Annotated in this window: 55 protein-coding genes, 1 tRNA gene and 1 other RNA gene (1 of these 57 only partly in view); 22 read left to right on the top strand and 35 right to left on the bottom strand. The window is 55.9% G+C overall.

Translation table 11 applies throughout. The annotated features are described in order from the left end of the window. Positions 1 to 548: 548 nt before the first annotated feature. Entirely contained in the window at positions 549 to 1565 is a 1017-nt protein-coding gene (galR, locus tag ACMGGH_RS01095) for an HTH-type transcriptional regulator GalR (protein WP_028014290.1), read from the top strand. On the opposite strand, the gene ACMGGH_RS01100 is transcribed toward galR, so the two are convergent. Beyond that, on the bottom strand, positions 1526 to 2011 hold the full coding sequence (locus ACMGGH_RS01100) for a GNAT family N-acetyltransferase (RefSeq protein WP_232948840.1): 486 nt from the start codon (positions 2009 to 2011) through the stop codon (positions 1526 to 1528). The genes galR and ACMGGH_RS01100 overlap by 40 nt on opposite strands. 220 nt (positions 2012 to 2231) lie before the next feature. Here ACMGGH_RS01100 and ACMGGH_RS01105 point away from each other — a divergent pair, with 220 nt between their 5' ends. Beyond that, positions 2232 to 3269, top strand: coding sequence for a LacI family DNA-binding transcriptional regulator (locus tag ACMGGH_RS01105; protein ID WP_232948839.1), 1038 nt, complete (start codon positions 2232 to 2234; stop codon positions 3267 to 3269). Here ACMGGH_RS01105 and lysA read toward each other — a convergent pair. Continuing rightward, positions 3239 to 4501: a diaminopimelate decarboxylase gene (gene lysA, locus ACMGGH_RS01110; protein WP_232948838.1), complete on the bottom strand. Its 1263-nt coding sequence runs from the start codon at positions 4499 to 4501 to the stop codon at positions 3239 to 3241. The two genes, ACMGGH_RS01105 and lysA, sit on opposite strands and share 31 nt — an antisense overlap. Before the next feature lie 122 nt (positions 4502 to 4623). Between lysA and ACMGGH_RS01115 the strand changes: the two genes are divergently transcribed. Continuing rightward, positions 4624 to 5550, top strand: coding sequence for a LysR family transcriptional regulator (locus ACMGGH_RS01115; protein WP_048999241.1), 927 nt, complete (start codon positions 4624 to 4626; stop codon positions 5548 to 5550). Here ACMGGH_RS01115 and ACMGGH_RS01120 read toward each other — a convergent pair. Next, entirely contained in the window at positions 5545 to 6237 is a 693-nt protein-coding gene (locus tag ACMGGH_RS01120; protein ID WP_232948884.1) for an aspartate/glutamate racemase, read from the bottom strand. The two genes, ACMGGH_RS01115 and ACMGGH_RS01120, sit on opposite strands and share 6 nt — an antisense overlap. A 133-nt stretch (positions 6238 to 6370) precedes the next feature. Here ACMGGH_RS01120 and ACMGGH_RS01125 point away from each other — a divergent pair, with 133 nt between their 5' ends. Continuing rightward, positions 6371 to 6694, top strand: coding sequence for a cupin domain-containing protein (locus ACMGGH_RS01125; RefSeq protein ID WP_045260914.1), 324 nt, complete (start codon positions 6371 to 6373; stop codon positions 6692 to 6694). 37 nt (positions 6695 to 6731) lie between these two features. On the opposite strand, the gene wzz(fepE) is transcribed toward ACMGGH_RS01125, so the two are convergent. The 6 genes from wzz(fepE) to ACMGGH_RS01155 all read right to left on the bottom strand — a co-directional run bounded on the left by wzz(fepE) (position 6732) and on the right by ACMGGH_RS01155 (position 13806). After that, the gene (wzz(fepE), locus tag ACMGGH_RS01130) at positions 6732 to 7856 is read right to left on the bottom strand and encodes an LPS O-antigen length regulator Wzz(fepE) (protein ID WP_126326413.1); all 1125 of its coding nucleotides are present in this window, start codon (positions 7854 to 7856) and stop codon (positions 6732 to 6734) included. A gap of 186 nt (positions 7857 to 8042) precedes the next feature. After that, entirely contained in the window at positions 8043 to 9458 is a 1416-nt protein-coding gene (locus ACMGGH_RS01135) for a sugar porter family MFS transporter (RefSeq protein WP_028014298.1), read from the bottom strand. 313 nt (positions 9459 to 9771) lie between these two features. After that, the gene (gene kduD, locus ACMGGH_RS01140; protein WP_232948837.1) at positions 9772 to 10533 is read right to left on the bottom strand and encodes a 2-dehydro-3-deoxy-D-gluconate 5-dehydrogenase KduD; all 762 of its coding nucleotides are present in this window, start codon (positions 10531 to 10533) and stop codon (positions 9772 to 9774) included. A 63-nt stretch (positions 10534 to 10596) separates the two neighbouring features. Further along, positions 10597 to 11433 carry a 5-dehydro-4-deoxy-D-glucuronate isomerase gene (gene kduI / locus ACMGGH_RS01145; RefSeq protein ID WP_045260916.1) on the bottom strand — a complete coding sequence of 279 codons (837 nt, stop codon included), beginning with the start codon at positions 11431 to 11433 and terminating at the stop codon, positions 10597 to 10599. A gap of 234 nt (positions 11434 to 11667) precedes the next feature. Beyond that, a complete protein-coding gene (locus ACMGGH_RS01150; RefSeq protein WP_028014300.1) occupies positions 11668 to 12846 on the bottom strand; it encodes an acetyl-CoA C-acetyltransferase in 1179 nt (392 codons plus the stop codon). A 93-nt stretch (positions 12847 to 12939) separates the two neighbouring features. Next, complete coding sequence (locus tag ACMGGH_RS01155) at positions 12940 to 13806, bottom strand: LysR family transcriptional regulator (protein ID WP_045260917.1); 867 nt, start codon at positions 13804 to 13806, stop codon at positions 12940 to 12942. A 104-nt stretch (positions 13807 to 13910) separates the two neighbouring features. Here ACMGGH_RS01155 and ACMGGH_RS01160 point away from each other — a divergent pair, with 104 nt between their 5' ends. Then, entirely contained in the window at positions 13911 to 14372 is a 462-nt protein-coding gene (locus ACMGGH_RS01160) for a multidrug/biocide efflux PACE transporter (protein WP_232948836.1), read from the top strand. Between the two features lie 119 nt (positions 14373 to 14491). Further along, positions 14492 to 15721, top strand: a complete 1230-nt coding sequence (locus ACMGGH_RS01165; protein WP_155026233.1) for an amino acid permease — start codon at positions 14492 to 14494, stop codon at positions 15719 to 15721. 36 nt (positions 15722 to 15757) lie between these two features. On the opposite strand, the gene ACMGGH_RS01170 is transcribed toward ACMGGH_RS01165, so the two are convergent. Next, the gene (locus ACMGGH_RS01170) at positions 15758 to 16030 is read right to left on the bottom strand and encodes a GNAT family N-acetyltransferase (RefSeq protein ID WP_048957332.1); all 273 of its coding nucleotides are present in this window, start codon (positions 16028 to 16030) and stop codon (positions 15758 to 15760) included. A gap of 10 nt (positions 16031 to 16040) precedes the next feature. Further along, a complete protein-coding gene (yjdI, locus tag ACMGGH_RS01175; RefSeq protein WP_041908367.1) occupies positions 16041 to 16271 on the bottom strand; it encodes a 4Fe-4S mono-cluster protein YjdI in 231 nt (76 codons plus the stop codon). A gap of 178 nt (positions 16272 to 16449) precedes the next feature. Here yjdI and ACMGGH_RS01180 point away from each other — a divergent pair, with 178 nt between their 5' ends. From ACMGGH_RS01180 to ACMGGH_RS01210, 7 genes are all read left to right on the top strand, one after another. Continuing rightward, positions 16450 to 18090 carry an ATP-binding protein gene (locus ACMGGH_RS01180; protein ID WP_232948835.1) on the top strand — a complete coding sequence of 547 codons (1641 nt, stop codon included), beginning with the start codon at positions 16450 to 16452 and terminating at the stop codon, positions 18088 to 18090. After that, on the top strand, positions 18074 to 18769 hold the full coding sequence (locus ACMGGH_RS01185; RefSeq protein WP_232948834.1) for a response regulator: 696 nt from the start codon (positions 18074 to 18076) through the stop codon (positions 18767 to 18769). Before ACMGGH_RS01180 ends, ACMGGH_RS01185 begins: the two co-directional genes overlap by 17 nt. Before the next feature lie 168 nt (positions 18770 to 18937). Then, on the top strand, positions 18938 to 20026 hold the full coding sequence (locus ACMGGH_RS01190) for an ABC transporter substrate-binding protein (RefSeq protein ID WP_028014307.1): 1089 nt from the start codon (positions 18938 to 18940) through the stop codon (positions 20024 to 20026). A 79-nt stretch (positions 20027 to 20105) separates the two neighbouring features. Then, positions 20106 to 21875, top strand: a complete 1770-nt coding sequence (locus ACMGGH_RS01195) for an ABC transporter permease (protein WP_232948833.1) — start codon at positions 20106 to 20108, stop codon at positions 21873 to 21875. Beyond that, positions 21868 to 22938, top strand: a complete 1071-nt coding sequence (locus ACMGGH_RS01200; protein ID WP_047367452.1) for an ABC transporter ATP-binding protein — start codon at positions 21868 to 21870, stop codon at positions 22936 to 22938. The genes ACMGGH_RS01195 and ACMGGH_RS01200 overlap by 8 nt, the downstream gene beginning before the upstream one ends. Positions 22939 to 24109: 1171 nt before the next feature. Next, positions 24110 to 24466, top strand: a complete 357-nt coding sequence (locus ACMGGH_RS01205; RefSeq protein WP_064909925.1) for a hypothetical protein — start codon at positions 24110 to 24112, stop codon at positions 24464 to 24466. Between the two features lie 13 nt (positions 24467 to 24479). Next, a complete protein-coding gene (locus ACMGGH_RS01210) occupies positions 24480 to 24821 on the top strand; it encodes a hypothetical protein (RefSeq protein WP_044858681.1) in 342 nt (113 codons plus the stop codon). Positions 24822 to 25337: 516 nt separating this feature from the next. Here ACMGGH_RS01210 and ACMGGH_RS01215 read toward each other — a convergent pair. Together ACMGGH_RS01215 and actS are read right to left on the bottom strand one after the other, a co-directional pair. After that, positions 25338 to 25411: transfer RNA gene (locus tag ACMGGH_RS01215), tRNA-Gly, on the bottom strand. A gap of 80 nt (positions 25412 to 25491) precedes the next feature. Further along, positions 25492 to 26235 (bottom strand): amidase activator ActS, encoded by a 744-nt coding sequence (actS, locus tag ACMGGH_RS01220; RefSeq protein WP_041908359.1) that lies wholly within the window; start codon positions 26233 to 26235, stop codon positions 25492 to 25494. Positions 26236 to 26398: 163 nt separating this feature from the next. Between actS and idi the strand changes: the two genes are divergently transcribed. Continuing rightward, the gene (gene idi / locus ACMGGH_RS01225) at positions 26399 to 26941 is read left to right on the top strand and encodes an isopentenyl-diphosphate Delta-isomerase (RefSeq protein ID WP_041908358.1); all 543 of its coding nucleotides are present in this window, start codon (positions 26399 to 26401) and stop codon (positions 26939 to 26941) included. A 38-nt stretch (positions 26942 to 26979) separates the two neighbouring features. Here the strand turns inward: idi and lysS are convergent, their stop codons facing one another. From lysS to xerD, 5 genes are all read right to left on the bottom strand, one after another. Then, positions 26980 to 28497, bottom strand: coding sequence for a lysine--tRNA ligase (lysS, locus tag ACMGGH_RS01230; RefSeq protein WP_061097156.1), 1518 nt, complete (start codon positions 28495 to 28497; stop codon positions 26980 to 26982). Between the two features lie 9 nt (positions 28498 to 28506). Next, positions 28507 to 29605, bottom strand: a protein-coding gene (prfB, locus tag ACMGGH_RS01235; protein ID WP_100170824.1) for a peptide chain release factor 2 whose coding sequence is annotated in 2 segments (ribosomal slippage) — positions 28507 to 29529 and positions 29531 to 29605 — 1098 coding nt in all. Because the reading frame shifts where the segments join, the coding sequence is not laid out codon by codon here. 90 nt (positions 29606 to 29695) lie between these two features. After that, positions 29696 to 31429: a single-stranded-DNA-specific exonuclease RecJ gene (gene recJ / locus ACMGGH_RS01240; protein WP_232948832.1), complete on the bottom strand. Its 1734-nt coding sequence runs from the start codon at positions 31427 to 31429 to the stop codon at positions 29696 to 29698. Between the two features lie 5 nt (positions 31430 to 31434). Continuing rightward, a complete protein-coding gene (gene dsbC, locus ACMGGH_RS01245; protein ID WP_232948831.1) occupies positions 31435 to 32148 on the bottom strand; it encodes a bifunctional protein-disulfide isomerase/oxidoreductase DsbC in 714 nt (237 codons plus the stop codon). A gap of 28 nt (positions 32149 to 32176) precedes the next feature. After that, positions 32177 to 33073, bottom strand: a complete 897-nt coding sequence (xerD, locus tag ACMGGH_RS01250; RefSeq protein WP_028014320.1) for a site-specific tyrosine recombinase XerD — start codon at positions 33071 to 33073, stop codon at positions 32177 to 32179. Between the two features lie 101 nt (positions 33074 to 33174). Here xerD and fldB point away from each other — a divergent pair, with 101 nt between their 5' ends. Further along, positions 33175 to 33696: a flavodoxin FldB gene (fldB, locus tag ACMGGH_RS01255; RefSeq protein WP_028014321.1), complete on the top strand. Its 522-nt coding sequence runs from the start codon at positions 33175 to 33177 to the stop codon at positions 33694 to 33696. Between the two features lie 6 nt (positions 33697 to 33702). Here fldB and ACMGGH_RS01260 read toward each other — a convergent pair whose 3' ends face one another. Further along, on the bottom strand, positions 33703 to 34113 hold the full coding sequence (locus ACMGGH_RS01260) for a protein YgfX (RefSeq protein WP_028014322.1): 411 nt from the start codon (positions 34111 to 34113) through the stop codon (positions 33703 to 33705). Further along, positions 34094 to 34360, bottom strand: coding sequence for an FAD assembly factor SdhE (sdhE, locus tag ACMGGH_RS01265; RefSeq protein ID WP_010435322.1), 267 nt, complete (start codon positions 34358 to 34360; stop codon positions 34094 to 34096). The genes ACMGGH_RS01260 and sdhE overlap by 20 nt, the downstream gene beginning before the upstream one ends. Before the next feature lie 294 nt (positions 34361 to 34654). Between sdhE and ygfZ the strand changes: the two genes are divergently transcribed. Continuing rightward, positions 34655 to 35635, top strand: coding sequence for a tRNA-modifying protein YgfZ (gene ygfZ / locus ACMGGH_RS01270; RefSeq protein ID WP_028014323.1), 981 nt, complete (start codon positions 34655 to 34657; stop codon positions 35633 to 35635). Positions 35636 to 35722: 87 nt separating this feature from the next. Here the strand turns inward: ygfZ and trhA are convergent, their stop codons facing one another. Beyond that, positions 35723 to 36382 (bottom strand): PAQR family membrane homeostasis protein TrhA, encoded by a 660-nt coding sequence (gene trhA, locus ACMGGH_RS01275; RefSeq protein WP_023331242.1) that lies wholly within the window; start codon positions 36380 to 36382, stop codon positions 35723 to 35725. A gap of 264 nt (positions 36383 to 36646) precedes the next feature. On the opposite strand from trhA, the gene ACMGGH_RS01280 reads away from it, so the two are divergent. Next, complete coding sequence (locus ACMGGH_RS01280) at positions 36647 to 37378, top strand: MurR/RpiR family transcriptional regulator (protein ID WP_028014325.1); 732 nt, start codon at positions 36647 to 36649, stop codon at positions 37376 to 37378. Between the two features lie 116 nt (positions 37379 to 37494). Then, complete coding sequence (bglA, locus tag ACMGGH_RS01285; protein WP_028014326.1) at positions 37495 to 38928, top strand: 6-phospho-beta-glucosidase BglA; 1434 nt, start codon at positions 37495 to 37497, stop codon at positions 38926 to 38928. 61 nt (positions 38929 to 38989) lie between these two features. On the opposite strand, the gene ACMGGH_RS01290 is transcribed toward bglA, so the two are convergent. The 8 genes from ACMGGH_RS01290 to ACMGGH_RS01325 all read right to left on the bottom strand — a co-directional run bounded on the left by ACMGGH_RS01290 (position 38990) and on the right by ACMGGH_RS01325 (position 49012). Then, on the bottom strand, positions 38990 to 39733 hold the full coding sequence (locus ACMGGH_RS01290; RefSeq protein WP_151412614.1) for an SDR family oxidoreductase: 744 nt from the start codon (positions 39731 to 39733) through the stop codon (positions 38990 to 38992). 68 nt (positions 39734 to 39801) lie between these two features. After that, complete coding sequence (gene gcvP / locus ACMGGH_RS01295) at positions 39802 to 42675, bottom strand: aminomethyl-transferring glycine dehydrogenase (protein WP_028014328.1); 2874 nt, start codon at positions 42673 to 42675, stop codon at positions 39802 to 39804. A 118-nt stretch (positions 42676 to 42793) separates the two neighbouring features. Beyond that, complete coding sequence (gene gcvH, locus ACMGGH_RS01300; RefSeq protein ID WP_008499718.1) at positions 42794 to 43183, bottom strand: glycine cleavage system protein GcvH; 390 nt, start codon at positions 43181 to 43183, stop codon at positions 42794 to 42796. A gap of 23 nt (positions 43184 to 43206) precedes the next feature. After that, the gene (gene gcvT, locus ACMGGH_RS01305) at positions 43207 to 44301 is read right to left on the bottom strand and encodes a glycine cleavage system aminomethyltransferase GcvT (RefSeq protein ID WP_232948830.1); all 1095 of its coding nucleotides are present in this window, start codon (positions 44299 to 44301) and stop codon (positions 43207 to 43209) included. Between the two features lie 397 nt (positions 44302 to 44698). Further along, on the bottom strand, positions 44699 to 45901 hold the full coding sequence (gene ubiI / locus ACMGGH_RS01310) for an FAD-dependent 2-octaprenylphenol hydroxylase (RefSeq protein WP_232948829.1): 1203 nt from the start codon (positions 45899 to 45901) through the stop codon (positions 44699 to 44701). A 12-nt stretch (positions 45902 to 45913) separates the two neighbouring features. Then, the gene (gene ubiH / locus ACMGGH_RS01315) at positions 45914 to 47092 is read right to left on the bottom strand and encodes a 2-octaprenyl-6-methoxyphenyl hydroxylase (protein WP_232948828.1); all 1179 of its coding nucleotides are present in this window, start codon (positions 47090 to 47092) and stop codon (positions 45914 to 45916) included. Further along, positions 47089 to 48402, bottom strand: a complete 1314-nt coding sequence (pepP, locus tag ACMGGH_RS01320) for a Xaa-Pro aminopeptidase (protein WP_155963379.1) — start codon at positions 48400 to 48402, stop codon at positions 47089 to 47091. The genes ubiH and pepP overlap by 4 nt, the downstream gene beginning before the upstream one ends. Before the next feature lie 31 nt (positions 48403 to 48433). Next, the gene (locus ACMGGH_RS01325; protein WP_028014333.1) at positions 48434 to 49012 is read right to left on the bottom strand and encodes a YecA family protein; all 579 of its coding nucleotides are present in this window, start codon (positions 49010 to 49012) and stop codon (positions 48434 to 48436) included. A 167-nt stretch (positions 49013 to 49179) separates the two neighbouring features. Here ACMGGH_RS01325 and zapA point away from each other — a divergent pair, with 167 nt between their 5' ends. The 3 genes from zapA (at position 49180) to ACMGGH_RS01340 (ending at position 50355) form a co-directional block, all read left to right on the top strand. Then, entirely contained in the window at positions 49180 to 49509 is a 330-nt protein-coding gene (zapA, locus tag ACMGGH_RS01330) for a cell division protein ZapA (RefSeq protein ID WP_006811891.1), read from the top strand. A gap of 41 nt (positions 49510 to 49550) precedes the next feature. Continuing rightward, positions 49551 to 49734: non-coding RNA, 6S RNA (gene ssrS / locus ACMGGH_RS01335), on the top strand. 24 nt (positions 49735 to 49758) lie between these two features. Continuing rightward, the gene (locus ACMGGH_RS01340) at positions 49759 to 50355 is read left to right on the top strand and encodes a 5-formyltetrahydrofolate cyclo-ligase (RefSeq protein WP_063155132.1); all 597 of its coding nucleotides are present in this window, start codon (positions 49759 to 49761) and stop codon (positions 50353 to 50355) included. Positions 50356 to 50451: 96 nt separating this feature from the next. On the opposite strand, the gene serA is transcribed toward ACMGGH_RS01340, so the two are convergent. Together serA and rpiA are read right to left on the bottom strand one after the other, a co-directional pair. After that, positions 50452 to 51684, bottom strand: a complete 1233-nt coding sequence (gene serA / locus ACMGGH_RS01345; protein ID WP_041908347.1) for a phosphoglycerate dehydrogenase — start codon at positions 51682 to 51684, stop codon at positions 50452 to 50454. Between the two features lie 266 nt (positions 51685 to 51950). Then, positions 51951 to 52610, bottom strand: a complete 660-nt coding sequence (rpiA, locus tag ACMGGH_RS01350; RefSeq protein ID WP_003860091.1) for a ribose-5-phosphate isomerase RpiA — start codon at positions 52608 to 52610, stop codon at positions 51951 to 51953. 127 nt (positions 52611 to 52737) lie between these two features. Here rpiA and argP point away from each other — a divergent pair, with 127 nt between their 5' ends. Then, positions 52738 to 53631, top strand: a complete 894-nt coding sequence (gene argP / locus ACMGGH_RS01355; RefSeq protein WP_003860089.1) for a DNA-binding transcriptional regulator ArgP — start codon at positions 52738 to 52740, stop codon at positions 53629 to 53631. 43 nt (positions 53632 to 53674) lie between these two features. Here argP and ACMGGH_RS01360 read toward each other — a convergent pair whose 3' ends face one another. From ACMGGH_RS01360 to fbaA, 4 genes are all read right to left on the bottom strand, one after another. Next, positions 53675 to 54406 (bottom strand): oxidative stress defense protein, encoded by a 732-nt coding sequence (locus ACMGGH_RS01360; RefSeq protein ID WP_028014336.1) that lies wholly within the window; start codon positions 54404 to 54406, stop codon positions 53675 to 53677. A gap of 92 nt (positions 54407 to 54498) precedes the next feature. Next, positions 54499 to 55134 carry an arginine exporter ArgO gene (gene argO / locus ACMGGH_RS01365; RefSeq protein ID WP_047367435.1) on the bottom strand — a complete coding sequence of 212 codons (636 nt, stop codon included), beginning with the start codon at positions 55132 to 55134 and terminating at the stop codon, positions 54499 to 54501. Between the two features lie 145 nt (positions 55135 to 55279). Further along, complete coding sequence (gene mscS / locus ACMGGH_RS01370; protein WP_003860082.1) at positions 55280 to 56134, bottom strand: small-conductance mechanosensitive channel MscS; 855 nt, start codon at positions 56132 to 56134, stop codon at positions 55280 to 55282. Positions 56135 to 56320: 186 nt separating this feature from the next. Continuing rightward, positions 56321 to 57058: the 3' portion of a class II fructose-bisphosphate aldolase gene (gene fbaA / locus ACMGGH_RS01375; RefSeq protein ID WP_008499731.1), read on the bottom strand. 342 nt of this gene lie beyond the right edge of the window; only the last 738 of its 1080 coding nucleotides appear in the window; its start codon lies off the right edge, out of view; its stop codon occupies positions 56321 to 56323.

Here is a 57058-nt window from a genome sequence, read left to right on the forward strand (position 1 = left end):
GACAGCAAAAATGGAGGCGAAAAAAAACCTGCGCATCCGCGCAGGTTGGTGCAAGAGATGAGTACGAAACCGTACTAAGAATTCTCACCAATCAATACCTCTGGGATCTTGATTGTGGCTGTTGACCCTGCGCTTCGCCAGCAGGAAAACGCAAGGGAATGAGCCGAAATGCAACCAGGTGTGAATATTCTCTTTTGCTGTTACAGGTTGAACGATCAGGCAAAAAAAAACCTGCGTAAGAACGCAGGCTGGTGTAAGTCGTGTTAATCAACCGGAGTTGATTCCACCTATCAATACCTCTGGGATCTCGACTCTACCAACCTCTTTAACGTCATCGCCACCGGATAATCGCAACAGCCTGAGGCAAAGTGTAACTAAAGGTTCAGAATGACATTCTTCTGACATGACCAGGCGTGTAACGATTACACTACCAGGGTTGGTCTGCGTCACGTTTGTGGCGCGCGGAAACCGGCTTCCCTTGAATGGACGTCACTTTTCCGCAACACTATTCAGTGTGTAAACGCTTACCCCAAATAAGAAGGTTATAAATGGCGACAATAAAGGATGTGGCTCGTCTGGCAGGTGTGTCGGTAGCCACCGTCTCCCGCGTGATTAATGACTCACCCAAAGCCAGTGACGCATCACGCCAGGCGGTACAAAGCGCCATGGAAACCCTGAACTACCATCCGAATGCCAACGCCCGCGCGCTCGCCCAGCAGTCAACAGAGACTATTGGGCTGGTGGTGGGAGACGTTTCCGATCCCTTTTTCGGTGCCATGGTAAAAGCGGTTGAACAGGTCTCTTATCAGACGGGTAATTTTTTGCTGATCGGCAATGGCTATCATAATGAACAAAAAGAACGCCAGGCCATCGAGCAGCTGATCCGCCACCGCTGCGCTGCACTGGTGGTACACGCCAAAATGATCCCGGATGCCGAGCTAATTCACCTGATGAAGCAAATGCCCGGCATGGTGATTATCAACCGTATTATCCCCGGCTTTGAAAAACGCTGTGTAGCACTCGACGACCGCTACGGCGCCTGGCTTGCGACCCGTCATCTGATTCAACAGGGTCATACCCGGATTGGCTATCTCTGCTCCAATCACCCCATTTCTGATGCGGAAGACCGCCTGCAGGGCTACTACGACGCCCTGCGCGAAAACGGTCTGCCGTGCAATGACCGTCTGGTGGCCTACGGTGAACCGGATGAGAGCGGCGGCGAACAGGCCATGACGGAGCTGCTGGGTCGCGGACGGAATTTCACCGCGGTCGCCAGCTATAACGATTCGATGGCTGCCGGGGCAATGGGCGTCATGAATGACAACGGGATCGAGGTGCCGGCGGAAATCTCGCTAATTGGCTTCGACGATGTTTTGGTCTCCCGGTACGTGCGCCCGCGCCTGACCACCGTACGCTACCCCATCATCACGATGGCCACCCAGGCCGCAGAGCTGGCGCTGGCGCTGGCCGAACAACGCCAGCCGCCGGAGATTACCCATCTCTTCAGCCCAACGTTAGTGCGCCGTCACTCCGTTGCAGCGCCCGCTGACGCGCAGAGCGAATAGCGATACAGGTGTACCGTTTTATCCGGATACTCCAGCCCCTCGCCAATATACTGCCAGCCGTAACGTTCATAGAAGTCGCGGCAGGCAGACCAGAGATGAAGTTCCTCGTACCCGGCCCGTGCGGCGAAGCGAATAACATGCTGCTGTAACTTTCCTGCCAGCCCCTTGCCGCGCGCCGCGTCGTCAACGTAGAGCGCCGCCAGCCACGGACAGAGATCCTGACGGGTAATCAAATCACAGCGCCAGAGTCCCACCGTCCCGAGAAGCCGTTCATCCTCTACGGCGATAAAGGTCAGCGGCAGGGCACCCGGCGTCTGGCTGTGCTCGACGATGCTATGGAAAAAATCCCGCGCAAGCCCCTCGCCAAAGGCCTGCCAGAGCCAGTCGGTGACCTGCTCCGCATAGCGCGGTGCCTCGTAAAGCGGGAGAATGACGGTCTTTTTCACGTTTCACCTGCGTTTTTAATGAATATGCTGGCCTGACGCCTCCAGCCCGGTTTGGCGATTATTTTACCAGAGTCAGACTATTTAGTTTTACTTCCGGCAGGCCAGGCGAATCGTGACCAAAAAGCGTGATCGTGGCAGAAGTTTTGCGCTTCCCGCATCGCTTATACGCTGTCAGGTCTGTGTTAAACTGCAAACCATTACGTGGAAGCAGGAATGTAGAATGGCAACAATGCTGGATGTCTCACTGCGCGCGGGCGTGTCGAAGGCTACCGTCTCGCGCGTGCTGAACGGCACAGGTCAGGTTAAAGAGAGCACGCGTCAGCAGGTCTTTGCTGCGATGGAAGAGCTGGGCTACCGCCCAAACTTTCTCGCGCGTTCGCTGGCTAACCAGACCAGCAACAGCATTGGTCTGGTCGTCTCTACCTTCGACGGCTTTTACTTTGGTCGTCTTTTGCAGCAGGCGTCGCGGCAGACCGAAACCCACGGGAAACAGCTGATCGTCACCGACGGTCACGACGCGCCAGAGCAGGAAGAGCAGGCGGTGCAAATGCTGGCCGACCGCCAGTGCGATGCCATCGTGCTTTACACGCGCTATATGAGCGAAAAAGCGATCATCAAGCTGATTAATACCGTGCAAACGCCGCTGGTGGTCATCAACCGTGAAGTCAGCCAGGCACCGGAGCGCTGCGTGTTCTTCGAACAACAGGATGCCGCGTTTAAGGCGGTGGATTACCTGATCAATCAGGGCCACCGGGAGATCGCCTGCATTACCGTTCCGATCCACACCCCCACGGGTAAAGCGCGGCTGATGGGCTACCGTAAGGCGCTGGAAAAGCACGGCATTCGTCTGGACGAGCGTCGAATAAAGTACGGTGATGCGGGAATGACGCGGGGCTATGAGCTGTGTAAGGAGCTGATTGCTGAAGGGGTGTCGTTCAGCGCGCTGTTTGCCTGTAACGATGATATGGCGCTGGGCGCGTCCAAAGCGCTGCATCAGGCAGGGCTTAAGATCCCGCAGGATATCTCCCTGTTCGGCTTTGACGATGCCCCAAGCGCAAAGTGGCTGGAGCCTGCGCTGTCGTCGGTTTATCTGCCGATAGATAACATGATCGTCACGGCTATCGATCAGGCGATCCGGCTGGCGAAGAACCAGCCGGTCGATGCGATCCCGCCGTTTACCGGCACGCTGGTATTACGCGATTCGGTCACAACGGGGCCGTACTTTAATCAAACGAGTTCCAGCACCAGCAGTTCCTGAATGGTCTGGCGACGACGGATCAGCCGCGCCTTGCCGTTATCAAACAGCACTTCCGGCAGCAGCGGACGGCTGTTGTAGTTCGAGGACATAGACGCCCCGTACGCCCCGGTGTCGTGCAGCACCAGGTAATCGCCCGGCTTCACCTCAGGCAGCGCGCGGGTTTCAACTTTGCCACCTTCCTGCTGGGTAAACACATCACCGGATTCACACAGCGGGCCTGCGACCACCGTCTCGCGGCGCGGCGCGTGCGTTAAATCGCGGCCATCGGCAGCCAGGGCGGTAATGTGATGGTAGCTGCCGTACATGGACGGACGCATCAGGTCGTTAAAGCCCGCATCAATCAGCACGAAGTGGCGGGAGCCCATCTCTTTGACGCTGCGTACCTGAGCCACCAGCACGCCGGCTTCGGCTACCAGGAAACGACCCGGTTCAATTTCCAGCTTCACGGCATGGCCCAGATGCGCGGCAATTTGATCGCGCGCGGCGCTCCACAGGCCGTAATAGTGATCGGTGTCGATCGCCTCTTCCCCTTCACGATAAGGAATGGAAAGACCGCCACCGGCGGAGATCGCCTCCAGATCCTGACCGAAGTCGACAACCTGGCGCACCATCGCCCCGCACACCTGCTCCAGGTGCCCGTAATCGACGCCGGAGCCAATGTGCATATGAATACCGACCAGCTTCAGGCTGTAGCGCTGCAGTACCTCAAGCGCGGCAGGCATATCGGCATACCAGATCCCGTGCTTGCTGTTTTCGCCCCCGGTGTTGGTTTTTTGGCTATGGCCATGTCCAAAGCCCGGGTTGACGCGCAGCCAGACGCGATGGCCGGGTGAAACCTGCCCAAGCTGCTCCAGCATATCCACAGAACCGGCGTTCACCGGCACCTGCAGTTCATGCACGCGCGCAAGCGTGGCGTCGTCGATCACATCCGCGGTAAAGACGATCGCGTCAGGATCGGTTTTCGGATCAAAGCCTGCCGCCAGCGCACGCTCGATTTCACCCAGCGATACGGAGTCAACCTTCACGCCCTGCTCGCGCATCAGGCGCAGAATATGAATATTGGAGCAGGCCTTCTGGGCAAAACGCACCACGTCAAACTGATGCAGGGCGGCGATCTTCTCGCGAACGATCTGCGCGTCGTAGACCCATACCGGGCAGCCAAACTCGGCGGGCAGGCGCAGCAGGTTTTCAGCGTTCAAATCGGTATCCGTCTGGTTGAGCGGGCGTGGCATGGTCTTCTCCGGTTCAATTCATTTTTTATGATTACGCCACAGCGGAAGCAGAATAAAAAATATCGTTTTATCGCGAGTCTATGCAAAAATGATATGGACAGTTCTTTGCTTTCAGGTGCCCTATGCCCGCCGTCAATTTACGCCACATCGAGATTTTTCACGCCGTGATGACCACCGGCAATCTCACCGAAGCCGCGCAGATGCTGCATACCTCGCAGCCGACGGTCAGCCGCGAGCTGGCGCGCTTCGAGAAAGTGCTGGGGCTGAAGCTGTTCGAACGCGCCCGGGGCAGGCTTCACCCGACGGTGCAGGGGTTGCGCCTGTTTGAGGAAGTGCAGCGCTCATGGTACGGGCTGGACAGAATCGTCAGCGCGGCGGAAAGCCTGCGCGAGTTTCGTCAGGGCGAGCTGTCGATTGTCTGCCTGCCCGTCTTCTCTCAGTCCTTCTTACCGACGCTGCTCCAGCCTTTTCTGGCCCGCTATCCTGAGGTCAATCTCACCATCGTGCCGCAGGAGTCGCCTCTGCTTGAAGAGTGGCTGTCGGCACAGCGGCACGATCTCGGGTTAACCGAAACCCTTTCGACACCCGCAGGAACGGCGCGCACGGAACTCCTCGCGCTGGATGAAGTGTGCGTTCTGCCCGCCGGGCATCGGCTTGCCCACAAAGCAGTGCTGACGCCCGCGGATTTTCATGGTGAAAACTACATTAGCCTGTCGCAAACGGACAGCTACCGACAGCTGCTGGATACGCTTTTTTCTGAGCATCAGGTGAAGCGGCGGATGGTCGTTGAAACCCACAGCGCGGCGTCAATATGCGCGATGGTGCGCGCGGGCGTTGGCGTTGCGGTCGTCAATCCGCTTACGGCGCTGGACTATGCAGGAAGCGGGATCGTCATCCGCCGTTTTAGCGTTTCCGTCCCGTTCACCGTAAGCCTTATTCGCCCGCTGCACCGTCCGGCTTCCGCGCTGGTGGACGCATTCACCGAACACTTAGTTGAGCATGCGCGTCAGGTGGCGCTTCGCTTACCTGACCTGCAAAACCCGTTATGACAGCATAAATTCCACGGCATCTGCCGCGTGAATGGCCGCGGTATCAAACACCGGGATGGGGCTTCGTTCGCCCGGCACCAGCAAACCGATCTCCGTGCAGCCGAAAATCACCCCTTCAGCCCCCTGCTGCGCCAGTTTATCTATTACGCTGACGTAATATGCGCGGGAGGTTTCGCTGAAGGTTCCGAGGCAGAGCTCGTCGAAGATAATCTGATTGATGCGCGCCCGGTCCCCCTCATCCGGGATCAGGCTTTCAATCCCAAACTCGCTGTGCAAGCGCCCGCGATAGAAATCCTGCTCCATGGTGTAACGTGTGCCCAGCAAGGCCACGCGCGACATTCCCGAAGCGCGAATGGCGCGTCCGGTGGCGTCCGCGATGTGCAGGAACGGCAGCGAACAGCGCGCTTCAATGTGCGAGGCCACTTTGTGCATCGTGTTGGTACACAGCAGAATGCCCTGCGCCCCCGCACGCTCCAGCCCCAGCGCGGCATCGGCCAGGATTTCTCCGGCTTTATTCCATTCGCCGCTCGACTGGCAGGCTTCGATTTCATGAAAATCAACGCTGTGCAGCAGCAGGCTCGCGGAGTGCAGGCCGCCCAGACGCTGCTTTACGCCTTCGTTAATCAGGCGGTAATAAGGGATTGTCGATTCCCAGCTCATCCCACCTATCAGGCCAATCGTTTTCATCATCGCTCCTTATCTGTTTAAGCCAGTGAAGCAAACTTGTGATCCTGTTTCCAGTTCTTTATTACGTCGTTTTCTTTTTAAGCTGGCCAATGTAAATTAAATAAAACACTGTTTTATTATGAAGAGCAAAGCCATGTTTATGTTCCACAAAGAGACCGCGTCTGAAGATCTGGGGAATGGCGTTACGCGTCGCGTGCTGGCCCACGGCGGCAGGATGATGGCGGTTGAAGTACAGTTTGAGCAGGGCGCGATTGGCCCACTGCATAACCACCCGCACGAACAGTTAACCTATGTTCTCTCTGGTGAATTTGAGTTTACCATTGGTGAAGAGAAGCATGTCGTGACGGCGGGAGATACCCTCTACAAAAAACCACATGTGATGCACGGCTGCGTCTGCCTCAGGGCCGGCACGCTGCTGGACACCTTTACGCCTGTTCGCGAGGATTTCCTGAAATAAAAAAGGCGCTGTTGCAGCGCCTTCATGTGTGCAGAATTTATTCCGTTACCGGCTCTGGCAATGGGTTTCGGCTGAGCATGGCCTCACGGAGTAATACGCTGCCGCAGGCAAACAGAGCGCCAAGGATCGCCGCCAGAATGACAATCATGCCTGTGCCCGGGCCGTCTTTTTTCACCGGCATCGATGGCGAAAGCTGATACCTGAATGGCTCAAGCTTAACGTCTGCGAAGGAGAGTTTTTTCAGCTGCGCCAGGTAATATTCCCGGTTCTGGAAGTCCGCGTTCAGCTCCGTCACATCCTTAAGATTTTTTTCAATCCTTAGCTTTTCCGCGATACCGTCAGCCCCGAGCGCAACGGAGTAATCCGGATCGTCTTTTATCCCCTGTCCATTGCTATAAACGGGCTTCTTAATGCCCGCCGCATTCGCCACTTCCAGCGAATAGTTCAGCCGCTGCAGGTTGGTGTTATGCACATTGGTCAGACGAACGCGGTCGAGCGTCAGCTGCTGCTCTACCTCGTTCGTTTTGAGGGCGATCTGGTTGCGGATATTCTGCACCGTCTCTTTCTCAACAATTGCCGAGATATAGTTGATATACCCCTCCAGAACGGATTGGGCATCGGCGGCGGTCGGCGCAGTGAAGCTCAATGTCCAGGAGACGAAAGGCGCTTTATCCGCATCTTTTCCCTGAACATCATTCACCGCTTTCATTTTGTCTGCAATATTGACAACCGCACGGTGCAGTTCAAGCGGGTCCACTTGCGCATTCTTGAGCTGCGCCATCACGTAAGGGGAAGAGGTCATATACTCTTCAAGCAATGACTGCGACTGGAATTTTTTAATAAACAGGTCAAAGACTTCCTGACGGGTAACCGGCACCTTCACATCAAGAACCTGCAGCGCAACCATCATCTGGCTCAGCGGGTTCCACTGTGTCTGTTCCGCCGGAGTGATCACCGCTTTACTGGTCCATTTTTGCGGCAGTAGAAGCGCAATTGCCAGACCTGCCAGCGCGAAAACAAAGATAATGGTGGCAATGCGTTTTTTCGCGGTAATCAGAATATCTAACAGGCCCAGAAGATCGATCTCTTTTGAACTGACTGCTGGAGGAGCATATGAGGGAAAATCGAGGTCCGTATTTTTTTTGAAATCCATTGCTGACATAGCCGTTCTTCTGTTTCGGGTGCAGTAAATTCCTGCCGGGTGAGTTCAGTTGCCCGATAATACAAGAAACTAAGAATAATCTGAACGCGAGAATGGACTATCTGAGGAATTGCTATCAAAGTTGGTAGTTATTCAGCATCACGCTAACAAAACGCCGGGTGGCGCTGCGCTTACCCGGCATTAACCTTACACGCCGATATTTCGCAGTTTCTCCCCGCTCATCAGCTTGCGTTCAATATGTTCCAGCGTCACGCCTTTGGTTTCTGGAATTAGCCAGAATGTCACGCCAATAAATGCCACGTTCAGCACCGTATAGAGCCAGAAGGTTCCCGCCGCGCCAATCGCATCCAGCAGCGTCAGGAAGGTCGCGCCGATGATCATGTTCGACACCCAGTTGGTGGTGGTGGAACAGGTGATACCAAAATCGCGACATTTCAGCGGCTGAATTTCAGAGCACAGGATCCACACCACCGGCGCGGCGCTCATCGCGTAGCCAGCAATACACATCATGGTCATGCCCACGGAGAGCCAGGAGAGGCCGCTGGACGCCGTGCCGTTATCAAACTGCATCAGGCAGTAGCCGAGGATCAGCGTACCGAGCGCCATCACGCTAAAGCCAATCTTCAGCGCCGGTTTACGTCCGGCTTTATCGACGGTGAACACCGCAATAAAGGTGGCGAACATAAAGGTCAGCCCCACCACCAGCGTGGCGATCATCTGCTGTTCGGTGGTGGTAAAACCGGCCATTTTGAAGATGCGCGGGGCGTAATACATGATGATGTTCATCCCCGTGAACTGCTGCATCGCCTGCAGCAACATGCCGAGGAACACCGCGCGGCGCACGTTGCGGTTAGCCTTAAACAGCGACCAGCCGCCCTGCTTCAGCTTCAGGCTTTCGCGGATCTCGTTCAGCTCTTCACGCGCTTTCTCAGACGTGTCGCGCAGCATGCGCAGCACCTCTTCCGCTTCCACGTGACGCCCTTTTTGCGCCAGCCAGCGCGGGCTGTTGGGCAGGAAGATCACTAAAACAATCAGCACTACCGCAGGCAGCGCCAGCACGCCGAGCATCGCCCGCCAGTTACCGCTGTAGCTGAAGTAGGTGTCAGACAGGAACGCCAGCACGATGCCCAGCGTCACCATCAGCTGGTACATGCTAATCATCTTGCCGCGCACGTTCTCGCTCGCCATTTCGGAGAGATACAGCGGCGCGGTGTAGGAGGCAATCCCCACCGCCACGCCCAGCAGCACGCGGGAGAGCAGCAGCACTTCAACGTTAGTGGCAAACGCCGAACCTATGGACCCGGCAACAAACAGGACCGCCCCGACCATCAGGCTGTATTTACGCCCAAGGCGGAACGAAAGCCAGCCGTTAAACAGCGCGCCAATGGCCGCGCCGAGCATCATGCTGCTCACCACCCACTCCTGCAGGCGGTTACTCAGCGTAAAGTGATCGGTAATAAACGGCAGCGCCCCGGCGATAACGCCGATATCCAGGCCGAACAACAAACCGGCCACGGCTGCCGCAATGGAGACAAACTGGTTCATGCGACGGGTATCGCGCAGCGCGGCGGGCATCAGGGTAGAGTCATTTATAGATGTCATATTTTTCCTGCCTCAACAGCAAAATTCGTTAAATGAAATTACGAGATAGCGGGGAAAAGTGTCAGGCCGGAATTCGTGAAGATATGGATTATTTCGCTATGGCATAGCGATCTGTGATGGACATTACAATTTCAACTAATGCTGGATAATCACCTAATTTTACTAACGCCTTAATTTTTAAATAATAAAAATGTGATGGCAGTCATCTATGATTTTTAAGTATGGATTTTTCGTGTTTATCAATATGGACTTTGACAAATTTTAAGCAAAAAAAACCTCCGCCGAAGAGCGGAGGTATTTGTCATAAGTAGGGTTATCGCGCCAGCCAGCCGCCATCAACCGCGACGGTATAACCATTGATATAGTCCGATGCCGGGGAAGCCAGGAACACTACCGGCCCCATCAGATCGCTCGGCAGCCCCCAGCGGCCCGCCGGAATACGCTCCAGGATCGCCGCACTGCGTTCTTCGTCCGCGCGAAGCTGCTGGGTGTTGTTGGTGGCCATGTAGCCCGGCGCAATCGCGTTGACGTTGATGTTGTGCTGCGCCCATTCGTTCGCCAGCAGGCGGGTCACGCCCATCACCGCGCTTTTCGACGCGGTGTAAGACGGCACGCGGATGCCGCCCTGGAAGGAGAGCATCGAGGCGATGTTAATGATCTTGCCGCCCTTGCCCTGCGCGATGAAGTGCTTCGCCGCCGCCTGGGACATAAAGAACACGCTCTTGATGTTCAGGTTCATGACGTCGTCCCAGTCGGTCTCGCTGAAGTTAATCGCGTCTTCACGGCGGATCAGCCCCGCGTTGTTGACCAGAATGTCGATATGACCAAATTCCGCCACCGCGCGATTCAGCAGCTCCGGAATGGCGTCGATTTTACGCAGGTCGGCGGTCAGGCTGAGAAAACGGCGGCCCAGCGCGGTTACGCGTTCGATGGTTTCCGTGGGCTCAACGATGTTAATCCCGACGATATCACAGCCCGCTTCCGCCAGGCCTAACGCCATCCCCTGGCCCAGTCCGGTGTCACACCCGGAAACCACGGCCACTTTACCCTGCAGAGAAAATGCATCCAGAATCATGTTTGTTCCTTACTCTTTCAGCGCCTGTCATCAACAGGCAGATGTATGCTTAACTGCCCGCGACTAGCGCAGATCCTTAACCGCGACGTGGTCCATGTCATCGAAGACCTGGTTTTCTCCAACCATCCCCCAGATGAAGGTATAGGCTTTCGTCCCCACGCCGGAGTGAATAGACCAGCTGGGTGAAATCACCGCCTGCTCGTTATGCATGACGATATGGCGAGTTTCCTGTGGCTGTCCCATCATGTGGAACACGCAGGCGTCTTCATCCATATTGAAGTAGAAGTAGACTTCCATGCGGCGTTCGTGGGTATGGCACGGCATGGTGTTCCACAGGTTGCCTGGCGCAAGCTCGGTCAGCCCCATGCTGAGCTGGCAGGTTTCCAGCACATCCGGCACGAAGTATTTATTGATGGTGCGGCGGTTGCTGGTGAGGTTGTCGCCCAGCGTCACGGGCGCAACGTCTGCGGGCGTTACTTTTTTGGTTGGATAAGCGGTGTGCGCCGGGGCGCAGTTGTAGTAAAACTTCGCGGGTTTACCGCCGTCGATGCTGGCAAAGACCACCTCTTTCGCCCCTTTGCCGACGTACAGCCCGTCGCGGTGGCCAATCTCGTAGCACTGGCCGTCCACGGTAATCGTGCCCGGCCCGCCAATATTAATCACGCCCAGTTCACGACGCTCCAGGAAGTAGCTTACGCCCAGCTGCTTGCCTACTTCACCGCCCACGGAGACGGTTTTCGCCACCGGCATAATGCCGCCCACGATAATGCGGTCGATGTGGCTATAGACCATGGTGTACTTATCGGCTTCGAACACCTGCTCAACTAAAAACTCGCTGCGCAGTCCCTGAGTATCCAGCGTTTTGGCGTGCGCGCTGTGGATGCTTTGTCTGACGTCCACGGTAACCTCCAGATGTGGTCATGCCCGAAGGCAGAAATTAAACGAAACGACGTTTTGTTTTATGATGAGCACATACTAGCGGCATAAAATAGGGTTTTCAATTGCAATTAAAACAACGTTTCATTTTTTATTTTTGTTTATAACAGAAATGACGCGCGGATCACGATTACTTCCCATGAAGAGAAGAACACGATAAAAAAACCTCCCGAAGGAGGTTTTTTAAGCGAGGAGAAATTAGCGTTCGATGGCGAGCGCCACGCCCTGTCCGCCGCCTATACAGAGGGTAGCGATCCCTTTGCGCGCGTTTCGCTTTTTCATTTCATGGACCAGCGAAACCAGGATTCGGCAGCCGGACGCGCCGATGGGATGCCCTAACGCAATTGCACCGCCGTTCACGTTGACCCGCAGCGGATCCCACTCCAGCATTTTGCCGACCGAGATCGCCTGCGCGGCAAAGGCTTCGTTCACTTCGATCAGATCGACATCCGAAAGTTGCCACCCTGCGCGCTCCAGGCAGCGACGGGTAGCGTAGACCGGCGCAATCCCCATCAACGCTGGATCCACGCCCACGCTGGCAAACGCCTTAATGCGGGCCAGCACGGGGAGATCGAGCTCAAGGGCTTTGCTTTCGCTCATCATCATCACGGCGGCGGCACCGTCGTTAATGGACGAGGCATTGCCCGCGGTGACCGAGCCCTGCGTTTCAAACGCGGGGTTCAGTCTCGCCAGGCCTTCCGCGCTGGCATCTGTGCGCGGCTGTTCATCGGTATCGACGACGATCGCCTCGCCGTTCTGACGCTGCGTGCTGACCGGGACAATCTCGTCGCGAAAGCGACCGGAATCAATCGCGGCACGCGCTTTTTGCTGCGAACTGAGCGCATAGGCGTCCTGCAATTCGCGGCTAATGCCGTACTCGCGCGCCAGGTTTTCTGCCGTCACGCCCATATGATAGTCGTTGAACGCATCCCACAGCCCGTCATGCACGAGGCTGTCGAGCAGCTGGCTGTTGCCCAGCTGCGCGCCGGTTCGGCTATCGGTGAGAACGTGCGGCGCGCGGCTCATGTTCTCTTGTCCGCCAGCTATAACCACATCCGCTTCACCGCACTGAATGGCCTGGGTGGCGAGATGCAGCGCTTTTAACCCTGAACCACAGACGTCGTTGATGGTAATGGCGGAGACGGTGTTGGGCAGCCCACCCTTCAGCGCCGCCTGACGCGCAGGGTTTTGCCCGGCACCGGCCGTGAGAACCTGCCCCAGGATCACCTCATCAACTTCATGGGCTGCGATCCCGCTACGTTCCACCAGCGCTTTAACGACCACGCTGCCCAGATCAACCGCCGAGTGACGCGCAAGCGCTCCCTGAAAACAGCCGATAGCCGTACGCAACGCACCCACTATTACGACATCTTTCATCACGACCTCTGTGTTAAATGACATGACGATAGTAGAGGATTGTTACTGGCAATTATCTTAATTGTTTAAAAATAGTGAGTTTAATCACAAGGATTAGCGTGCATCCTGCAGATACTGCCGCAGCCAGCTTCCGGCCACGCCGGGAGGGGATCGTTTATTCCACAGCAGATCGATGCCGATCGCCCGTGGCCAGCCGGGAACATTGAGCTGTACCAGCGACTTCGCGGCGGCGAATTCAGCCACCAGCGCGCACGGCAGCACGCACCAGCCGAACCCCTGGACGGCCATACTCAGCAGTAACAGGTAGTTCGGCGCTGACCAGACGGGCCCGCGCGCGATCTCAGCCTCGCGCTCAAGGTAGGTGCTGAGCCTCAGTTCCCGCCAGCCGTGCAGCTCGTCGCTCTGCACCTCGTGTTGTCCGGCGAGCGGATGCGTGGTCGCGGCATATATCGCCATTCGGGTCTGCATCGGCAGCCGGGTAGCGCCAATATCCGTAGGATAACCGTCTCGCGCTTCCGTCAGCCCCACCTGCGCGCGCTCCTTTTGCAGCAGATCGATCACGTCCTCTTCCTCGCCAATCAGGCATTCGAACTCCGTGTGGGGAAAGCGAGCGTCAAACTGCTTCATCAGATCTTCAAGCACGTCGGGGTTGAGGGTATCGGAGAGGACAAACGTCAGACGCGCCTCCGTTTGTGCCGTTAACGACACCGCCAGCTCATCCAGCCGCGTGCTGGCGGCGAGAATGGCCTGCACATAGCCCAGCACCTGTTCCCCCTGGACCGTTAACACCGGCTGGCGCGCCGAGCGGTCAAACAGTTCGAAACCCAGATCGGCTTCAAGATTGGCAATGGAGGTGCTGATCGTCGACTGGCTTTTACGCAGCCTGCGCGCGGCAGCAGAGAAAGAGCCTGCCGCAACGGTCTCAACAAACGCGGTAAGAGCTTCAGGTGAATAGCGCATAAACTATCTACTTTATCGATGGATACCATCTTTAATATATCAGCTTTAGCGATAAAAATAGGCTACATCAACGCCCATACCGGTGAATAAATGAGGTCTACACTATGCAACATCAGGATGCACTCCAACGTAAGCTGCCGGAGCGGATCTTTCATGCTGTCTGTTTCGAAGGGATTGCCACGGCAATTCTCGCCCCCACGGCGGCATGGCTGATGCAGCGCTCGGTGGTGGAGATGGGTGGGTTAACCATTATCCTGGCTACCACCGCCATGCTCTGGAACATTATCTATAACTTCGGCTTCGACCGTTTCTGGCCTGCCCAGCGCGTAAAACGCACGGCAAAAGTGCGCGCGCTGCACGCCCTGGGGTTCGAATGCGGGTTTATTGTAATCGGCGTGTCGATTGTCGCCACCGTGCTGGGCGTAACCCTGCTTGAGGCATTCACGTTAGAAATTGGTTTCTTCCTGTTCTTCCTGCCATACACCATGTTCTATAACTGGGCATACGATAACCTGCGTGAGAAATTCCTTAAGCGTCGCCAGCAACGACGCACTCTGGCAGGCTAAACCTCCGCTGGCCGGACGCTTATTCCGGCCAAACTCCGTCGAAGCAACTGCGCTCTTCAGGCATAATTATGGTAAATTGCACGCCATTCTGATGGTTTGTTAGTTGAAACGTTGCTCTAATGTCGAAAATTTGGTCAAAAGATGAGACTCTCTGGAGTTTCGCTCTCTATGGCACGGCCGTGGGCGCAGGAACGCTCTTCCTGCCCATTCAGCTGGGCTCCGCAGGCGCTATTGTCCTGTTTATCACCGCCCTCGTGGCCTACCCGTTAACCTACTGGCCGCACCGGGCGCTGGCACAATTTATTCTCTCGTCCAACACAAAAGGTAATGAAGGGATCACCGGCGCCGTCTCCCACTACTATGGTAAGAAGATTGGCAATCTGATCACCACGCTCTATTTCATCGCCTTCTTTGTGGTGGTGCAGATTTATGCGGTGGCCATCACCAACTCGTTAACCGAGCAGCTGGCAAAACACCTGACGGTAGATACCACCGTTCGCGTGCTGGTCAGCCTGGGGGTGGTGCTGGTATTGAATCTGATTTTCCTGATGGGACGGCATATCACGATAAAGGTGATGGGCTTCCTGGTGTTTCCGCTGATTGCCTATTTCCTGTTTGTCTCGATCTATCTCACCGGCAGCTGGCAACCCTCGCTGCTGACCAGCCAGATGGCCGTGGATCGCCATACGCTGCACCAGGTCTGGATTTCGATTCCGGTGATGGTGTTTGCGTTCAGCCATACGCCGATTATCTCCACATTTGCCGTTGACCGTCGCGAGAAGTTTGCCGACGCCGCTATGGATAAATGCAAGAAGATCATGAAGGTGGCGTACCTGATTATCTGCCTCAGCGTGCTGTTCTTTGTCTTCAGCTGCCTGCTTTCTATTCCACCGTCGTACATTATGACGGCCAAAGAGGAAGGGGTGACGATCCTGTCTGCGCTGTCGATGATGCCCTCTTCACCGGCGTGGCTGGGGATTTCCGGGATTATCGTGGCGATCGTAGCGATGTCGAAATCGTTCCTCGGCACCTATTTTGGGGTGATTGAAGGGGCGACGGAGATCGTGAAGTCGTCGCTAAATCAGGTGGGGATTAAAAAGAGCCGCGCCTTTAACCGCGCGATTTCCATTATGGGGGTGTCGTTAATCACCTTTGCGGTCTGCTGCATTAACCCGAACGCCATCTCAATGATTTACGCCATCAGCGGCCCGCTTATCGCCATGATCCTGTTTATCATGCCGACGCTGTCGACGTATCTGATCCCTTCCCTGAAACCGTACCGCTCCATTGGCAGCCTGCTGACGCTGATCGTCGGCGTGCTGTGCGTGTCGGTGATGTTTGTTGGCTAGACATACTCGTGCCCGGCGTGCTGCCGGGCGCGTTATTTACGCCCGAATATCGTCATATTCCCGCGTCTTATCAAACTCATGCTTCGCAAACGGGCACAGCGGAATAATTTTGCGGTTCTCACCGCGCATCTTCTCCACCACTTTCGCCACCAGTTGTTTACCGACGCCCTGCCCTTTCAGGCTCTCATCCACATCAGTATGCTCGATAATGCTCAGGTGCTCGCCGGTCGGCACGAAGACAATCTCCGCGACCTGGTTGCCGTTCTCATCATTCACGTAAAACTTGTTATGGCCTTCCAGAATTTCCATGGTTCCTCGCTTATTTTTGGCGATACTTCAGCGCACCGCTCGGGCAGGTATCAATCACGCGTACAACCGTTTCAACGTCCACTTCATCGGGAATGATCCACGGCTTACGTTTCAGATTAAACAGCTTTGCGCTGCCACGCACGCAGTTACCTGAGTGTTTGCAGATCCCGGTATTAAAGTAAACGTCAATTTTCTCGCCGGTATAGGCCCGGTACCCCTCATCCAGTAGTTCTTTATCCATGACATTGCCTCTGTAATTATTATCTTGCTGAATGAAGCATAGCCTTACGGGATCCTGATGGCTATAACGCCGAAAACGAAAAGCCAGGTCACAACTCTTTTCTCGCCAGATTGCGTCCGCTATTGGCACATGTCAGGCTCCGCAAATCTCTCACTTTCATAGGGCTAGCACAGGTGGAATGAAACGCAGACTCTCTTTTCAGGTAAAGCTGTTTTTAGCGCTGGTGTGTTTCTCCTGCCTGCTGTTAGTTCTGCTGGGAACGATCCTGTTTCATTTTATTGACCGACAGCTACACCACGATTTGGGCCAGCGCGCCCGGGTTCAGGCCAGTGAAATCGCCCTGATACCGGGTCTGGGGGAAATGGTGGCAGCCAGAGATATCCCCGGTATCGCCCGCTTAATACAGCCGCTGCGTGCCGAAAGCGATGCCAGCTATATTGTGATTGGCGATACCCGGGAACAGCACCTTTATCATTCGGAATCACCGGAGCGCATTAATTTACCGATGATTGGAGGGGATAATGCGGAGGTGTTAAAAGGCAAAACCATTATTTCCGTGCGTCAAGGCGGGATTGGGGTGTCGCTGCGCAGCAAAGCGCCAATCTTTAATGCGCAGCATCAGGTAATTGGCATCGTCTCGGTCGGCTATCTGACCTCGTATATCGCCAATATTAACGCCCGCATTCTCTGGCAGGCTGGACTGTACGGTATTGCCCTTCTGCTGTTGCTGTTTATTTTCTCCTGGCTGTTTACCCGCAATCTTAAAAAGCAGATGTTCCGCCTTGAGCCGAAAGATATCGCCCAGTTGGTTTTGCAGCAACGCGCGCTATTAGAAGCTATGTACGAGGGGGTATTTGCCATCAATGAAGAGAAGCAGCTGATCTTAATTAACCGGGCAGCCAGGGAGATGCTGGATATTCATCAAAGTGAGAAAGAACTTATCGGCAAACCGCTGGAAGACGTTCTGCAGACGTCGCCGGGCTTTTTATCCCAGCGCTACGCCTCGGTAAGCGCTGGTCGCCACGACCAGATCGCAGTGCTTAACCAGCGAGAGGTGATCGTTAACCGCGTGGCGATTGAGGTCGAACCCGGCGTTGAAAGCGGCTGGGTGTACAGCTTTCGCGACAAAAACGACATTAACACCCTCAGCAGCCAACTGAGCCAGATCAAGCGCTATACGGACAACCTGCGCATTATGCGCCACGAGCAGCTGAACTGGACCGCGACGCTGGTGGGGCTGCTGCAGATGAAACATTATGACGAGGCGATCCGTTACATCCAGGTGCAGTCAGAAGGCGCGCAGCGCGTGCTGGATTTTGTCTCCGCCCATTTTGTCTCTCCGGCCCTGTGCGGGCTGCTGTTAGGAAAATACGTCAGCGCGCGCGAAAAAGGCGTTGAACTGCAGTTTGACCCGGCCTGCCAGCTCACCCGCATGCCCGGCACGCTCAACGAAACGGAGCTAATGTCCATTATTGGTAACCTGCTGGATAACGCGGTGGACGCGACTCTTAAGGCACCGGTCCCCGCGCCGGTGGAACTCTACATTTCTGACCGCAACCAGGAGTTGTTGATAGAGGTGGCAGACAAAGGCTGCGGTGTGGATGAGGCGGTGAAGCCACACATTTTCCGCCAGGGATTCAGCAGCAAACCGGAAAGTGAAAACGACATTGTGGGTACCGAGCACGGTATTGGCCTGTTTCTGGTGGCAGGCTATATCAGGAAAGCGGGCGGCAGCATAGAGATCGCCGACAACACGCCGCAGGGCACCATTTTTTCTGTGTTTATTCCCAATGGACAACCGCATGACCCAACCACTTGACGTTGTGATCGTTGAAGATGAACCGCACCTGGCGGAGCTGCATCGCGAGTATATCGAGCAGAATTTTCACTTGCGCGTGGTGGGCATCGCCGCGTCGATTGAGCAGGCATGCAGCCTGATTCGTCAGCATCAGCCGCGGCTTATCCTGCTGGACAACTATCTCCCGGACGGTAAAGGCGTGGAGCTCATCGATAACCCGCTGTTGAAAAGCTATGAATGCTCGGTGATCTTCATCACCGCCGCCAGCGATATGCAGACCTGCAGCCATGCCATGCGCAGCGGCGCGTTTGACTACCTGATCAAGCCCGTCTTTTTCCAGCGCCTGCACGCCTCGCTGGAGCGGTTTATGCGCTTCGTCCACACCGTGCAGCAGGTGAAGGTAGTCGACCAGCACGCGCTGGATCGTCTGTTTAATCTGCCTGCCGCGGAAGTCTCCATTACGCCGTCGACGAAGGGCATTGAACCCCAAACGCTGGAAAGGATTAAACGCCTGTTCGCCGAACATCCCGACAGCGCGATGTCGGTTGAAGAGGTGGTGGAAAACGTGGGGATCAGCAAAACCACGGGGCGTCGCTACCTGGAATACTGCGTGGAGAGCGGGTTAATCATCGTCGAAATGCTGTATGGCAATATTGGTCATCCACGGCGGCTATACCGCAAAGCCGACGATAAACCGTAATCCGAAACCGTTCGCAGGCAAACGTTCGTGGATTTTATGGTGTTAATTGCTGAAACGATGGTGACAGTCACACTTCGGAATCATTGCCCGCGCCTCCCTATTGTCGGAGGCGCGCTTTACGCTATGTTGACAATTAGTTCCTCAAATGTAACTAAAAGGTTAACTATAATGTCGAACACGTTCCGAATTTCTCTGCTTACCGCTACCGTACTGTTCTCTGCTTCTGCACTCTCTGCCCTGCCGCAGGGCTATCCTGCTGAGTATCAAAAAGTTGTCGATGCCGCCACCAAAGAGGGCAAGGTGGTGATTTACTCCACCACCGACACCAAAGCCGCCGGGCCGCTGATTGCGGGCTTCGAAAAAACCTACCCGGGCATCAAAGTTGAATACAACGACATGAACAGCACCGAGCTGTACAACCGTTTTATCAGCGAACAGGCCTCCGGTGGCGGTAGCGGCGACGTGGTCTGGAGCTCCTCAATGGACACCGGGCTGAAACTCGCCACCGACTACGCCATGGAGTACAAATCGCCGGAGCAAAGTCAGCTGCCGAAATGGGCAGTCTGGAAAGATAAGGCATACGGCACCACCTATGAGCCAGTGGTCTTTATCTACAACAAGCGCCTGATCCCGGCTGGCGACGTGCCGGATTCTCACGCCGCGCTGGCGAAGCTGATTGCCAGCCAGACGGACAAATTCAAGAGCAAAGTCACCACCTACGACATCGAAAAATCGGGTCTTGGCTTTATGCTTTCCGTGCAGGATCACAAGGCCGATCCAAACTACTTTAAAACCCTGGCCGACGTCGCCAAAGGCGGCTTAGCGGTGCAGTCATCAACGGGCACCATGATGGAGAGGGTTTCCTCCGGTGAAAACCTGATCGGCTTTAACATCCTCGGATCCTATGCTGAAGCCCGCGCGAAGAACGATCCTTCTCTCGGCATTTCTTACCCGAAAGATTACACGCTGGTGCTCTCGCGCGTGTCGTTCATCAGCCAGCAGGCGCAAAACAGCAATGCGGCAAAACTGTGGCTGGACTATGTGCTGTCTGAAAAAGGGCAAAGCATTCTGGCCAGTCAGGCGGATATTCCCTCCATCCGTAACGATATCGAAGGCAAAAATGATATTGACGGCCTGACCAAAATCCTCGGTAACGCGCTGAAGCCGATCCCGGTTGATGAAACGCTGCTGGAGTACCTGCAGCCGAAAAAACGCCTGGAGTACATCAAAGAGTGGCGTGCAGCCGCCGCCAAATAAGCGTTCGGGCGCGGCGCACGCCGTCGCGCTCCCTGTCGACTGAGTTCGTTTTATTGGGCTGCAACACCAGGGATACCCCATGAATACATTACGCAGAAAGTGGCAAAGCCTGCCGCGCGGCATCGTCGTGCTGATAACCGCTCTGGTTATCTACACGCCGCTGTCATTTATCGTGATACAGAGCTTCCTGTCCGCTCCGTTCTTTTCTCCGGCAAAAGAGTGGAGCCTTGAATCATTTGGCTTTATCTTCACCGACCCTGATTTCTATAAGGCCCTGAGAAGCGGTTTTATTCTCGCCTTCGGGCTGGTCATCATCGCCATTCCGCTGGGTGGCGTGCTGGCGTTTCTGATGGTTCGCACCGACCTGCCCGGCCGCCGCCTGATTGAACCGCTGATCCTGGTCCCCATTTTCGTATCGCCGATGGTGCTCGGCTTTGGCTATGTGGTGGCTGCCGGTCCCGTGGGCTTTCTGTCCCTGTGGGCGCAGGCGCTGATCGGCTTTGTGCCGTGGAACATCTACGATATGTCGAGCATCGTGGTCATTGCTGGCCTGACGCACGTGCCGCATGCCTATCTCTATATTTCATCCGCGCTGCGCAGCGTCGGCTCTGATGTGGAAGAAGCCGCGCGCATTGCGGGTGCCTCTCCGCTGCAGGTGATGACCTCGGTCAGCCTGCCGATGGTGCGCCCGTCGATCCTGTACGCCATCGTGCTGCTGTTCTTCCTCGGGCTGGAAGTGTTTGGCCTGATGCTGGTGCTCGGCGATCCGGAAGGCAATATGGTGCTGGCAACCTACCTGTACCAGCTGACGAACAAGCTCGGCACACCGTCATATCACCTGATGGCGGCGGTTGCCGTGGTGCTGATTTGCATCACCATCCCGCTGGTGATGCTCCAGCGCCGTCTGATGCGCACCGCCAACCGCTTCGTCACGATGAAAGGGAAAGCCTCACAGGCTCGCGCGTTACCGCTGGGCAAATGGCGCTGGGTTGCCGGGGCGGTGGTTGCCTTCTGGCTCACCGTCACCATCGGCGTGCCGCTGCTCGGCGTGGTGCTGCGCGCGTTTATCTCCAACTGGGGTGTGGGCGTTTCGCTTTGGGATGAGCTTTCGCTGAGCACTTTCCGCACCATCTGGGCACAGCCCAACCTGCTGCGCGCCATCGTCAACTCCATGGCAATTGGGGTGATTGGCGGCGCGCTGGCCGTGGCGTGCTACCTGTTCGTCGGGATTGCGATGCACCGTAAACCGGATAACACCACGCGCTTCCTGGACTACAGCGTGCTGGTGCCGCGCGCCGTGCCTGGCCTGCTTGCCGGTCTGGCGTTCCTGTGGGTGTTCCTGTTCCTGCCGATGTGGCTGGACAACTCGCTGAAATCCGGCTGGCTTTCCGGGTTCGCCTGGACCGACTGGATGCGCGAGAACGTCATCGTCTGGCTGCGTTCGCTGCGCAGCACCATTTTCAGCGTCTGGCTGGCCTATACCGTGGTGTGGATGGCTTACGGGCTGAGGCTTATCTCTTCCACGCTGCTGCAGGTGGGGCCAGAGCTTGAAGAAGCCGCGCGCAGCAACGGGGCGACGCGCGGGCAGATCACCCGTCATGTGACCATTCCCCTCTCCCGCTACGGTCTTATTGGTTCGTGGCTGCTGATGTTTCTGATCTTTGAGCGCGAATACTCAACGGGTGTGTATCTGCTTTCCCCCGGCACGGAGACCATCGGTTCAATGCTGGTTTCCCTCTGGGCCGCGGGTGCCATTGATATCGTGGCGGCGCTCTCTTTCATTAACATCCTGCTGGTCGTGGTAGGTCTGGGCATTGCCCTTCGTTTCGGAGTGAAAATACATGATTGAATTAGCGGTTGACGATCTGCACTTAACCTACGGCGACAATCCTGTTTTAAAAGGTGTCTCCATGAACCTGAAGCGCGGCGAAGTAGTCTCCCTGTTAGGCCCCTCCGGCAGCGGTAAAACCACCCTGCTGCGTGCCGTCGCGGGTCTGGAAAAACCGACGCAGGGGTCGATTGTCATTGGCAACAATAAAGTTTACGACGGCACGCCGCGCAGTGAGATCCCGGCAGAAGAGCGTAACCTGGGGCTGGTGTTCCAGTCCTATGCCCTGTGGCCGCACAAAACCGTGTTTGAGAACGTGGCCTATCCGCTCAAACTGCGTAAAGTTCCGGCCAAAGAGATCCAGCAGCGCGTACAAGACGTGCTGGACCAGCTGGGTCTGGGCCATCTTGGCAAACGTCACCCGCACCAGCTCTCCGGCGGGCAACAGCAGCGCGTGGCGATTGGCCGGGCGCTGGTGTACAACCCACCGGTGATTTTGCTGGACGAGCCGCTTTCCAACCTCGACGCCAAGCTGCGCGAAGAGGCCCGCGTGTTCCTGCGCGAGCTGATTATCAAGCTCGGGTTATCCGCGCTGATGGTGACGCACGACCAGAACGAAGCGATGTCCATATCCGACCGCATCCTGCTGCTTAACAACGGCAAAATTGAGCAACAGGGCACGCCGCAGGAGATGTACGGCTCGCCGAAAACGCTGTTTACCGCCGAGTTTATGGGCAGCAACAACCGCCTGCACGGCAAGGTCACCGAAGTGCGCGACGGCAGAGCGCGTATCGAAGGGAAAGGCTGGGTGCTGTGGGGCCAGGCCGGTGAAGGGGTACAGAGCGGTAATGACGCTACGGCGGTGATCCGGGTCGAACGCGTGGCGGTGGTTGAGGGGCCAGGGGAAAATCAGCTTGAACTGCCGCTGCTCACCAGCATGTATCTTGGCGACCGCTGGGAGTACCTGTTCCGCACGCCGGGAGATGATTTTGTCATTCGCGCGTACGGGCATGAGGTTCGGGATCCGCAGCACTGCCATCTTTCACTGCCGGAGAAGCATGTTTGGGTGTTCCCGAAAGGGTGAGTGTGAGAGGAAAGGCTGCAGGATGCGGCCTTTTCTGTTGTGTATTATGAGTGCATGCAATCTATCATATGTTAAATGGAGCAAAAATTAAGCAGAGAAAAACCTTGTAACAGCAAGTTTTCTCATGCTGGTGAAGCTTAGCACGGAAAGGTTAAGCACATAGCTGGATGAAACATCCCTAAGATATTTGGTGAAGATCAACGCATTTTGCGGAGGGCCTGGGCTGGCGGTCTAGCAGATCACCAACAGTTCCGTGACTGATTATTTTCAGCACCAGAGACGAATACTCAATCGTGTGTTTATCTCATGGTTACCAGTAACATGAATCCACATACTCAAAATCATGTTGAAGAAATCAGCACTCGATCAAATTTTGAATTTTTTTTCTTAATTATTGACATGTCTTCCAGGCCTTACGGTACGAGGACTTAGCCTTTTTTACCCTTTCACAGCCTTAACTTAACGTCAAAATAAACCCTTGTGCACAAAAGAATCATCTCTAAAATATCGACTATGTGGGGCCGCCATTGATTGACCACCCCCACATGTAGTGCTGCGCCTGAATTTTAGGCATAAAAAAAACCGGATTCATTTGCATGAACCCGGCTTACAAAGCATGACCAATACGAGTCGCCAAACCCGTATGAATCTTAGCCTTGCCTTCATTTCTGACGGCTTGATTGTGCCTGGCAAAGAGGATCATGTAAACCATAAAATGACGCTCATAAGGAGCATTGCATGACCATTTGTAAACTGTCACACCGTTACAATACTCTTTTCATCAGCTTACCTCACGATCAAGGTGGTGAAGGTCGCCATAAATGTTGCGGCTGCGCTTACGATCAGGGTTACCGTGCAGGCTTGGCTCGCACAGGGCAAGTTTGGGTAGACTTAGCCGCCTTACCTGATAGCCAAGCGGGAACCGTTCGCCACAAAAGTCCTCAAGCAGCGTTCGCTGATGGTTATCGTGATGGTGTGCGTGAATCTTACCGTCGCGCTGGTTAATGTTGACGAAGGGGCTTCATGCCCCTTCCTTTTTACGGAATAGACCGCCCCAAGTTTTTATAAGATTGACTTTTACGGTTTGAGATCCCCCCATTCATAACGCCTTATTTGCTCTTATCCATTCCCTCTGTAAAATGTTACTTTTGTTAACATCCTAAGGCCTCCCATGAAAAAAGCTCTCATAATCGCGCTTTCGTTATTCTCCTTACCTATACTCGCAGAAGAAGATCAGGGACCTGGAAAATATATTTGTGACATTCGCATATCCAGCCAAGACACAGCTACCAAAATTCTGTCGAGAGCCTCGACTGTTCTTGATAATGAAAATAACTTCATCGTCCAAATGCCCAATGGTGATCAGTTGTATTCCCCTGAACTGGAAAACACTGATGATGGATTAAAACAAAAAGCCGAAAAAGGTGGCGTGACCTTCATTCGCCGTCCAACCTTTGGCGATAGGTTCATTGTAGAAGATGCAAATACAGGGTTCTTCTATAAGATGCGCAACTGTGAGAAGAAATGAGGTAAGTCAGAGAATGAAAAACATAGTATTGGCTGTACTGTGCCTTCTCCCTAGTCTCGCTTTTGCTAACGGATATAAAGTCGTAACGAAAGATGGTGGCAGGTCTTTGACATACTATGCAGGTCAAGTGACTTACTCTCGGCTCGACAAGCAAATAAAATGTACCTTTAAAAGTTCATCCAAAGGCATTGATCAGGAAGGGAATGCCTACAATGCAGACGGTTTTAGTTGCACGAAAGATTTATATGTTGTGACTAAGCTCTGGATTGATACAGGAATGAGGGCAATCATTGAGGTTGATCCAAAGACCGAAAAAAGAGATGTCTTTCAAGTTGATAGCTATAAGCCGTATTAAGGTCTTTATTAGCAATTTTAGACAATAGCGGCCATAAAGCCCCGTTAGTGGTACAAGCAACAAGCGGAGCATAGCGACTGCATCAAGCCAACCTAGTTGGTTTCGCTTTGCGAAAGTCACCAGTGACCAAATAAGATTATCAGAGGGATCACACCTTATCAGGGTGCTCGTGTACCTTTCGGAGCATGAGCGAAGCGCTGGCAGAGCCTGAATTTCGTGTGCAGGTACGTTTCCACTATTCACCTGTTTACGTGGCTCATAGGGTCACACATCGGGCTTAAATGCGTGTGATCAATCTGTTCGGGAGTTATGCCAGGTATGCGGCTTTTTGTTCGTTGTTGTGCTGTCGCGGTAAGATCCAGGAACCACCGCCAGCGTGATGATATGCTCCCTTGTACCACAGACCAATCACGCGACCGGTGCGGGCGTAGAACAATGGGTAGTTTAAGTTGTACCTGCTAACGCGGGGAAACGTAACTAACTGATAAATCATAACTTGTTGATTTATCAAGAGATTGGAGCGGGCGAAGGGAATCGAACCCTCGTATAGAGCTTGGGAAGCTCTCGTTCTACCATTGAACTACGCCCGCTTTGAGGTGCGTAAGGCATTATAGACCTTACGCACCTTCATACAAGCCTCTTCACAACTAACCGGCGATTAAATAATCACTTAGCACTTCGGTTTGCTGCCGGGCGCAGGAAGGTAACGCTGCGGATCGATGGCCGTCGCCTTATAGCGGATCTGGAAGTGCAGCTTCACCGAATCGGTACCGGTGCTGCCCATGGTGGCTATCTTCTGCCCCGCCTTCACGTTCTGCCCGTTGTTAACCAGCATCGTGTCGTTATGCGCGTAGGCGGTGATGTAATCTTCGCCATGCTTAATCATGATGAGGTTACCGTAGCCGCGCAGTTGGTTACCGACGTAAACCACCTTCCCTGCCCCGGAGGCATAAACCGGCGTACCGCGCGCAGCGGCGATATCAATACCCTTGTTGCCACCCTCAGAGAGTGAGTAAGGGGCGACCACTTTACCGCTGGCAGGCCAAATCCAGCAGCGCTGTCCAACCGGCGGCCATGACGATTGCGGTACCTGATAGGACGGCGTCACTTTGGCGGTTTTGCCTTTCGATGAGGATTTTTTGCCCGAGGATGAACTGCCGTTCACCTTGAGCTTTTGCCCCACTTCGATGGTGTACGGCGGAGAGATGTTATTCAGGCGCGCCAGATCCTTCACGCTGGTCCCCGTTGCGCGCGAAATCCGGTACAGCGTATCCCCGCGCTTAACGGTATAGACCGAACCGGAATAGCTACCCATATCCGACGATTTGCTTCCTGAACAGCCAGCCAGGAATAGCGTCAGCGTCAGGCAAAAGATGGCGATGATGGGGTTTCTCGTCAGGCTTCCTGCAAACAAAACAGATCCTCGGTCAGCGTGAATGGCGCACTATGATACCAGCCCGGAGAGATATGGGTCAGCCCTTTTCCGCTCCTGGAAACAAACCGTTCGTATAAGATTGCCGTATAATGCTCCCTGTTGATGGTGCAGAACCATCCGCATCGTTGGCACTGGAGCATGAATGAGTATTCAAGAACACGTTATTTTGGTTAATGACCAGGGAATGGTGATTGGCACTCAGGAAAAATACGCCGCGCATACTGCCCAAACCCCGCTGCATCTGGCGTTCTCATCCTGGCTGTTTAACGCCGAAGGCGAGTGTCTGGTAACCCGGCGCGCACTAAGTAAAAAAGCCTGGCCGGGCGTCTGGACGAACTCCGTCTGCGGTCACCCTCAATCTGGTGAACGGACGGAAGAGGCAATTATCCGTCGCTGCCGCGATGAGATTGGCGCAGAAATTACCGCGATTACGCCTGTCGCCTCAGAATTCCGCTACCGCGAAACGGATCCTTCCGGGATCGTGGAAAACGAGATTTGCCCGGTCTTCGCTGCCCGCGTCACCAGCGAACTGCGAATTAACCATGATGAAGTGATGGCATTTGAATGGGTGACGCTGGAGTCGTTATTCCGCGCGCTGGACGCCGCCCCATGGAGCTTTAGCCCGTGGATGGTGCAGGAAGCAACGGTCGCGCGAGACGCGCTGAGAGCGTTCGCGGCGCAATAAAAAAGCCCCTTTCGGGGCTTTTTTAGCAACATAACGCCTTATTTCACCGGGCGCATTGCCGGGAACAGGATCACGTCACGAATGGTGTGGCTGTTGGTGAACAGCATCACCATACGGTCGATACCAATACCCAGACCTGCGGTTGGCGGCAGGCCGTGCTCCAGCGCGGTCACATAGTCTTCATCGAAGAACATCGCTTCGTCGTCGCCTGCTGCTTTCGCGTCAACCTGATCCTGGAAACGCTGCGCCTGGTCTTCCGCATCGTTCAGCTCGCTAAAGCCGTTACCGATTTCACGGCCGCCGATGAAGAATTCGAAACGGTCGGTGATTTCCGGGTTCTCGTCATTACGACGCGCCAGCGGAGAGACTTCCGCCGGGTATTCGGTAATGAAGGTCGGCTGAATCAGGTGCGCTTCTGCCACTTCTTCGAAGATCTCGGTCACGATACGGCCCAGACCCCAGCTCTTCTCAACCTTGATGCCGATGCTTTCAGCGATGGCCTTCGCAGAGTCGAAGTTATCCAGATCCGCCATGTTGGTTTCCGGACGGTATTTCTTGATCGCTTCGCGCATGGTCAGTTTTTCGAACGGCTTGCCGAAGTCGAAGACTTCTTCACCGTAAGGAACCTGCGTGGTGCCCAGAATGTCCTGCGCCAGGGTACGGAACAGGGATTCGGTCAGCTCGATCAGATCTTTGTAGTCCGCGTACGCCATATAGAGTTCCATCATGGTGAACTCTGGGTTATGGCGAACGGAGATACCTTCGTTACGGAAGTTACGGTTGATTTCGAACACGCGGTCGAAACCACCGACCACCAGACGCTTCAGGTACAGTTCCGGCGCGATACGCAGGTACATGTCCAGGTCCAGGGCGTTGTGATGGGTGATGAACGGACGCGCAGACGCGCCGCCAGGGATCACCTGCATCATCGGGGTTTCCACTTCCATAAAGTCGCGGTTGACCATGAACTGGCGAATACCGGCCATGATCTGGGAGCGAATTTTGAAGGTCTTGCGGGATTCATCGTTAGAGATGAGATCCAGGTAACGCTGACGATAGCGCGCTTCCTGATCCTGCAGGCCGTGGAACTTGTCCGGCAGCGGGCGCAGGGCTTTGGTCAGCAGACGCAGCTCGGTGCAGTGGATAGACAGTTCACCGGTTTTGGTTTTAAACAGTTTACCTTTCGCGCCCAGGATATCGCCCAGGTCCCACTTTTTGAACTGCTCGTTGTAGATGCCTTCCGGCAGGTCGTCACGGGAAACGTACAGCTGAATACGGCCACCAACGTCCTGCAAGGTCACGAAGGAGGCTTTGCCCATGATACGACGGGTCATCATACGGCCCGCAACGGCCACTTCGACGTTCAGCGCTTCCAGCTCTTCGTTCTCTTTACCGTCGAAGTCAGCGTGCAGTTGGTCTGAGGTGTGGTCACGACGAAAATCATTCGGGAACGGCACGCCCTGCTCGCGCAGCGCTGCCAGCTTCTCGCGGCGGGTTTTCAGTTCGTTGTTAAGATCGACTACCGCGTCAGCGCCCTGTGCTTGTTGTTCAGACATGTTGGTTCCTCATAACCCTGCTTTCAAACTTGCTTCGATAAATTGGTCCAGGCTGCCGTCCAGCACCGCCTGCGTGTTGCGGGTTTCAACCCCGGTACGCAGGTCTTTGATGCGGGAGTCATCAAGGACGTAAGAACGGATCTGGCTGCCCCAACCGATGTCGGACTTGTTGTCTTCCATCGCCTGTTTCTCAGCATTTTTCTTCTGCATCTCCAGCTCATAAAGCTTCGCTTTCATCTGCTTCATGGCCTGGTCTTTGTTCTTATGCTGGGAACGGTCGTTCTGGCACTGTGTTACCAGCCCGGTTGGAATGTGGGTAATACGCACCGCAGATTCCGTACGGTTAACGTGCTGACCACCCGCGCCGGACGCACGGTAAACGTCAATACGCAGGTCCGCCGGGTTAATTTCGATATCGATATCTTCGTCAACTTCCGGGTAAACAAACGCAGAGCTGAAGGAGGTATGACGACGGCCACCGGAGTCGAACGGGCTCTTACGCACCAGGCGGTGAACGCCGGTTTCGGTACGCAGCCAGCCATAGGCGTAGTCGCCAATGATCTTGATAGTGACGGATTTAATACCGGCCACTTCACCTTCAGACTCTTCGATAATTTCGGTTTTGAAGCCGCGCGCTTCCGCCCAACGCAGATACATACGCGTCAGCATGCTGGCCCAGTCCTGCGCTTCGGTACCGCCAGAACCTGCCTGAATATCGAGATAGCAGTCGGCGCTGTCGTATTCGCCGGAGAACATGCGACGGAATTCCAGCTGTGCCAGCTTCTCTTCCAGCCCGTCGAGTTCTGCCACGGCTTCGTTAAAGGTTTCTTCGTCGTCGGCTTCGACGGCCAGCTCCAGCAAACCGGAAACATCTTCCAGCCCCTGAGCCATTTGATCCAGCGTATCTACGATAGCTTCGAGAGAGGAACGCTCTTTACCCAGCGCCTGTGCGCGTTCAGGTTCGTTCCAGACGTCCGGCTGTTCCAGCTCGGCGTTTACTTCTTCAAGACGCTCTTTCTTGGCATCGTAGTCAAAGATACCCCCTAAGAACGTCAGAGCGCTCCGTGAGGTCCTGAATACGGTTTTTTACCGGATTAATTTCAAACATGGTCTGTTTTCTTTTATGGACTTGTCAAAATGCGGTGATAAGAGCGGGATTGTACCGAATCCACGCCCTTTTTTATAGAGATTACTGCCGCTAAATTGGCCAGATATTGTCGATGATGATCTGAAGGGTGCGGTTACCGCGAAACTCGTTGATATCCAGTTTGTACGCCAGCTCGACCTCGCGCACGCCGTTGTCCGGCCAGATGGAGGTGTCAACGTTGAAGGCGATGCCGTCCAGCAGCGGTCCGCCGCCCACCGGCTCAACCATCACTTTCAGGTGGCGTTCGCCAACGATACGCTGCTGCAGCAGGCGGAATCGCCCGTCGAACAGCGGTTCCGGGAACATCTGCCCCCATGGACCGGCATCGCGCAGCATCTGCGCCACGTCCATCGTCATCTCAAGCGGTGAAAGCTCGCCATCGGACACCACTTCACCCTGCAGCAGGGCCGGGTCAATCCAGTCGGTGACCAGCTCGCCGAACAGGCGCTGGAATTCGTCGAACTTAGCCTCTTCCAGCGACAAGCCTGCCGCCATCGCGTGACCGCCAAACTTAATCATCAGACCGGGATAAAGCGTATCCAGACGCTCCAGCGCATCGCGCATGTGCAGCCCCTGAATCGAACGGCCAGAGCCTTTCAGCGTGCCGTCACCCGCGGGCGCAAACGCAATCACCGGGCGGTGGAAGCGCTCTTTAATGCGCGACGCCAGAATACCGACCACGCCCTGATGCCACTCGGGGTGGTACATCGCCAGCCCGCCCGGCAGCGTATCGCCGCTGCGCTCAAGTTTTTCGCACAGGGTCAGCGCTTCGGCCTGCATCCCCTGCTCAATCTCTTTACGGGTCTGGTTCAGGGCGTCCAGCTCGTTGGCCAGCACGCGCGCTTCGCCGATGTTGTCGCACAGCAGCAGCGCCACGCCGACGGACATATCGTCCAGCCTTCCGGCAGCGTTCAGACGCGGCCCGAGGGCAAAGCCCAGGTCGCTTGCCGCCAGCTTAAGCGGATCGCGGTTGGCAATCTCCAGCAGCGCCTTAATTCCGGGACGGCACTTGCCCGCGCGAATACGGCTTAAGCCCTGCCAGGTCAAAATGCGGTTATTGGCATCAAGAGGTACCACGTCCGCCACGGTGCCCAGCGCCACCAGGTCGAGGTATTCGGCCAGGTTTGGAACGGCAATGCCGCGGGATTCGAACCAGCCCTTATCGCGTAAGAGAGTACGCAACGCCAGCATCAGATAAAACGCCACGCCCACGCCGGCGAGGGATTTCGACGGGAAATCGCAGTCGCGCAGGTTGGGGTTAATAATCGCTTCTGCTGCGGGGAGCGTATCGCCGGGCAGGTGATGATCGGTGACCAGCACCGGGATCCCCAAAGCGTGAGCATGATCGACGCCCGCATGGGAGGAGATCCCGTTGTCGACGGTCATGATCATCTGCGCACCGCGGGCATGGGCCTGATCGACCACCTCCGGGCTGAGGCCATAGCCGTCTTCAAAGCGGTTCGGCACCAGATAGGTGACGTTATCGCAGCCCAGCGCGCGCAGGCTGAGCACGCTCAGGGCGGTGCTGGTTGCGCCGTCGGCGTCGAAATCCCCTACCACCACAATGCGCGTTCCCTCACGAAGCGCGTTGTAGAGCATTTCGGTAGCTTTCTCGATACCGTTCAGCTGCTGCCAGGGCAGCATCCCTTTCACGCTGCGCTCAAGATCCTCTGCGCGACGCACGCCGCGGCTGGCGTAGAGGCGCTTTAGCAGCGGCGGGAGATCGTCCGGTAAATCAACGTGTTCAACCGCCTCGCGGCGGCGCAATTTGATGGGGGCTTTCACGCGAATTATTTACCACCAAACTGTTTCTGGTGCGCGTCGAGAAACTCTTTCATCTCTTTCGGTCCCTGATAGCCCGGAACAACATAGCCGTTACTCAGGACAATCGCTGGCGTACCGCTCACGCCAAACTGCACGCCCAGCGCATAGTGGTTAGCAATGTCGATGTCGCAGGAGGCAGGCTTAACGTCTTTACCGTTCATCGCGTCATCAAACGCTTTGTTGCGGTCTTTGGAACACCAGATCGCTTTCATGTCCTGCTCTGGCTGGCTCTGTACGCCTGCGCGCGGGAAGGCCAGGTAACGCACGGTAATGCCCAGCGCGTTATAGTCCTTCATCTGTTCATGCAGCTTGTGGCAGTAGCCACAGGTGATGTCGGTGAAGACGGTAATCACATGTTTTTCCTGCGCCGCTTTATAGACGATCATCTCTTTTTCGAGCGCGTTCAGATTTTTCATCAGCAGCTGGTTGGTGACGTTCACCGGCTGCGCGCCGCTCACGTCGTACAGCGGTCCCTGAATAAAGTGTTTGCCGTCTTCGGTGACGTACAGCACGCCGCTGTTGGTCAGTACGGTTTTCATACCGGCAACCGGCGCAGGCTGGATGTCGCTACTGGTGACGCCAAGCTTAGCCAGAGACTGTTTGATGGCGGCGTCATCCGCATGGGCGAAGCCGGTAAATGAGGCTGCCAGCAGGGTGAACAGCACAAAAGACTTTTTCATAATTGATCCTGTTACAATTTGTCGGCACTCACGCACGAGGGTGGTGCTGTTGGTGTAGCTGCCGCAGGCGTTCCGTCGCGACATGGGTGTAAATTTGCGTCGTTGAAAGATCGCTGTGTCCCAGCAGCATCTGCACCACGCGTAAATCTGCGCCGTGGTTTAACAGATGCGTCGCGAAGGCGTGACGCAATACGTGCGGCGAAAGCTTTTCACTGTCGATACCCGCCAGTGTGGCGTAATGCTTGATGCGATGCCAGAACGTTTGTCGCGTCATCTGCTGCGCGCGCTGGCTCGGAAACAGGACGTCGATAGACGCGCCATTGAGCAGCCAGGGGCGGCCATGCTCAAGATACGTCTCCAGCCAGTAAACCGCCTCTTCTCCCAGCGGAACCAGCCTTTCCTTGTTTCCTTTACCGATGACGCGCACCACGCCCTGACGCAGGCTGATGTCGCTCATCGTCAGGCCAACCAGTTCCGAAACGCGCAAGCCGGTAGCATACAATAGCTCAAGCATGGCTTTATCGCGTAACTCCAGCGGCAGGTCAACAGCCGGTGACTGTAATAATCTCTCAACTTGTGCTTCGCTGAGATCTTTCGGCAGCCGCTGCGGGAGTTTCGGGGATGCCAGCAGCGCGCTGGGATCGTCTTCGCGAATCTTCTCCCGATAAAGATGCTGGAAAAGCCGACGCATTGCGCTGAGCAAGCGTGCAGAGCTGGTGGCTTTGTACCCTCCTTCTACGCGTTCAGCGAGCAGCGCCTGCAGGTCGTCGCTTTGCGCGCTCGCAAGCGATAGCTCCCGACGCGCCAGCCACTCGACCAGCATGGTGAGATCGCGCCGGTAGGCACTGAGGGTATTCTCGGCCAGATTTTTCTCCAGCCACAGCGCGTCGAGAAACTGTTCAACGAGTGCGAGATCCTTTTCCACATCAGCCCCTTTGATTTTGCAGTCAGGCCATTATGCCTGATTGCGACCGGTTTCTGGTACACTACGCGCAAAGTCATAGCAAGAATTGAGATAGTTACGCGATGAATATTGGTCTGTTCTATGGTTCCAGCACCTGCTACACCGAAATGGCGGCGGAGAAAATTCGCGACATCATTGGCCCGGAACTGGTGACGTTGCATAACCTGAAAGATGACGCGGTCGCCTTGATGGAGCAGTACGATGTGCTGATTCTGGGCATCCCAACCTGGGACTTTGGTGAGATACAGGAAGACTGGGAAGCCATCTGGGATCAGCTCGATTCTGTCAATTTCGACGGTAAAATTATTGCGATGTACGGCATGGGTGACCAGTTAGGCTACGGCGAATGGTTCCTGGACGCACTCGGCATGCTGCACGATAAGCTGGCACCAAAAGGGGCGGCGTTTATCGGCTACTGGCCAACCGAAGGGTATGAATTCACCAGTAAAAAGCCGATTATTGCCGACGGCGAGCTGTTTGTCGGGCTCGCGCTGGATGAAACCAATCAGTACGATCTCAGCGACGAGCGCCTGCAGGCCTGGTGCGAGCAGATCCTCGGCGAAATGGCAGAAAAATTCAGCTAACGCGCGTTACTCCTGCGTCGGCTGTTGCAGCAACATCCGGCGCAGATCCCGCCATTCTGATGCGTCCATACTGTCCGCCGCCAGCCACAGGTGCTGGCAACGTCCGCCCCCCACTTTGCGTAACCGTAACATCATCCCGGCGTTAAGCATCCAGGGCACACCGAGAATATCCCACTCTTTTCCCTGCCAGCGCAGGCGGGAATCCATTAGCAGCTTAATCTCGCCCTGACGCGCGTTAATGCGACGCTGGCTGCGTACGCTGTCAAAAACAACAAACGAAAGTAATAGCAGCCACAGCGGCGTATAGCTGAGCGGCCACGGCATGAGTAAAACGATGGCCGCAACCAGGCCGTGGAGCAATAAAGACATCCACTGCGAGCGCCACGAGACGCGAAGATCAGATTGCCACAGGACCACGTTCCCGATTCCGTGTTTGAATTAATTGCACCATCCGTTGCAACTCGGTGTCGGCGGGTTTGCCGTGGTTCATCAGCCAGTTGAATAAATCCGGATCGTCAGACTCAAGCAGGCGAACAAACAGACGCTTATCATCATCGCTTAAGCTGTCGTACTCATATTCGAAGAAAGGCATGATGGAAATATCAAGTTCACGCATTCCGCGACGGCATGCCCAGTGAATACGGGCCTTGTTGTTAATATCCATGTTCAGTTTCCTGCATTACGTTTGGCACAGTCGGTACCCCGTTTGCTGTTCTTAATTTCTCTACGGGGACACCAGCTAGTGTAACGTGTTTTTGACCGTTTCATTACTGGAATATTGCGTTTGACGAGCTGGATTCCAGAATAATCCCTACATAGACAGCGGATTACACTATTTTGCGTAGCGCTACGCATAACCCGTTTATGGCACAAATGGTCTGCTGAAAGCGCTTGCAATGCCTGCAGGCTCTTTTACCATTAGGCATTATCAAAGCGTTAAGCAATTCAGGATACCGTTATGGCCTTTACACCATTTTCTCCTCGCCAGCCCGCCGCCTCTGCGCGTCTGCCGCTGACGCTTATTTCTCTTGATGACTGGGCGCTGGCAACCCTCTCCGGCGCCGACGCCGAAAAATACCTGCAGGGTCAGGTGACTGCGGATGTTGCGCAGTTGACTGAACACCAGCATCTGCTGGCCGCGCACTGCGATCCTAAGGGCAAAATGTGGAGCAACCTGCGTCTCTTCCGCCGTCAGGACGGTTTTGCCTTTATTGAGCGCCGCAGCCTGCGCGATGCGCAGCTCAAAGAACTGAAAAAATACGCGGTCTTTTCCAAAGTCACCATCGCCCCGGACGATGAACATGTTCTGCTGGGCGTGGCGGGCTTCCAGGCGCGTGCGGCGCTGAAAAACCTGTTTGCTGAACTGCCGGATGCAGAAAAACAGGTGGTCAGCGAGGGCGCAACTTCCATCCTGTGGTTTGAACACCCGGCAGAGCGCTTCCTGTTAGTCACGGATGCCGCAACAGCCGAACGCGTGACCGAGGCGCTGCGCGGCGAAGCGCAGCTCAACAACAGCCAGCAGTGGCTGGCGCTGAACATCGAAGCGGGTCTGCCTGTAATTGACGCAGCCAACAGCGCGCAGTTTATTCCTCAGGCAACTAACCTGCAGGCGCTGGGGGGCATCAGCTTTAAAAAAGGCTGCTACACCGGCCAGGAAATGGTCGCGCGTGCAAAATTCCGTGGGGCAAACAAACGCGCGTTGTGGACACTGGCAGGCCATGCCAGCCGCGTACCGGAAGCAGGTGAAGACTTAGAACTGAAGATGGGCGACAACTGGCGCCGCACCGGTACCGTGTTAGCCGCAGTCCAGCTGGACGATGGCCGTCTTTTGGTACAGGCTGTAATGAACAACGACATGGAAGCGGACAGCGTGTTCCGCGTGCGCGACGACGCGAATACGTTGAGTATTGAGCCGCTACCGTATTCACTGGAAGAGTGATGCTCTATCGCCCGGTGGCGCTGCGCTTACCGGGCCTACGGGTGCAAATCCAGGTCGGGTAAGGCGAAGCCGCCACCCGACAACAAACTAAACCTGCCCCACGTACAAATAAATCGCCAAAAAGTGGCACACGCTGCCGCCCAGCACAAAGCCGTGCCAGATGGCATGGTTGTATGGAATGCGCTTGCAGACGTAGAAAATAACCCCCAGCGAGTAGACCACACCGCCCACCGCCAGCAGCGTTACCCCGCCGACCGCCAGCTTAATCGCCAGCTGATACACCACAATCAGCGACAGCCAGCCCATCGTCAGATAGGTGACCAGCGACAACACTTTAAACCGGTGCGCAATGGTCAGCTTAAACAGGATCCCCAGCAGCGCCAGGCTCCAGATAACAATCATCAGGCCGCGCGACAGCGGTGAGTTTAGCCCCACCAGCAGGAAAGGCGTATAGGTACCCGCAATCAGCAGATAGATAGCGCAGTGGTCAAATTTCTTAAGCCATATTTTGGCCCGCTGATGCGGAATCGCGTGATAGAGCGTCGAGGCCAGGAACAGCAGGATCATACTTCCGCCATACAGGCTATAGCTGGTAATGGCCATCGCGCTGGCATTGGTATCCACCGCCTGTACCAGCAATAACACTAAACCGACAATCCCAAACACCAGGCCAATGCCGTGGCTGATGCTGTTGGCTACTTCCTCAGCCAGCGAATATCCCTGTGCGATTAATGGTCTGCTCGCCATACTAAACTCCGGGAAAACTAAGATGATTATTCATCGCATGACTATGCTAACTGAGAATGATTCCAGTGAACACCTGTTAGCTAAAATAATTTTAAAGTAAATTTTTACAATAAAAATCAAATACATAAATAAATAATTCACCTGACATTTGTTCACATAAAAATTTAAGCGTTACTAATCAATGGCATAAAATTGGCTCCTGCCGTCTGGCTGCATGATATGATGGATAAATGAGGTCTGAATGAGAGTTTTGCCACTGTGAGTATGTTCACCCACTCCGCCATTGCCAGTCTCAATAACCTGGAAATGATGGTCTACAACTATGTCATCAAAAACCGGGACAAAGTGATGTACATGACCATCCGCGAGCTGGCGGATGCGGCCGGCGTCTCAACCACCACTATCCTGCGCTTTTGCCGCAAGCTCAACTGCGAAGGGTATTCTGAATTTCGCGTGCGCTTTAAGCTCTATCTTGAGCAGAACGAGCCCCAGCAGGCGAATTTCGGCGCCAGCGAAATTATCAGCTTCTTTAAAAGCGTGAATAATGAAGAGTTCGACGCGCTATTAAATGACGCGGTAAATATCATTTTGTCTTCCGAGCGAATTATATTTGTCGGGGCGGGCACGTCAGGCTCTTTGGCCAAATATGGCGCACGCTTCTTTTCAAATATTGGTAAATTCAGTAATCATATTGATGACCCTTATTTCCCGGTTACCAATGATATGGCGAAAAATGCGCTGGCGATTGTGCTCTCCGTCTCGGGCGAAACCGAGGAGATCCTGCGCTTCGCCAGCCAGTTCAGCCTGCATCACTGCAAGGTGCTCTCTATCACCAGCCACGAGCACTCGCGTCTGGCAAAACTGGCGGACTTTAATCTCTCCTGGCACGTTCCCCAGACGCGAATTGGCGGCGTCTACGATATCACCACGCAAATTCCCGTTATCTATATTCTGGAATCTCTCGGACGCAAGCTGGCGAAGAAATTGACGGAATAAAACACCCTGTTTTTTCGATGTGACAAATCACAATTTTCGCAAATTGTTATATCGTGACATTCAATTTCGCTTTGCTAGACTCAATGCCAATAAGCCATTTATTGAGAATAGCAGCGATGAAAAAAATAACCTTACCGAAAGATTTTTTATGGGGCGGCGCGGTTGCCGCTCATCAGGTTGAAGGCGGCTGGAACAAAGGCGGCAAAGGGCCAAGCATTTGCGACGTGCTGACCGGCGGCGCACACGGCGTGCCGCGCGAAATCACGCAGGAGGTGGTGCCGGGTAAATACTACCCAAACCACGAAGCCATCGACTTCCACGGCCACTATAAAGAAGACATCAAGCTATTTGCCGAGATGGGCTTCAAGTGTTTCCGTACCTCTATCGCCTGGACGCGCATCTTCCCGAAAGGTGACGAAACGCAGCCAAACGAAGAAGGGCTGAAGTTTTACGACGACATGTTCGATGAGCTGCTGAAGTACAACATCGAACCGGTGATCACCCTCTCCCACTTCGAAATGCCGCTGCACCTGGTGCAGGAGTACGGTAGCTGGACCAACCGCAAAGTGGTCGATTTCTTCGTGCGCTTCGCGGAAGTGGTGTTTGAGCGCTACAAGCACAAGGTCAAATACTGGATGACCTTCAACGAAATCAACAACCAGCGAAACTGGCGCGCCCCGCTGTTCGGCTACTGCTGCTCGGGCGTGGTCTACACCGAACATGACAACCCGGAAGAGACCATGTACCAGGTGCTGCACCACCAGTTTGTGGCCAGCGCCCTGGCGGTGAAAGCCGCGCGCCGCATCAACCCGGAGATGAAAGTCGGCTGCATGCTGGCGATGGTGGCGCTCTATCCGTTCTCCTGCAAGCCGGAAGACGTGATGTTCGCCCAGGAATCCATGCGCGAGCGCTATGTCTTTACCGACGTCCAACTGCGTGGTTACTACCCGTCCTACGTGCTGAACGAGTGGGAGCGCCGCGGCTTTTCCATCAAAATGGAGGCGGGCGACGAGCAGATCCTGCGTGAAGGTACCTGCGACTACTTAGGCTTCAGCTACTACATGACCAACGCGGTGAAGGCGGAAGGCGGCACAGGTGACGCCATTTCCGGCTTTGAAGGCAGCGTGCCGAACCCGCACGTGAAGGCGTCCGACTGGGGCTGGCAGATTGACCCGGTGGGCCTGCGTTATTCCCTGTGCGAACTTTACGAGCGTTACCAGAAGCCGCTGTTTATCGTTGAAAACGGCTTCGGCGCCTACGATAAGGTGGAAGAAGACGGCAGCATCAACGATGACTATCGCATCGACTATCTGCGTGCCCACGTGGAAGAGATGATCAAAGCCGTCACGCATGATGGCGTGGATCTGATGGGCTATACGCCGTGGGGCTGCATCGACTGCGTGTCGTTCACCACCGGTCAGTACAGCAAGCGCTACGGCTTTATCTACGTCAACAAGCACGACGACGGCACGGGCGACATGTCGCGCTCCCGTAAGAAGAGCTTCGAGTGGTATAAAGGCGTGATTGCCAGCAACGGCGAGAAACTTTAACGCTGGGCGCCATTACGCTTGATCCCCTCTCCCCTTTGGGGAGAGGGTTAGCATGAGGGGTTTACTTCCCGCCAGCCAGCTCGATAAAACTGCCCGTCACGTAAGACGCCTTCTCGCTCAGCAGCCAGACAATCGCCTGCGCCACCTCTTCCGGCTGGCCGCCGCGCTGCATCGGCAGTAACGATTTCACACGATCCACTCGCCCCGGCTCTCCGCCGGAAGCATGGATATCGGTATAAATCAGCCCAGGCCGCACGCAGTTCACGCGAATGCCCTGCGCCGCCACCTCCAGCGATAGCCCGGTTGTCAGCGAATCTACCGCGCCTTTGGAAGCAGCGTAATCGACATACTCACCCGGCGCGCCCAGACGAGACGCGGCGGAAGAGACATTCACAATCGCCCCGCCCTTGCCGCCATGCTTGATGGACATGCGTTTCACCGCTTCACGACAGCAGAGAAAATAGCCCGTGACGTTGGTCGCCAGCACGCGGTTAATGCGCTCTGCGGATAGATTCTCGATGGTGGATTGCTCAAACAGAATGCCTGCATTATTGACCAGCGCGCGAAGCGGCTCACCTTCACGATCGATGCTGTCAAACATCGCCAGCACCTGAGCTTCATCGCTGATGTCCGCACGCACGGCAAACGCTTTACCGCCGGCCTCAACGATCTGTTTAATCACGTCCGTCGCGGCTTTAATGTTGTGGTGATAGTTCACCGCCACGGTGTAGCCTTCGCGCGCCAGCTGCAGCGCAGTGGCTTTCCCAATGCCCCGGCTCGCGCCGGTGACCAGTGCAATTGCCATTCACAACCTCCAGATAAAAAAAAGCCGGGTGGCGCTTACGCTTACCCGGCCTACAGTATGGCAAATAATTACTGGTATTCGCTCATCGGCACGCAGGAGCAGAACAGATTACGGTCGCCGTAAACGTCATCAAGACGCTTCACGGTCGGCCAGTATTTGTTTGCCACGCCTGCCGGGAAGACCGCCAGCTCGCGGGAGTAACCGTGGTTCCACTCTGCCACCATCTCGTGCTGGGTATGCGGGGCGTTGACCAGCGGGTTATCTTCCAGCGTCCATTCGCCGTCCTGCACGCGGTCGATCTCCATGCGGATGGCCAACATCGCGTCGATAAAGCGGTCCAGCTCGGCTTTGCTTTCAGACTCGGTCGGCTCCACCATCAGCGTCCCCGCAACCGGGAACGACATGGTTGGCGCGTGGAAGCCGTAGTCGATCAGACGCTTGGCGATATCCAGCTCGCTGATGCCGGTCTGCTCTTTCAGCGGACGAATATCCAGAATGCACTCGTGCGCCACGCGACCGTCGCGGCCGGTATAGAGCACCGGGAAGGCAGACTTCAGGCGAGTCGCAATGTAGTTGGCGTTCAGAATAGCCACCTGGCTCGCCTGCTTCAGCCCTTCCGCGCCCATCATGCGGATGTACATCCAGCTGATTGGCAGGATTGATGCGCTACCGAACGGGGCCGCAGAGACCGCGCCCTGACGGGTCAGCATGCCTTCAATCTGCACCACGCTGTGGCCCGGCACAAACGGCGCCAGGTGCGCTTTCACGCCGATTGGTCCCATGCCCGGGCCGCCACCGCCGTGCGGAATGCAGAAGGTTTTATGCAGGTTCAGGTGCGACACGTCCGCGCCGATAAAGCCCGGAGAGGTAATGCCCACCTGAGCGTTCATGTTCGCGCCGTCGAGGTATACCTGACCGCCAAACTGGTGCACCACTTCGCACACTTCACGGATGGTCTCTTCGTACACGCCGTGGGTGGACGGGTAGGTCACCATGATGCAGGAGAGCTTGTCGCCCGCCTGCTCGGCTTTCGCACGCAGGTCGGCCAAATCGATGTTGCCGTTCTTATCGCACGCGACCACCACCACTTCCATGCCCGCCATCTGGGCTGAGGCCGGGTTGGTGCCGTGGGCGGAGCTTGGGATCAGGCAGATATCGCGGTGACCTTCGTTACGGCTTTCGTGATAGTGACGGATCGCCAGCAGGCCCGCGTATTCACCCTGCGCGCCGGAGTTCGGCTGCATGCAGAGCGCGTCGTAACCGGTCAGCTTCACCAGCCAGTCTGAAAGCTGGTTGATCATCATGTGATAGCCTTCCGCCTGTTCTGGCGGGCAGAACGGGTGCAGTTCGGAGAACTCAGGCCAGGTAATCGGGATCATCTCTGCCGCGGCGTTCAGCTTCATGGTGCAGGAGCCCAGCGGGATCATCGCCTGGTTCAGCGCCAGATCCTTGCGCTCCAGAGAGTGCATATAGCGCATCATCTCGGTTTCGCTATGATAGCGATTGAACACCGGGTGAGTCAGGATCGCGTCATTGCGCAGCATGCTTTCCTGAATGGAGCGGCTGTCGAGCGCGACCTCTTTGTCGAGCGTATCAACGTCCAGACCGTGTGCGTCGCCCAGCAACACGCTGAACAGGCTCAGGATATCGTCGCGAGTGGTGCTTTCATCCAGCGTAATGCCGACCGCGTTGTGGATGTCGCTGCGCAGGTTGATTTCTGCTGCATTCGCGCGCGCCAGCACGGCGGCTTTGTCTGCCACTTCAACGCACAGGGTGTCGAAGTAGTGCGCGTGGCGCAGCTTGAGGCCCTTCTGCTGCAGGCCGCAGGCCAGAATATCGGCCAGGCGGTGAATGCGGCTGGCAATGCGCTTCAGGCCAGCCGGACCGTGGAATACCGCATACAGGCTGGCGATGTTTGCCAGCAGTACCTGGGAAGTACAGATGTTGGAGTTCGCTTTCTCGCGGCGGATATGCTGCTCGCGGGTCTGCATCGCCATGCGCAACGCGGTATTACCGGCAGCATCTTTTGACACGCCAATGATACGGCCTGGCATGGAGCGTTTGAATTCATCTTTCGCGCCGAAGAACGCCGCGTGCGGGCCGCCGTAGCCCATCGGCACGCCGAAGCGCTGCGCGGAGCCGAATACAATATCCGCGCCCTGTTTGCCCGGCGCCGTCAGCAGCACCAGCGCCATAAAATCGGCGGCAACGCTGACAACCACTTTGCGGGATTTCAGCTCGGCAATCAGCGCGCCGTAGTCGTGAACTTCGCCGGTGGTACCCACCTGCTGCAGCAGCACGCCGAAGACGTCCTGGTGATCCAGCACTTTGTCGGCGTCGTCGACGATCACCTCAAAGCCGAAGGTTTCTGCACGGGTGCGCACCACGTCCAGCGTCTGGGGATGCACGTCCGCCGCCACGAAGAAGCGGTTAGCATTTTTCAGCTTGCTCACGCGCTTTGCCATCGCCATCGCTTCGGCAGCGGCGGTCGCTTCATCCAGCAGAGAGGCGGAAGCGATATCCATACCGGTCAGATCCAGCGTCACCTGCTGGAAGTTCAGCAGCGCTTCCAGACGCCCCTGGGAGACTTCTGGCTGATAAGGGGTGTAAGCGGTGTACCAGCCCGGGTTTTCCAGCATGTTGCGCAGGATAACCGGCGGTAACTGCACGTTGGTGTAGCCCATGCCAATGTAAGACTTATAGCGCTTGTTGAGGCCTGCAATAGCCTTCAGCTCCGCCAGCGCGGCGAACTCCGTGGTGGCTTCCCCTACCTGAGGCGGCGTGGCAAGCTGGATGTCTTTTGGCACAATCTGGCCGATCAGTGCGTCTAATGAATCCGCGCCAACCGTCTTCAGCATCTCCTGCTGTTGCTGAGCATCCGGCCCAATGTGACGTTCAATGAAGGCGCCACGGTTTTCAAGCTGGCTTAAAGTCTGTGTCATGAGCGATGGTTCCTGAAACGTGCAGTGAATCGTAGTTATCTGTAACGCTGTTGCCCGGTGGCGCTACCGCTTACCGGGCCCTGTAAGCCGGATAAGCGCAGCGCCATCCGGCACAACGTTATTCGTCTTCCAGTAGTGCTTCGTACGCGGTTGCATCCAGCAGCGCGGCAACTTGCGATTCGTCGCTGGCTTTGATCTTGAAGATCCAGCCGCCCTCATACGGCTCGCTGTTGACCAGCTCTGGCGAATCGCTCAGCGCGTCGTTGACCGCAACAATCTCGCCGCTTACCGGTGCGTAGATGTCTGATGCCGCTTTTACGGACTCCGCCACGGCGCAGTCGTCGCCCGCGCTAACGGTCGTGCCCACGTCAGGCAGGTCAACAAACACCATGTCGCCCAGCAGCTCCTGCGCGTGCTCGGTGATCCCTACGGTGTAAGTGCCGTCCGCCTCTTTGCGCAGCCACTCGTGTTCTTTGCTGTATTTCAGTTCTGCTGGCACATTGCTCATTGAAGTTCTCCTGATAAAAATAGTTAGGCGACCGGCTTACCGGCGCGAACAAAAATCGGTTTGGTCACGTGGACCGGCATTTCGCGGTTGCGGATTTGCACTACCGCCGTGTCGCCAATGCCTGCCGGCACGCGTGCCAGTGCAATACTGTAGCCCAGCGTCGGGGAGAAGGTTCCGCTGGTGATCACGCCTTCGCGATGATTGCCGTCAGCATCGGTAAAGCGCACCGGCAGCTCGCCGCGCAGCACGCCTTTTTCCTTCATCACCAGGCCAACCAGCTGGTCGGTACCCTTCTCGCGCTGCATCTCCAGCGCTTCACGGCCAATAAAATCACGGTCAGCCGGTTCCCACGCGATGGTCCAGCCCATGTTGGCCGCCAGCGGAGAGACGCCTTCATCCATTTCCTGACCGTAGAGATTCATCCCCGCTTCCAGACGCAGCGTATCGCGCGCGCCCAGGCCCGCAGGCTTCACGCCCGCTTCTACCAGCGCACGCCAGAAATCGGCAGCTTTCTCGTTCGGCATCGCAATTTCGTAGCCCGCTTCACCGGTATAGCCGGTGGTGGCAATAAACAGATCCCCCGCCTGCACGCCGAAGAACGGCTTCATGCCTTCGGTGGCGGTGCGCTGCTCGTCGCTGAACAGAGACGCGGCTTTTGCCTGCGCGTTCGGCCCCTGCACGGCGATCAGCGACAGATCGTCACGGACGGTGATGTCGACGGCGTAGGGTTCGGCGTGTTGGGTGATCCAGGAGAGGTCTTTTTCGCGGGTGGCGGAGTTTACAACGAGGCGGAAGAAATCTTCGGTGAAGTAGTAGACGATAAGGTCGTCAATCACGCCGCCCGAGGCATTGAGCATGCCGGTATAGAGCGCTTTACCCGGCGTCTTCAGTTTGGCGACGTCGTTTGCCAGCAGATAACGCAAAAACTCCCGGGTGCGGCTACCGTGCAGATCGACAATCGTCATGTGGGACACGTCGAACATACCGGCATCGGTGCGCACCGCGTGGTGCTCATCAATCTGCGAGCCGTAGTGCAGCGGCATCATCCAGCCATGGAAGTCCACCATGCGGGCGCCGCATAACACGTGTTGTTCGTACAAAGGAGTCTGTTGAGCCATCTTGTCCTCGTTGAAAAATTCACCGTGAAACCCGGTATCGGCCTCGTTCCCGAATGCCGACGCAAACGTTCTCTTTTACCTGAACTTACCACCGAAACCGGCGATTAACCATAAGGTAAAACGGGTCATCACATTAGCTTATGACCAAAAAACGCTGAAAAGCCTACAGAGTTATTCACTGGAAAAATGCGATTAACCCCGCACAAAATTAACAATGATCTAACAGGATTTAGCACATGGTGATATTTCGTGCGGAAAAACGGGCCGAATTTCCGTCACGTAAAAATCACGACATGAGAATAACTAATGCGAAAAATGGCGTGGAATTAGAATATTTCAAACGAGGTGATTTCCCCGACGCAGAGGCCGGGAAAATAAAGTGTGACGGGGATCGAGATTAGCGTAACCAGTCGGGAAGATCGTTAAGACCCATTGCCTGACGAAGAAGTTGAGGTTTGACGCCGGGAAGGGTGTCGGCCAGCTTGAGGCCGATATCGCGCAGCAGTTTTTTCGCCGGATTTGCCCCGGCAAACAGCTCGCGGAAGCCCTGCATTCCTGCCAGCATCATCGCCGCACTGTGCTTGCGGCTGCGCTCGTAGCGACGCAGATACAGATGCTGGCCGATATCTTTACCTTCACGGTGCAGGCGACGCAGTTCTTCCACCAGTTCCGCCGCGTCCATAAAGCCGAGGTTAACGCCCTGCCCGGCCAGCGGATGAATGGTATGGGCCGCATCCCCTACCAGCGCCAGACGGTGCGCGGCGAACTGACGCGCGTACCGGCCGGTTAACGGGAAAACCAGCCGCTCGCTTTCAAGCGTGCACAGGCCAAGGCGGTTATCAAACGCCACGCACAGCGCCTGGTTAAAGGCCTCCGGCGTCGCCTCCTGCATCTGCTGCGCTTTCTCCGGCACCAGGGACCAGACAATCGAGCACAGGTGCGGATCGGCAAGCGGCAGAAACGCCAGTATGCCGTCGTTGTGGAAAATCTGCCGCGCAACGCCGCCGTGCGGCTCTTCGGTGCGGATCGTTGCCACCATCGCATGATGGCGGTAATCCCAGTACGTCAGCGGGATATCGGCCTTGTTGCGCAGCCAGGAGTTAGCGCCGTCGGCACCAACCACCAGACGCGCGGTCAGCATGTCGCCGCTTTGCAGGGTGATAAACGCCTCGTTTTCGCCCCATGCCACCTGCTGGATCTGCGCAGGCGCAACCAGCGTCACGTCGCTGCACTGCTCTGCTTTCTGCCACAGCGCGTGGTGGATCACCGCGTTTTCAACGATGTGCCCCAGATGGCTATAGCCCATGCTTTCATCATCAAAGGCAATATGGCCAAAGCTGTCTTTGTCCCACACTTCCATGCCGTGATAGCAGCTGGCGCGCTGGGCGACGATATCTGACCAGACGCCGAGACGCGTCAAAAGCTTTTCGCTGGCCGCGTTAATCGCCGACACGCGGAGGTCCGGCGGGGCATCTGATGCGACAGGCTGGGGCTGCTTTTGCTCCAGCACGGCCACGCGCAGGCCGCTGCCCTGTAATCCACAGGCCAGCGCCAGCCCAACCATTCCGCCGCCAACGATGGCAACATCAACATTTTGCACAGTGATAACTCCTTAACGCGCGACCCAACCCAGGGTCCGCTGCGCCAGCACGTCACGTGCCGGAATGAACAATTCCATCGCCATCAGCCCGAGGTTGCGACCAACAACCAGCGGCGCCCAGCGATTGGCAAAGAGATGGACTAAACCATCGGTGACGCCAATCGTCGCCTCTTTATCGGCCTGACGTCGCGTCTGGTAATGGCTTAGCACCGGGTAAGCGCCACAGTCTTTTTGTTCGCTCCACGCCTGCGAAAGCGTTTCGGCCAGGCTCATCACATCCCGCAGGCCGAGGTTAAAGCCCTGCCCGGCGATGGGGTGGAGGGTTTGCGCCGCGTTGCCGACCAGCGCCACGCGGTGAGAAACAGACTGTGATGCTGTGGTTAACGACAGCGGATAGACCGCACGTTTCCCGGCATGGGTAATACGCCCCAGCCGCCAGCCAAAGGCTTTCTGCAGCGCGGTACAAAAACGTTCGTCGGACCAGGATTTAACCTCTTCGGCCTTTTCCTGCGGGTGGCACCAGACCAGCGAGCAGCGCCCGCCCGTCATCGGCAGCATCGCCAGCGGGCCGTGCTGGGTGAAGCGCTCAAACGCCCGGCCGTTGTGTTCTGCTGCGGTCGAGACGTTCGCGATGACCGCGACCTGCCCGTAAGGCTGCTGCCGCCACTCTACGCCGCACTGGGTGCCGAGCGCCGAGCGCGACCCGTCAGCCGCCACCAGAAGCTGTCCGTCGAGCACGGTGCCATTGTCCAGCGTTACGCTGACCGCATCTTCACTGCGGGTGAAGCTGGCAACGCGTGCCGGGCAGTGCAGCGTGACGCCCGGCGCGTCCTGCAACAGGCGGAACAGGCGCAGGCCAATATCGTGCAGTTCAACGACCTGACCCAGCGCGTCAATACGGTAATCATGGGCATCCAGCGTCACAAACCCGGCATGACCGCGATCGCTCACGTGCACGGTATTAATGGCGGTAGCGCAGTCGGCGATGGCCTGCCAGATGCCAATGCGGGATAGCTGCTGGCAGGTGCCCTGCGCCAGGGCAATGGCGCGGGAATCAAACCCAGGGTGATTCTTCGCCTGCGGCGCGACGGCTTCAACCAGATGCACCGGAAGCTGCCCCTTCGTCAAATGCGAGATGGCTAACGCCAGCGTGGCGCCGGTCATGCCGCCCCCAACGATAATCACGCTCATACGCGCGCCGCTGCCATCAGCGCCTCGATATCGTCCGCTTTTTTCACCACGCTCGCGGTCAGGTTTTCGTTGCCGCTTTCGGTGATGACGATGTCGTCTTCAATACGAATGCCAATTCCGCGGTATTCCTCTGGCACGTCGGCATCCGGCGCGATGTACAGGCCTGGCTCGACGGTCAGCACCATGCCCGGTTCAAGCACGCGCGAACGTTCAGGGCCGTATGCGCCCACGTCGTGCACGTCCAGCCCCAGCCAGTGGCTCAGGCCGTGCATAAAGTACGGGCGGTGAGCATTCTCTGTAATCAGGGTGTCGACATCCCCTTTGAGGATCCCAAGCTTAACCAGCCCGGTAATCATGATGCGCACCACCTCACCGGTCACCTCCTGAATGGAGGTGCCCGGGCGATACAGCGTCAGCGCCGTCTCGAGTGATTCGAGAACGATGTCATAAATCGCCCGCTGCGCTGGCGAAAACTTGCCGTTCACCGGGAAGGTACGCGTGATGTCGCCCGCGTAGCCCTGATATTCGCAACCGGCGTCAATCAGCACCAGATCGCCGTCGCGCAGCGCGCTTTCGTTTTCGGTGTAGTGCAGTATGCAGCCGTTTTCCCCGCCGCCAACGATGGTGTTGTAGGAGGGATAACGCGCGCCGTGGCGGTTAAATTCGTGGTGAATTTCGCCTTCCAGCTGGTATTCAAACATTCCGGGACGACATTTTTCCATCGCGCGGGTGTGCGCCAGGGCGCTGATTTCGCCCGCACGGCGCAGCACGTTCAGCTCTTCTTCAGATTTGAACAGACGCATCTCGTGCACCACCGGACGCCAGTCCGTGAGGGTGGCGGGCGCGGACAGGTTCTGCCGCGAGCCTTTACGCAGTTTTTCCAGCGCGTTGAAAACAATCTCATCGGCGTAGGCGTATTCGCCCTGCGCGTGGTAGAGCACGTCGAGGCCATTAAGCAACTGATAGAGCTGCTGGTTGATTTCGCTAAACGCCAGCGCGCGGTCAACGCCCAGCTTTTCCGGGGCGGCCTCTTGCCCTAAGCGGCGGCCAAACCAGATCTCAGCGGTTAAGTCTCGTACGCGGTTGAAAATCACGCTGTGGTTGTGGGTGTCATTGCTCTTAATCAGCACCAGCACCGCTTCCGGCTCGTTGAAGCCGGTGAAGTACCAGAAATCGCTGCTCTGGCGATAGGGGTATTCGCTGTCGGCGCTGCGCGTCACTTCCGGCGCGGCAAAAATTAGCGCCGCGCTTCCCGGCTGCATGTTTGCCAGCAGCGCCTGACGACGGCGCAAATACTCTTGTTGCGAGATAACCATGACACCCTCCTGTGCGTTATTTTTCTTAATGTAAGGTTGGCTTGCGAACTTCCGGCGCGGTCGGCTGCGAGCGCGTAAAGTTGTCGTGGCACAGCAGCGCCGCCACGCGCACGTACTCGATGATCTCTTCGAGAGACATTTCCAGCTCTTCCTGATCTTCCTCTTCATCGTAGCCAAGCTGGGCGATGTTGCGCAGATCGTCAATCGCTTCACCCGCTTCGCCAGTGACTTTATCAAGCTTAGGCTGGGTGACGCCCAGGCCAAGCAGATAGTGGTTTACCCACCCCGCGAGCGCATCGGCGCGATCGAAGACGCTGACATCGTCGCCTTCAGGCAGATAAAGCTGAAAAAGGAAGCCATCGTCTTCCAGCGAATCGCTGGTTGCCGCGTGCATTTTTCGCAGCGCTTCCGCCAGTTCGTGGCCAAACGCCAGCCCTTCGTTGGTGAGGTCGTGGATCAGCGGCTGCCATGAGCTGTCGCTGTTTCCGCCGCACAGTATGCCGCTGATCAGACCGTGCATTTCGGCAGGGGTAAGACCGACTCCCTGCTGGTTCAGTAACTGGTTTAAATCCTTGTAACCAGGCATTTCGTTCTGTATAGACATACGCATTCGTCATCAAAGGGAGGATATTCATGATATGCTACCACTTTGGACCCTGGTGATACCAGAAAAGGGCTTGTATCTTCACATCAGGGTAGCTATAGTGTCGCCCCTTCGCAGCCCCCGGGGCAGTAAGCGAAGGCAGCGCAGTCAATCAGCAGGAAGGTGGCATGTCTGCACAACCCGTCGATCTCCAGATTTTTGGCCGTTCACTGCGAGTGAATTGTCCGCCTGAACAAAGGGATGCTTTGAATCAGGCTGCGGACGATTTGAATCAGCGGTTGCAAGATCTAAAAGAACGCACTAGAGTCACAAATACTGAGCAGCTGGTTTTCATCGCCGCGTTGAACATCAGCTATGAACTGACTCAGGAAAAAGCGAAGACCCGCGATTACGCGGCCAGCATGGAGCAACGCATTAAAATGCTCCAGCAGACCATTGAACAGGCATTGCTTGATCAAGGTCGCAATCCCGAAAGACCGGGACCAAAGTTTGAATAACACTTCGCAGTTGACTATGGTAGAGTAACTGTGAAGACAAAATTTCTCTGAGATGTTTGCAAGCGGGCCAGTCCCCTGAGCCGATATTTCATACCACAAGAATGTGGCGCTCCATGGTTGGTGAGCATGCTCGGTTCGTCCGAGAAGCCTTAAAACTATGACGACACATTCACCTTGAACCAAGGGTTCAAGGGTTACAGCCTGCGGCGGCATCTCGGAGATTCCCTCTCTCTTCTTCTACCGACTACCATGACTCAATTCCCTGAAGTTTCTGCTTCACGCCAGGACATCCGTCAGCTCATTCGCCAGCGTCGTCGCGCCCTGACGTCCGAACAACAAGCACACTTTGCGCAGCAGGCTGCTGCCCGCATGATGGCCTATCCGCCCGTGGTGATGGCAAACACCGTCGCGCTGTTTCTCTCGTTTGACGGCGAACTGGACACCCAGCCGCTTATCGACCAGCTCTGGCGCGCCGGGAAAAAAGTTTACCTGCCGGTACTGCATCCGTTCAGCCGGGGCAATCTGCTGTTTCTGCACTACCATCCGCACAGCGAGCTGGTGGTGAATCGTCTGAAAATCACCGAACCGAAACTCGACGTGCGCGACGTACTCCCGCTGTCACAGCTGGACGTGCTGATTACGCCGCTGGTGGCGTTTGATGAACAAGGACAGCGCTTAGGTATGGGCGGCGGTTTTTACGACAGGACGCTGCAAAACTGGCAGCAGTACGGGCTGCAGCCGGTGGGGTATGCGCATGATTGCCAGGCTGTAGAAGCCTTGCCGGTGGAGAAATGGGATATTCCGCTGCCTGCGGTAGTAACGCCAGGTAAAACGTGGCTTTGGTAGCATAAAGCCGGGTGGCGCTTACGCTTACCCGGCCTACAAAAGCTCAACGTAGGTCGGGTAAGGCGTAGCCGCCACCCGACACCACAGACCGCACCATCAGTACAGCAGGCGCGCGCGAATCGTTCCCGGTATGGCCTTCATGCTCTGCAGCGCTTTCTCAGCAACATCTTCATCGGCTTCAATATCAATAACCACATAACCCATCTGCGAGTTGGTTTGCAGATACTGGGCGGCAATGTTAACGCTCTGCTCGGCAAAAATCTGGTTGATGGCGGTCAGCACGCCAGGACGGTTTTCGTGGATGTGCAGCAGACGACGACCGCCGTGCAGCGGCAGAGACACTTCCGGGAAGTTCACCGCAGAGAGCGTTGAACCGTTGTCGGAATATTTGCTCAGCTTACCCGCCACTTCCAGACCGATATTCTCCTGCGCTTCCTGAGTAGAACCGCCGATGTGCGGCGTCAGGATCACGTTGTCGAATTCGCACAGCGGAGAGTTAAACGGATCGCTGTTGGTGGCCGGTTCCGTCGGGAACACGTCGATGGCCGCCCCCGCCAGATGCTTACGCTTCAGCGCATCGCACAGTGCAGGGATATCGACCACCGTACCACGCGCGGCGTTGATCAGCAGAGATCCCGGCTTCATCAGCGCCAGCTCTTCCGCGCCCATCATGTTTTTGGTGGAGGCGTTTTCCGGCACGTGCAGGCTGACCACGTCGCTCATGTTCAGCAGGTCAGACAGATGCTGTACCTGCGTCGCGTTACCCAGCGGCAGCTTGCTTTCGATATCGTAGAAGTAGACGTGCATCCCCAGCGATTCCGCCAGGATCCCCAGTTGGGTACCGATGTGGCCGTAGCCGATGATACCCAGCTTTTTCCCACGAGCTTCGTATGAGCCCGCGGCCAGTTTGTTCCACACGCCACGGTGCGCTTTGGCGTTAGCTTCCGGGATACCGCGCAGCAGCAGCAGCAGCTCGCCAATTACCAGCTCCGCCACGGAACGGGTGTTAGAGAACGGGGCGTTAAAGACCGGGATACCGCGTTTTGCGGCAGCGTTCAGGTCGACCTGGTTGGTGCCGATGCAGAAACAGCCAATAGCAACCAGCTTTTCTGCCGCGGCAATCACGTCTTCAGTCAGGTGGGTACGGGATCGCAGGCCAATGAAGTGGGCATCACGGATGGCGGCTTTCAGCTCTTCCGTGTCCAGCGCGCCTTTGTGAAATTCGATGTTGGTGTAACCCGCCGCACGAAGGCTATCAAGCGCTTTCTGATGCACGCCCTCGACCAGCAGGAATTTAATCTTGTCTTTCTCCAGTGATACCTTTGCCATTTCCCCGACCCTGTTTTTATCTGAACTGATGTTGTGCTGGATTGAAATCCGCTGTAGCCAACATATCAAAAAAAACTATTGCAGCAATATGAACGTTTGCGTCGGCACTCTGAAGAAAAGTCATACAGGGCAAAATGACAGAGTAAAATGCTGAGGAAATTTACAAACGTGGCAGGATCGGCAAAAGAGGCGGAAAAGCGTGACACAAGTCACCAAATTTAGCTTTTCAAAAATTTTTTAGCGGGGGGAGCACTCCCCCCGTCAGATCATTTTACGATGGTTTTCACACCGTCAGCCGTACCGATCAGCGCCACATCCGCGCCGCGGTTGGCAAATAACCCTACGGTGACGACGCCTGGAATGCCGTTGATGGCGTTTTCCAGCGCAATCGCGTCGAGAATCTCCAGACCGTGAACATCGAGGATGACGTTACCGTTGTCGGTGACCACGCCCTGACGGTATTCCGGACGGCCGCCCAGCTTCACCAGCTGACGGGCAACCGCACTGCGCGCCATCGGGATCACTTCAACCGGCAGCGGGAAATTACCCAGAATGTCGACCTGCTTGGAGGCATCCGCGATGCAGATGAACTTGTCCGCCACGGAGGCGATGATCTTTTCACGGGTCAGCGCCGCGCCGCCGCCTTTGATCATCTGCATATGGCCGTTGATTTCATCCGCGCCATCAACGTAAATGCCCAGACGATCCACTTCGTTGAGATCGAAAACGGTAATGCCGAGGCTTTTCAGCTTTTCCGTGGACGCATCGGAGCTGGAAACCGCGCCCTCGATCTGCCCCTTCATCGTGCCCAGTGCATCGATAAAGTGCGCCGCCGTTGACCCCGTACCAACACCGACAATGGTCCCTGGCTGTACGTACTGGAGAGCGGCCCATCCTACTGCTTTTTTCAGTTCATCCTGCGTCATGATCGTTTTGCCTGTGGTGTGAAAACTCAGGGCGCATTATAGAACACGTCGAATGGATTTCGTCTGCCAGGAAGGGAAAATTGTGTCATAGTGCAGATTAAGCAAAATTTAGGAGCCAGCCAGAGCAATGAAACGTCCGGACTACAGAACACTACAGGCACTTGATGCAGTTATTCGTGAACGCGGCTTTGAGCGCGCAGCGCAAAAGCTGTGCATCACCCAGTCCGCCGTATCACAGCGTATCAAACAGCTTGAAAACATGTTCGGGCAGCCGCTGCTGGTGCGTACCGTGCCGCCGCGCCCAACGGAGCAAGGGCAAAAGCTTCTCGCCCTGCTGCGCCAGGTTGAACTGCTGGAAGACGAGTGGCTGGGTGACGAACAAACGGGTTCCACGCCGCTGCTGCTCTCGCTGGCGGTCAACGCCGACAGTCTGGCGACCTGGCTGCTGCCGGCCCTTGCGCCGGTGCTGGCCGACTCCCCTATCCGCCTGAATCTTCAGGTCGAAGATGAAACCCGCACCCAGGAGCGCCTGCGTCGCGGCGAAGTAGTTGGTGCGGTCAGTATCCAGCCTCAGGCCCTGCCAAGCTGTCTTGTCGATCAGCTGGGCGCGCTCGACTACCTGTTTGTCGGTTCAAAAGCCTTTGCGGAGCGCTACTTCCCGAATGGCGTCACCCGCGCCGCGCTGCTGAAGGCCCCTGCCGTGGCGTTCGACCATCTGGACGATATGCACCAGGCGTTTTTGCAGCAAAACTTCGATCTGCCGCCGGGCAGCGTGCCGTGTCATATCGTTAACTCGTCCGAAGCCTTTGTGCAGCTGGCGCGTCAGGGCACCACCTGCTGCATGATCCCGCATTTACAGATTGAGAAAGAGTTGAAAAGCGGTGAGCTGATTGACCTGACGCCGGGGCTGTATCAGCGCCGGATGCTCTACTGGCACCGTTTTGCGCCGGAAAGCCGCATGATGCGCAACGTGACTGATGCGCTGCTGGCATTTGGACATAAGGTGTTGAGACAGGATTAAAATGAAAAGCCGGGTGGCGGCTACGCCTTACCCGGCCTATTGATTATTGTGCAGGTTTCGGCTGTGCTGCAACGGGTTCCAGCTGGAACACCACATCAACCTGATCGTCGAACTGAATCGTTGGCTGCTCGTAGGTTTCCTGAGCAGAAACCGGCGCGGCGTCCGCCTTCATCATCCGAACCATCGGGCTTGGCTGGTAGTTAGAGACGTGGTAACGCACGCTGTATACCGGGCCAAGCTTGCTCTTGAAGCCAGACGCCAGCTGTTCCGCCTGATGAATGGCATCATCAATCGCCGCTTTACGCGCTTCGTCTTTGTATTTCTCCGGTTGCGCAACGCCCAGCGACACGGAACGGATTTCGTTCAGGCCGGCCTTCAGCGCACCGTCCAGCAGAGAGTTCAGCTTGTCCAGCTGACGCACGGTCACTTCCACAGTGCGCACGGCGCGATAGCCTTTCAGGATACTTTTGCCGTTCTGGTAGTCGTAATCGGGCTGGGTACGCAGGTTCGCAGAGCTGATGTCTTTTTTAGCAACACCGTTCTGTTCCAGGAAAGAGAGATATTGCGCAACACGATCGTCTGCCTGTTTTTTGGCGGAAGCGGCATCTTTCGCCGCCACATTCACTTCAATTGCCAGGGTTGCAACATCCGGTACCGCGTCCACGCTTGCGGTGCCTGACGTGACGATGTGCGGGCCATCCGGCAGTTCACTTGCCTGCGCCGACACCGCACCGAAACTTACTAATGCCGCGAGGGCCATCACTTTAAACTTCACTGTCATTCCTCCATGTTGCGAAGAGTGCCCCAACAACAGGGCTCATGCCAGCAAGCTTAGCGGGTCTTGCTCAGTTGTCCATAAGACAAGGATTAGTTGAACAATTCCTGGACGTGGTGAATGCCCTCTTTTGCCAGCTGAAAAGCAATAAACCACATCACCAGCCCCACCAGGGTATTAATAATGCGCTGGGCTTTGGCAGTCCGCAGACGAGGCGCCAGCCATGCCGCCAGAATGGCGAGACCGAAGAACCAGAGGAAAGAGGCGCTGACCGTGCCGAGCGCAAACCAGCGTTTCGGCTCAACGTCCAGCTGTCCGCCCAGGCTGCCCAGCACTACGAAGGTGTCAAGGTAGACGTGCGGGTTAAGCCAGGTGACCGCCAGCATGGTGACGATAATCTTCCAGCGGCCCTGCTTCATCACTTCGGCGCTTGCCAGCTCAATGTTGCTGCTCATCGCCGTTTTCAGGGCACCGAATCCGTACCACAGCAGAAACGCCACGCCGCCCCAGGTCACCAGCGCCAGCAGCCAGGGTGACTGCATCAGCAGCGCGCTGCCGCCAAAAATGCCGGCGCAAATCAGCAGCAGATCGCTCACCGCGCACAGCAGGGCAATCATCAGATGATACTGGCGGCGAATGCCCTGATTCATCACGAAGGCGTTTTGCGGGCCGAGCGGAAGGATCATGGCCGCACCTAAGGCAAGCCCTTGAAAATAATAAGATAGCATGACGATTTTCTCGCAGTGTTGTTCTGGAGGCTGACTATACTGCGCGAATCACATTAGATGAAATGGATAATATTAATTGGGTATTAGCGGAGCTTATGAAAATAAAGCCCGGTGGCGCGAGCGCTTACCGGGCCTGCGGGTGACGTTATTCTGCTTCTTTGACTTTTTTGACGTTTACGTCCATCTGCGGGTAAGGGAAGCTGATGCCGTTGGCGTCGAAATCGCGCTTGATGCGCTCCAGCACATCCCAGTAAACGTTTTGCAGATCGCTGCTTTTGCTCCAGATACGCACCACGAAGTTAATAGAGGAAGCACCCAGTTCGTTCAGACGAACCGTCTGCTCGCGGTCCTTCAGAATGCGGTCGTCAGAGGCGATGATATTCGCGATCAGTGACTTCACCTGATCGATATCGGAATCATACGCCACGCTGATGATGAGTTCGTTACGACGCACCGGCTCGCGGGAGAAGTTAATGATATTGCCCGCAATGATTTTCCCGTTCGGTACCACCACAATACGACCATCGACGGTACGCAGGGTGGTAGAGAAAATCTGTACCTGCAACACGGTACCGGCGATGCCGCCAAGGTCAACATATTCACCGGAGCGGAACGGACGGAAAGTCACAAGCAGTACGCCCGCCGCCAGGTTTGAAAGCGAGCCCTGCAGTGCCAGACCAATGGCCAGACCGGCGGCACCGAGAACGGCAATCACGGAGGCGGTTTGCACCCCAACACGGCCCAGCGCGGCAATCAGCGTGAAGGCGATAATGCCGTAGCGCACCAGTGCGGAGAGGAAGTCAGCCACCGTGGCGTCAATGTGTCGTGCGACCATCACACGGTTGACGGCGTTCGACACGATACGCGCCACGATCATCCCGACGATGATGATGGCAATCGCCGCGACAATGTTCACGGCATAGCTCAGCAGCAGGGCCTGGTTGCGCACCAGCCAGTTGCCGGCGTTATTGATGCTGTCTACAACATCGAGTTGTTCCATTTATTCTTCCTTTTGTTAAACCAAAACACAAAATCCATCCCCCATGGAGACAGGCAGGTCAGTAAAGGGTAAACAAAAAGCACCGGCTTTGCCAAACAGATCACAAAAACAGGTATTGCAGGATATTGAAAAAGCATAAAAAAAGGCCCGCATTTGCGGGCCTTCTGATGCTGTTAGCAGTTCAAATTACAGAACGTCGATTGCGTTCAGTTCTTTGAAAGCCTGCTCCAGACGGGTCACCATGGACGTCTGAGCAGCGCGCAGCCATACGCGTGGATCGTAGTATTTCTTGTTCGGCTGGTCTTCGCCTTTCGGGTTGCCCAGCTGGCCCTGCAGGTAAGCTTCGTTCGCTTTGTAGTACTGCAGGATACCGTCCCAGGTTGCCCACTGGGTGTCGGTATCGATGTTCATTTTCACTACGCCGTAGCTTACGGAGTCTTTGATTTCCTGAGCAGAAGAACCGGAACCGCCGTGGAAGACGAAGTTCAGGCTGTTGTGCGGCAGGTTGTGTTTCTTGGAAACGTATTCCTGAGAATCGCGCAGGATGGTCGGGGTCAGAACCACGTTACCTGGCTTATAAACGCCGTGTACGTTACCGAAGGACGCTGCAATGGTGAAGCGCGGGCTGATTTTGCTCAGCTCGGTGTAAGCGTAATCAACGTCTTCTGGCTGGGTGTACAGGGCAGAAGCGTCCATGTGGCTGTTGTCCACGCCGTCTTCTTCACCACCGGTGCAACCCAGTTCGATTTCCAGGGTCATGTCCATTTTGGCCATGCGCGCCAGGTACTTAGAGCAGATTTCGATGTTTTCGTGCAGTGACTCTTCAGACAGGTCGATCATGTGAGAAGAGAACAGTGGCTTACCGGTTGCCGCGAAGTGTTTTTCACCCGCGTCCAGCAGACCGTCGATCCACGGCAGCAGTTT

This window comes from Enterobacter sp. BNK-16 (genome assembly GCF_048684955.1).
GTDB lineage: Bacteria > Pseudomonadota > Gammaproteobacteria > Enterobacterales > Enterobacteriaceae > Enterobacter > Enterobacter bugandensis.

Coding starts and splice junctions, on each gene's coding strand:
- galR (WP_028014290.1), top strand. CDS start 549: ATGGCGACAATAAAGGATGTGGCTCGTCTGGCAGGTGTGTCGGTAGCC.
- ACMGGH_RS01105 (WP_232948839.1), top strand. CDS start 2,232: ATGGCAACAATGCTGGATGTCTCACTGCGCGCGGGCGTGTCGAAGGCT.
- lysA (WP_232948838.1), bottom strand. CDS start 4,501: ATGCCACGCCCGCTCAACCAGACGGATACCGATTTGAACGCTGAAAAC.
- ACMGGH_RS01115 (WP_048999241.1), top strand. CDS start 4,624: ATGCCCGCCGTCAATTTACGCCACATCGAGATTTTTCACGCCGTGATG.
- ACMGGH_RS01120 (WP_232948884.1), bottom strand. CDS start 6,237: ATGAAAACGATTGGCCTGATAGGTGGGATGAGCTGGGAATCGACAATC.
- ACMGGH_RS01125 (WP_045260914.1), top strand. CDS start 6,371: ATGTTTATGTTCCACAAAGAGACCGCGTCTGAAGATCTGGGGAATGGC.
- ACMGGH_RS01135 (WP_028014298.1), bottom strand. CDS start 9,458: ATGACATCTATAAATGACTCTACCCTGATGCCCGCCGCGCTGCGCGAT.
- kduD (WP_232948837.1), bottom strand. CDS start 10,533: ATGATTCTGGATGCATTTTCTCTGCAGGGTAAAGTGGCCGTGGTTTCC.
- ACMGGH_RS01150 (WP_028014300.1), bottom strand. CDS start 12,846: ATGAAAGATGTCGTAATAGTGGGTGCGTTGCGTACGGCTATCGGCTGT.
- ACMGGH_RS01155 (WP_045260917.1), bottom strand. CDS start 13,806: ATGCGCTATTCACCTGAAGCTCTTACCGCGTTTGTTGAGACCGTTGCG.
- ACMGGH_RS01160 (WP_232948836.1), top strand. CDS start 13,911: ATGCAACATCAGGATGCACTCCAACGTAAGCTGCCGGAGCGGATCTTT.
- ACMGGH_RS01165 (WP_155026233.1), top strand. CDS start 14,492: ATGTCGAAAATTTGGTCAAAAGATGAGACTCTCTGGAGTTTCGCTCTC.
- ACMGGH_RS01170 (WP_048957332.1), bottom strand. CDS start 16,030: ATGGAAATTCTGGAAGGCCATAACAAGTTTTACGTGAATGATGAGAAC.
- yjdI (WP_041908367.1), bottom strand. CDS start 16,271: ATGGATAAAGAACTACTGGATGAGGGGTACCGGGCCTATACCGGCGAG.
- ACMGGH_RS01180 (WP_232948835.1), top strand. CDS start 16,450: ATGAAACGCAGACTCTCTTTTCAGGTAAAGCTGTTTTTAGCGCTGGTG.
- ACMGGH_RS01185 (WP_232948834.1), top strand. CDS start 18,074: ATGACCCAACCACTTGACGTTGTGATCGTTGAAGATGAACCGCACCTG.
- ACMGGH_RS01190 (WP_028014307.1), top strand. CDS start 18,938: ATGTCGAACACGTTCCGAATTTCTCTGCTTACCGCTACCGTACTGTTC.
- ACMGGH_RS01195 (WP_232948833.1), top strand. CDS start 20,106: ATGAATACATTACGCAGAAAGTGGCAAAGCCTGCCGCGCGGCATCGTC.
- ACMGGH_RS01200 (WP_047367452.1), top strand. CDS start 21,868: ATGATTGAATTAGCGGTTGACGATCTGCACTTAACCTACGGCGACAAT.
- ACMGGH_RS01205 (WP_064909925.1), top strand. CDS start 24,110: ATGAAAAAAGCTCTCATAATCGCGCTTTCGTTATTCTCCTTACCTATA.
- ACMGGH_RS01210 (WP_044858681.1), top strand. CDS start 24,480: ATGAAAAACATAGTATTGGCTGTACTGTGCCTTCTCCCTAGTCTCGCT.
- idi (WP_041908358.1), top strand. CDS start 26,399: ATGAGTATTCAAGAACACGTTATTTTGGTTAATGACCAGGGAATGGTG.
- lysS (WP_061097156.1), bottom strand. CDS start 28,497: ATGTCTGAACAACAAGCACAGGGCGCTGACGCGGTAGTCGATCTTAAC.
- dsbC (WP_232948831.1), bottom strand. CDS start 32,148: ATGAAAAAGTCTTTTGTGCTGTTCACCCTGCTGGCAGCCTCATTTACC.
- fldB (WP_028014321.1), top strand. CDS start 33,175: ATGAATATTGGTCTGTTCTATGGTTCCAGCACCTGCTACACCGAAATG.
- sdhE (WP_010435322.1), bottom strand. CDS start 34,360: ATGGATATTAACAACAAGGCCCGTATTCACTGGGCATGCCGTCGCGGA.
- ygfZ (WP_028014323.1), top strand. CDS start 34,655: ATGGCCTTTACACCATTTTCTCCTCGCCAGCCCGCCGCCTCTGCGCGT.
- trhA (WP_023331242.1), bottom strand. CDS start 36,382: ATGGCGAGCAGACCATTAATCGCACAGGGATATTCGCTGGCTGAGGAA.
- ACMGGH_RS01280 (WP_028014325.1), top strand. CDS start 36,647: ATGTTCACCCACTCCGCCATTGCCAGTCTCAATAACCTGGAAATGATG.
- bglA (WP_028014326.1), top strand. CDS start 37,495: ATGAAAAAAATAACCTTACCGAAAGATTTTTTATGGGGCGGCGCGGTT.
- ACMGGH_RS01290 (WP_151412614.1), bottom strand. CDS start 39,733: ATGGCAATTGCACTGGTCACCGGCGCGAGCCGGGGCATTGGGAAAGCC.
- gcvP (WP_028014328.1), bottom strand. CDS start 42,675: ATGACACAGACTTTAAGCCAGCTTGAAAACCGTGGCGCCTTCATTGAA.
- gcvH (WP_008499718.1), bottom strand. CDS start 43,183: ATGAGCAATGTGCCAGCAGAACTGAAATACAGCAAAGAACACGAGTGG.
- gcvT (WP_232948830.1), bottom strand. CDS start 44,301: ATGGCTCAACAGACTCCTTTGTACGAACAACACGTGTTATGCGGCGCC.
- ubiH (WP_232948828.1), bottom strand. CDS start 47,092: ATGAGCGTGATTATCGTTGGGGGCGGCATGACCGGCGCCACGCTGGCG.
- ACMGGH_RS01325 (WP_028014333.1), bottom strand. CDS start 49,012: ATGTCTATACAGAACGAAATGCCTGGTTACAAGGATTTAAACCAGTTA.
- zapA (WP_006811891.1), top strand. CDS start 49,180: ATGTCTGCACAACCCGTCGATCTCCAGATTTTTGGCCGTTCACTGCGA.
- ACMGGH_RS01340 (WP_063155132.1), top strand. CDS start 49,759: ATGACTCAATTCCCTGAAGTTTCTGCTTCACGCCAGGACATCCGTCAG.
- serA (WP_041908347.1), bottom strand. CDS start 51,684: ATGGCAAAGGTATCACTGGAGAAAGACAAGATTAAATTCCTGCTGGTC.
- rpiA (WP_003860091.1), bottom strand. CDS start 52,610: ATGACGCAGGATGAACTGAAAAAAGCAGTAGGATGGGCCGCTCTCCAG.
- argP (WP_003860089.1), top strand. CDS start 52,738: ATGAAACGTCCGGACTACAGAACACTACAGGCACTTGATGCAGTTATT.
- argO (WP_047367435.1), bottom strand. CDS start 55,134: ATGCTATCTTATTATTTTCAAGGGCTTGCCTTAGGTGCGGCCATGATC.
- mscS (WP_003860082.1), bottom strand. CDS start 56,134: ATGGAACAACTCGATGTTGTAGACAGCATCAATAACGCCGGCAACTGG.